Annotated in this window: 62 protein-coding genes, 4 tRNA genes and 2 pseudogenes; 35 read left to right on the top strand and 33 right to left on the bottom strand. The window is 62.2% G+C overall.

From position 1 onward, the window contains the following. Window positions 1-690: 690 nt before the first annotated feature. Window positions 691-1,251 carry a hypothetical protein gene (locus AC3WLT_RS08905; RefSeq protein WP_492591523.1) on the top strand — a complete coding sequence of 187 codons (561 nt, stop codon included), beginning with the start codon at window positions 691-693 and terminating at the stop codon, window positions 1,249-1,251. Here AC3WLT_RS08905 and AC3WLT_RS08910 read toward each other — a convergent pair. Then, on the bottom strand, window positions 1,240-1,542 hold the full coding sequence (locus AC3WLT_RS08910) for a DUF1488 family protein (protein ID WP_492591524.1): 303 nt from the start codon (window positions 1,540-1,542) through the stop codon (window positions 1,240-1,242). The genes AC3WLT_RS08905 and AC3WLT_RS08910 overlap by 12 nt on opposite strands. Before the next feature lie 35 nt (window positions 1,543-1,577). Here AC3WLT_RS08910 and AC3WLT_RS08915 point away from each other — a divergent pair, with 35 nt between their 5' ends. The 4 genes from AC3WLT_RS08915 to AC3WLT_RS08930 are packed head-to-tail and all read left to right on the top strand — an operon-like array spanning window position 1,578 to window position 3,413. Further along, entirely contained in the window at window positions 1,578-2,060 is a 483-nt protein-coding gene (locus AC3WLT_RS08915; RefSeq protein WP_492591525.1) for a DUF1643 domain-containing protein, read from the top strand. Continuing rightward, window positions 2,057-2,296, top strand: coding sequence for a DUF4224 domain-containing protein (locus AC3WLT_RS08920; protein WP_492591526.1), 240 nt, complete (start codon window positions 2,057-2,059; stop codon window positions 2,294-2,296). The genes AC3WLT_RS08915 and AC3WLT_RS08920 overlap by 4 nt, the downstream gene beginning before the upstream one ends. After that, the gene (locus AC3WLT_RS08925) at window positions 2,293-2,925 is read left to right on the top strand and encodes a hypothetical protein (RefSeq protein ID WP_492591527.1); all 633 of its coding nucleotides are present in this window, start codon (window positions 2,293-2,295) and stop codon (window positions 2,923-2,925) included. The genes AC3WLT_RS08920 and AC3WLT_RS08925 overlap by 4 nt, the downstream gene beginning before the upstream one ends. Before the next feature lie 53 nt (window positions 2,926-2,978). Continuing rightward, complete coding sequence (locus tag AC3WLT_RS08930; protein ID WP_492591528.1) at window positions 2,979-3,413, top strand: site-specific integrase; 435 nt, start codon at window positions 2,979-2,981, stop codon at window positions 3,411-3,413. Window positions 3,414-3,435: 22 nt separating this feature from the next. Here the strand turns inward: AC3WLT_RS08930 and AC3WLT_RS08935 are convergent, their stop codons facing one another. From AC3WLT_RS08935 to dusA, 3 genes are all read right to left on the bottom strand, one after another. Beyond that, entirely contained in the window at window positions 3,436-4,137 is a 702-nt protein-coding gene (locus AC3WLT_RS08935; protein WP_492591529.1) for a hypothetical protein, read from the bottom strand. Between the two features lie 182 nt (window positions 4,138-4,319). Further along, a tRNA-His gene (locus AC3WLT_RS08940) sits at window positions 4,320-4,395 on the bottom strand. An 88-nt stretch (window positions 4,396-4,483) separates the two neighbouring features. Next, on the bottom strand, window positions 4,484-5,485 hold the full coding sequence (gene dusA, locus AC3WLT_RS08945) for a tRNA dihydrouridine(20/20a) synthase DusA (RefSeq protein ID WP_492591530.1): 1,002 nt from the start codon (window positions 5,483-5,485) through the stop codon (window positions 4,484-4,486). A 348-nt stretch (window positions 5,486-5,833) separates the two neighbouring features. On the opposite strand from dusA, the gene AC3WLT_RS08950 reads away from it, so the two are divergent. Continuing rightward, window positions 5,834-6,100 carry a hypothetical protein gene (locus AC3WLT_RS08950; RefSeq protein ID WP_492591531.1) on the top strand — a complete coding sequence of 89 codons (267 nt, stop codon included), beginning with the start codon at window positions 5,834-5,836 and terminating at the stop codon, window positions 6,098-6,100. 219 nt (window positions 6,101-6,319) lie between these two features. Here AC3WLT_RS08950 and AC3WLT_RS08955 read toward each other — a convergent pair whose 3' ends face one another. Further along, window positions 6,320-6,562, bottom strand: a complete 243-nt coding sequence (locus AC3WLT_RS08955; protein ID WP_492591532.1) for a hypothetical protein — start codon at window positions 6,560-6,562, stop codon at window positions 6,320-6,322. A 101-nt stretch (window positions 6,563-6,663) separates the two neighbouring features. Then, entirely contained in the window at window positions 6,664-6,861 is a 198-nt protein-coding gene (locus AC3WLT_RS08960; protein ID WP_492591533.1) for a hypothetical protein, read from the bottom strand. Window positions 6,862-7,103: 242 nt separating this feature from the next. Between AC3WLT_RS08960 and AC3WLT_RS08965 the strand changes: the two genes are divergently transcribed. Next, on the top strand, window positions 7,104-7,370 hold the full coding sequence (locus AC3WLT_RS08965) for a hypothetical protein (RefSeq protein ID WP_492591534.1): 267 nt from the start codon (window positions 7,104-7,106) through the stop codon (window positions 7,368-7,370). A 48-nt stretch (window positions 7,371-7,418) separates the two neighbouring features. Here AC3WLT_RS08965 and AC3WLT_RS08970 read toward each other — a convergent pair whose 3' ends face one another. The 4 genes from AC3WLT_RS08970 to ssuD form a co-directional block, all read right to left on the bottom strand. After that, the gene (locus AC3WLT_RS08970; protein WP_007182147.1) at window positions 7,419-7,634 is read right to left on the bottom strand and encodes a TOBE domain-containing protein; all 216 of its coding nucleotides are present in this window, start codon (window positions 7,632-7,634) and stop codon (window positions 7,419-7,421) included. Window positions 7,635-7,681: 47 nt separating this feature from the next. Further along, window positions 7,682-8,680, bottom strand: coding sequence for an ATP-binding cassette domain-containing protein (locus tag AC3WLT_RS08975; protein ID WP_492591535.1), 999 nt, complete (start codon window positions 8,678-8,680; stop codon window positions 7,682-7,684). After that, on the bottom strand, window positions 8,677-9,507 hold the full coding sequence (ssuC, locus tag AC3WLT_RS08980; protein WP_492591536.1) for an aliphatic sulfonate ABC transporter permease SsuC: 831 nt from the start codon (window positions 9,505-9,507) through the stop codon (window positions 8,677-8,679). Before ssuC ends, AC3WLT_RS08975 begins: the two co-directional genes overlap by 4 nt. Before the next feature lie 67 nt (window positions 9,508-9,574). After that, entirely contained in the window at window positions 9,575-10,735 is a 1,161-nt protein-coding gene (gene ssuD / locus AC3WLT_RS08985; RefSeq protein ID WP_492591537.1) for an FMNH2-dependent alkanesulfonate monooxygenase, read from the bottom strand. 607 nt (window positions 10,736-11,342) lie between these two features. Between ssuD and AC3WLT_RS08990 the strand changes: the two genes are divergently transcribed. Next, window positions 11,343-11,768, top strand: coding sequence for a hypothetical protein (locus AC3WLT_RS08990; RefSeq protein ID WP_492591538.1), 426 nt, complete (start codon window positions 11,343-11,345; stop codon window positions 11,766-11,768). A gap of 101 nt (window positions 11,769-11,869) precedes the next feature. Here AC3WLT_RS08990 and AC3WLT_RS08995 read toward each other — a convergent pair whose 3' ends face one another. Then, entirely contained in the window at window positions 11,870-13,000 is a 1,131-nt protein-coding gene (locus AC3WLT_RS08995; RefSeq protein ID WP_492591539.1) for an enoyl-CoA hydratase/isomerase family protein, read from the bottom strand. Window positions 13,001-13,046: 46 nt separating this feature from the next. Next, complete coding sequence (locus AC3WLT_RS09000) at window positions 13,047-13,940, bottom strand: TetR/AcrR family transcriptional regulator (protein ID WP_492591540.1); 894 nt, start codon at window positions 13,938-13,940, stop codon at window positions 13,047-13,049. Window positions 13,941-14,071: 131 nt separating this feature from the next. Here AC3WLT_RS09000 and AC3WLT_RS09005 point away from each other — a divergent pair, with 131 nt between their 5' ends. Continuing rightward, window positions 14,072-15,070, top strand: a complete 999-nt coding sequence (locus tag AC3WLT_RS09005; protein WP_492591541.1) for an NAD-dependent epimerase/dehydratase family protein — start codon at window positions 14,072-14,074, stop codon at window positions 15,068-15,070. A gap of 61 nt (window positions 15,071-15,131) precedes the next feature. On the opposite strand, the gene AC3WLT_RS09010 is transcribed toward AC3WLT_RS09005, so the two are convergent. Both AC3WLT_RS09010 and AC3WLT_RS09015 read right to left on the bottom strand, forming a co-directional pair. Then, window positions 15,132-15,416: a DUF1488 family protein gene (locus AC3WLT_RS09010; protein ID WP_492591542.1), complete on the bottom strand. Its 285-nt coding sequence runs from the start codon at window positions 15,414-15,416 to the stop codon at window positions 15,132-15,134. A gap of 140 nt (window positions 15,417-15,556) precedes the next feature. Next, window positions 15,557-15,844: a hypothetical protein gene (locus tag AC3WLT_RS09015; RefSeq protein ID WP_492591543.1), complete on the bottom strand. Its 288-nt coding sequence runs from the start codon at window positions 15,842-15,844 to the stop codon at window positions 15,557-15,559. Between the two features lie 219 nt (window positions 15,845-16,063). Here AC3WLT_RS09015 and AC3WLT_RS09020 point away from each other — a divergent pair, with 219 nt between their 5' ends. Further along, the gene (locus tag AC3WLT_RS09020; RefSeq protein ID WP_492591544.1) at window positions 16,064-16,261 is read left to right on the top strand and encodes a hypothetical protein; all 198 of its coding nucleotides are present in this window, start codon (window positions 16,064-16,066) and stop codon (window positions 16,259-16,261) included. A 71-nt stretch (window positions 16,262-16,332) separates the two neighbouring features. Then, window positions 16,333-16,728, top strand: a complete 396-nt coding sequence (locus tag AC3WLT_RS09025) for a hypothetical protein (protein ID WP_492591545.1) — start codon at window positions 16,333-16,335, stop codon at window positions 16,726-16,728. Between the two features lie 58 nt (window positions 16,729-16,786). Here the strand turns inward: AC3WLT_RS09025 and AC3WLT_RS09030 are convergent, their stop codons facing one another. Together AC3WLT_RS09030 and AC3WLT_RS09035 are read right to left on the bottom strand one after the other, a co-directional pair. Continuing rightward, window positions 16,787-17,119 (bottom strand): DMT family transporter, encoded by a 333-nt coding sequence (locus tag AC3WLT_RS09030; RefSeq protein ID WP_492591670.1) that lies wholly within the window; start codon window positions 17,117-17,119, stop codon window positions 16,787-16,789. Between the two features lie 10 nt (window positions 17,120-17,129). Then, window positions 17,130-17,627: a heme-degrading domain-containing protein gene (locus tag AC3WLT_RS09035; RefSeq protein WP_492591546.1), complete on the bottom strand. Its 498-nt coding sequence runs from the start codon at window positions 17,625-17,627 to the stop codon at window positions 17,130-17,132. Between the two features lie 273 nt (window positions 17,628-17,900). Here AC3WLT_RS09035 and AC3WLT_RS09040 point away from each other — a divergent pair. The 7 genes from AC3WLT_RS09040 to AC3WLT_RS09070 all read left to right on the top strand — a co-directional run bounded on the left by AC3WLT_RS09040 (window position 17,901) and on the right by AC3WLT_RS09070 (window position 23,499). Further along, window positions 17,901-17,977 (top strand) — tRNA-Met (locus AC3WLT_RS09040). A 414-nt stretch (window positions 17,978-18,391) separates the two neighbouring features. Continuing rightward, complete coding sequence (locus AC3WLT_RS09045; RefSeq protein ID WP_035494591.1) at window positions 18,392-18,937, top strand: NUDIX hydrolase; 546 nt, start codon at window positions 18,392-18,394, stop codon at window positions 18,935-18,937. Window positions 18,938-18,946: 9 nt separating this feature from the next. Further along, complete coding sequence (gene aat / locus AC3WLT_RS09050; RefSeq protein WP_492591547.1) at window positions 18,947-19,684, top strand: leucyl/phenylalanyl-tRNA--protein transferase; 738 nt, start codon at window positions 18,947-18,949, stop codon at window positions 19,682-19,684. Window positions 19,685-19,810: 126 nt separating this feature from the next. Further along, window positions 19,811-20,632, top strand: coding sequence for an arginyltransferase (locus AC3WLT_RS09055; protein WP_492591548.1), 822 nt, complete (start codon window positions 19,811-19,813; stop codon window positions 20,630-20,632). Between the two features lie 111 nt (window positions 20,633-20,743). Then, window positions 20,744-21,766, top strand: coding sequence for a quinone-dependent dihydroorotate dehydrogenase (locus AC3WLT_RS09060; protein ID WP_492591549.1), 1,023 nt, complete (start codon window positions 20,744-20,746; stop codon window positions 21,764-21,766). 123 nt (window positions 21,767-21,889) lie between these two features. Then, window positions 21,890-22,687: a cystine ABC transporter substrate-binding protein gene (locus tag AC3WLT_RS09065; RefSeq protein ID WP_492591550.1), complete on the top strand. Its 798-nt coding sequence runs from the start codon at window positions 21,890-21,892 to the stop codon at window positions 22,685-22,687. A 152-nt stretch (window positions 22,688-22,839) separates the two neighbouring features. Continuing rightward, window positions 22,840-23,499: an amino acid ABC transporter permease gene (locus AC3WLT_RS09070; RefSeq protein WP_492591551.1), complete on the top strand. Its 660-nt coding sequence runs from the start codon at window positions 22,840-22,842 to the stop codon at window positions 23,497-23,499. 50 nt (window positions 23,500-23,549) lie between these two features. Here the strand turns inward: AC3WLT_RS09070 and lepB are convergent, their stop codons facing one another. From lepB to AC3WLT_RS09095, 5 genes and pseudogenes are all read right to left on the bottom strand, one after another. After that, a complete protein-coding gene (gene lepB, locus AC3WLT_RS09075; protein ID WP_492591552.1) occupies window positions 23,550-24,248 on the bottom strand; it encodes a signal peptidase I in 699 nt (232 codons plus the stop codon). 215 nt (window positions 24,249-24,463) lie between these two features. Beyond that, a complete protein-coding gene (locus AC3WLT_RS09080; protein WP_492591553.1) occupies window positions 24,464-25,453 on the bottom strand; it encodes a Gfo/Idh/MocA family protein in 990 nt (329 codons plus the stop codon). 175 nt (window positions 25,454-25,628) lie between these two features. After that, a complete protein-coding gene (locus tag AC3WLT_RS09085) occupies window positions 25,629-26,348 on the bottom strand; it encodes a FadR/GntR family transcriptional regulator (protein ID WP_492591554.1) in 720 nt (239 codons plus the stop codon). Between the two features lie 359 nt (window positions 26,349-26,707). Next, window positions 26,708-27,022: pseudogene (locus tag AC3WLT_RS09090) on the bottom strand (flavin reductase family protein); the annotation flags it as partial. Window positions 27,023-27,708: 686 nt separating this feature from the next. Continuing rightward, entirely contained in the window at window positions 27,709-27,939 is a 231-nt protein-coding gene (locus AC3WLT_RS09095; protein ID WP_492591555.1) for a hypothetical protein, read from the bottom strand. 226 nt (window positions 27,940-28,165) lie between these two features. Here AC3WLT_RS09095 and AC3WLT_RS09100 point away from each other — a divergent pair, with 226 nt between their 5' ends. From AC3WLT_RS09100 to AC3WLT_RS09115, 4 genes and pseudogenes are all read left to right on the top strand, one after another. Then, the gene (locus AC3WLT_RS09100; protein WP_006048767.1) at window positions 28,166-28,900 is read left to right on the top strand and encodes a Crp/Fnr family transcriptional regulator; all 735 of its coding nucleotides are present in this window, start codon (window positions 28,166-28,168) and stop codon (window positions 28,898-28,900) included. A gap of 34 nt (window positions 28,901-28,934) precedes the next feature. Continuing rightward, window positions 28,935-29,114 (top strand): hypothetical protein, encoded by a 180-nt coding sequence (locus AC3WLT_RS09105; protein WP_492591556.1) that lies wholly within the window; start codon window positions 28,935-28,937, stop codon window positions 29,112-29,114. A 96-nt stretch (window positions 29,115-29,210) separates the two neighbouring features. Further along, window positions 29,211-29,396, top strand: a pseudogene (locus AC3WLT_RS09110) (sugar transferase); the annotation flags it as partial. Continuing rightward, window positions 29,393-30,352, top strand: a complete 960-nt coding sequence (locus AC3WLT_RS09115) for a glycosyltransferase family 2 protein (RefSeq protein WP_492591557.1) — start codon at window positions 29,393-29,395, stop codon at window positions 30,350-30,352. The pseudogene AC3WLT_RS09110 and the gene AC3WLT_RS09115, both read left to right, overlap by 4 nt. 99 nt (window positions 30,353-30,451) lie before the next feature. Here AC3WLT_RS09115 and AC3WLT_RS09120 read toward each other — a convergent pair whose 3' ends face one another. Genes AC3WLT_RS09120 through AC3WLT_RS09130 form a run of 3 tightly spaced genes read right to left on the bottom strand, consistent with a single transcriptional unit; the run spans window position 30,452 to window position 32,266 of the window. After that, window positions 30,452-30,874: a helix-turn-helix domain-containing protein gene (locus tag AC3WLT_RS09120; RefSeq protein WP_492591671.1), complete on the bottom strand. Its 423-nt coding sequence runs from the start codon at window positions 30,872-30,874 to the stop codon at window positions 30,452-30,454. Beyond that, window positions 30,871-31,101, bottom strand: coding sequence for a type II toxin-antitoxin system HigB family toxin (locus tag AC3WLT_RS09125; RefSeq protein ID WP_492591558.1), 231 nt, complete (start codon window positions 31,099-31,101; stop codon window positions 30,871-30,873). The genes AC3WLT_RS09120 and AC3WLT_RS09125 overlap by 4 nt, the downstream gene beginning before the upstream one ends. Then, window positions 31,055-32,266, bottom strand: coding sequence for a glycosyltransferase family 4 protein (locus AC3WLT_RS09130; RefSeq protein WP_492591559.1), 1,212 nt, complete (start codon window positions 32,264-32,266; stop codon window positions 31,055-31,057). The genes AC3WLT_RS09125 and AC3WLT_RS09130 overlap by 47 nt, the downstream gene beginning before the upstream one ends. A gap of 355 nt (window positions 32,267-32,621) precedes the next feature. Between AC3WLT_RS09130 and AC3WLT_RS09135 the strand changes: the two genes are divergently transcribed. After that, window positions 32,622-32,747: a hypothetical protein gene (locus AC3WLT_RS09135; RefSeq protein WP_492591560.1), complete on the top strand. Its 126-nt coding sequence runs from the start codon at window positions 32,622-32,624 to the stop codon at window positions 32,745-32,747. 39 nt (window positions 32,748-32,786) lie between these two features. Here the strand turns inward: AC3WLT_RS09135 and rpiA are convergent, their stop codons facing one another. The 3 genes from rpiA to rnr form a co-directional block, all read right to left on the bottom strand. Further along, on the bottom strand, window positions 32,787-33,482 hold the full coding sequence (gene rpiA / locus AC3WLT_RS09140; protein ID WP_492591561.1) for a ribose-5-phosphate isomerase RpiA: 696 nt from the start codon (window positions 33,480-33,482) through the stop codon (window positions 32,787-32,789). A 175-nt stretch (window positions 33,483-33,657) separates the two neighbouring features. Further along, on the bottom strand, window positions 33,658-34,401 hold the full coding sequence (gene rlmB, locus AC3WLT_RS09145; RefSeq protein ID WP_492591562.1) for a 23S rRNA (guanosine(2251)-2'-O)-methyltransferase RlmB: 744 nt from the start codon (window positions 34,399-34,401) through the stop codon (window positions 33,658-33,660). Window positions 34,402-34,598: 197 nt separating this feature from the next. Next, window positions 34,599-37,112: a ribonuclease R gene (gene rnr / locus AC3WLT_RS09150; RefSeq protein ID WP_492591563.1), complete on the bottom strand. Its 2,514-nt coding sequence runs from the start codon at window positions 37,110-37,112 to the stop codon at window positions 34,599-34,601. Window positions 37,113-37,416: 304 nt separating this feature from the next. Between rnr and AC3WLT_RS09155 the strand changes: the two genes are divergently transcribed. From AC3WLT_RS09155 to AC3WLT_RS09185, 7 genes are all read left to right on the top strand, one after another. Further along, a tRNA-Leu gene (locus AC3WLT_RS09155) sits at window positions 37,417-37,503 on the top strand. Window positions 37,504-37,722: 219 nt separating this feature from the next. Beyond that, window positions 37,723-37,809 (top strand) — tRNA-Leu (locus tag AC3WLT_RS09160). 177 nt (window positions 37,810-37,986) lie between these two features. Then, window positions 37,987-38,145 carry an Arm DNA-binding domain-containing protein gene (locus tag AC3WLT_RS09165; protein WP_492591672.1) on the top strand — a complete coding sequence of 53 codons (159 nt, stop codon included), beginning with the start codon at window positions 37,987-37,989 and terminating at the stop codon, window positions 38,143-38,145. Window positions 38,146-38,261: 116 nt separating this feature from the next. Then, window positions 38,262-38,609, top strand: a complete 348-nt coding sequence (locus AC3WLT_RS09170) for a tautomerase family protein (RefSeq protein ID WP_492591564.1) — start codon at window positions 38,262-38,264, stop codon at window positions 38,607-38,609. Window positions 38,610-38,716: 107 nt separating this feature from the next. Beyond that, entirely contained in the window at window positions 38,717-39,112 is a 396-nt protein-coding gene (locus AC3WLT_RS09175; protein ID WP_492591565.1) for a VOC family protein, read from the top strand. Window positions 39,113-39,516: 404 nt separating this feature from the next. Next, window positions 39,517-40,275 (top strand): type IV toxin-antitoxin system AbiEi family antitoxin domain-containing protein, encoded by a 759-nt coding sequence (locus AC3WLT_RS09180; protein WP_492591566.1) that lies wholly within the window; start codon window positions 39,517-39,519, stop codon window positions 40,273-40,275. Then, window positions 40,268-41,188 carry a nucleotidyl transferase AbiEii/AbiGii toxin family protein gene (locus AC3WLT_RS09185; RefSeq protein WP_492591567.1) on the top strand — a complete coding sequence of 307 codons (921 nt, stop codon included), beginning with the start codon at window positions 40,268-40,270 and terminating at the stop codon, window positions 41,186-41,188. The genes AC3WLT_RS09180 and AC3WLT_RS09185 overlap by 8 nt, the downstream gene beginning before the upstream one ends. A 540-nt stretch (window positions 41,189-41,728) precedes the next feature. Here the strand turns inward: AC3WLT_RS09185 and AC3WLT_RS09190 are convergent. From AC3WLT_RS09190 to AC3WLT_RS09205, 4 genes are all read right to left on the bottom strand, one after another. After that, window positions 41,729-43,009, bottom strand: a complete 1,281-nt coding sequence (locus tag AC3WLT_RS09190; protein WP_492591673.1) for an MFS family transporter — start codon at window positions 43,007-43,009, stop codon at window positions 41,729-41,731. Between the two features lie 148 nt (window positions 43,010-43,157). After that, window positions 43,158-44,636, bottom strand: coding sequence for an aldehyde dehydrogenase (locus AC3WLT_RS09195; protein WP_492591568.1), 1,479 nt, complete (start codon window positions 44,634-44,636; stop codon window positions 43,158-43,160). 72 nt (window positions 44,637-44,708) lie between these two features. After that, window positions 44,709-45,305 (bottom strand): thiamine pyrophosphate-dependent enzyme, encoded by a 597-nt coding sequence (locus AC3WLT_RS09200; RefSeq protein ID WP_492591569.1) that lies wholly within the window; start codon window positions 45,303-45,305, stop codon window positions 44,709-44,711. Continuing rightward, complete coding sequence (locus tag AC3WLT_RS09205; RefSeq protein ID WP_492591674.1) at window positions 45,305-45,841, bottom strand: phosphonopyruvate decarboxylase; 537 nt, start codon at window positions 45,839-45,841, stop codon at window positions 45,305-45,307. Before AC3WLT_RS09205 ends, AC3WLT_RS09200 begins: the two co-directional genes overlap by 1 nt. A gap of 111 nt (window positions 45,842-45,952) precedes the next feature. Here AC3WLT_RS09205 and AC3WLT_RS09210 point away from each other — a divergent pair, with 111 nt between their 5' ends. The 5 genes from AC3WLT_RS09210 to AC3WLT_RS09230 all read left to right on the top strand — a co-directional run bounded on the left by AC3WLT_RS09210 (window position 45,953) and on the right by AC3WLT_RS09230 (window position 51,807). Next, the gene (locus tag AC3WLT_RS09210) at window positions 45,953-46,909 is read left to right on the top strand and encodes a LysR family transcriptional regulator (protein ID WP_492591570.1); all 957 of its coding nucleotides are present in this window, start codon (window positions 45,953-45,955) and stop codon (window positions 46,907-46,909) included. Between the two features lie 174 nt (window positions 46,910-47,083). Further along, window positions 47,084-47,926, top strand: coding sequence for an HTD2 family dehydratase (locus tag AC3WLT_RS09215; RefSeq protein ID WP_492591571.1), 843 nt, complete (start codon window positions 47,084-47,086; stop codon window positions 47,924-47,926). Window positions 47,927-47,965: 39 nt separating this feature from the next. Beyond that, on the top strand, window positions 47,966-49,129 hold the full coding sequence (locus AC3WLT_RS09220; RefSeq protein WP_492591572.1) for an acyl-CoA dehydrogenase family protein: 1,164 nt from the start codon (window positions 47,966-47,968) through the stop codon (window positions 49,127-49,129). A 15-nt stretch (window positions 49,130-49,144) separates the two neighbouring features. Beyond that, window positions 49,145-50,323 (top strand): CaiB/BaiF CoA transferase family protein, encoded by a 1,179-nt coding sequence (locus tag AC3WLT_RS09225; RefSeq protein ID WP_492591573.1) that lies wholly within the window; start codon window positions 49,145-49,147, stop codon window positions 50,321-50,323. Window positions 50,324-50,424: 101 nt separating this feature from the next. After that, window positions 50,425-51,807, top strand: a complete 1,383-nt coding sequence (locus AC3WLT_RS09230) for an MFS transporter (RefSeq protein ID WP_492591574.1) — start codon at window positions 50,425-50,427, stop codon at window positions 51,805-51,807. A 267-nt stretch (window positions 51,808-52,074) separates the two neighbouring features. On the opposite strand, the gene AC3WLT_RS09235 is transcribed toward AC3WLT_RS09230, so the two are convergent. Next, window positions 52,075-53,013: a LysR substrate-binding domain-containing protein gene (locus tag AC3WLT_RS09235; RefSeq protein WP_492591675.1), complete on the bottom strand. Its 939-nt coding sequence runs from the start codon at window positions 53,011-53,013 to the stop codon at window positions 52,075-52,077. Window positions 53,014-53,074: 61 nt separating this feature from the next. Beyond that, on the bottom strand, window positions 53,075-53,260 hold the full coding sequence (locus AC3WLT_RS09240) for a hypothetical protein (protein WP_492591575.1): 186 nt from the start codon (window positions 53,258-53,260) through the stop codon (window positions 53,075-53,077). Window positions 53,261-53,508: the final 248 nt, after the last annotated feature.

A 53,508-nucleotide genomic window follows, 5' to 3' on the forward strand; every position in this document is an offset into this window, starting at 1 on the left:
TGTTCGGCGAGCGGTTCACCGCCGCCATCAGCTGAGATTTTTAACCGACCTCAGCACACAAAATTCCTGACACCTCCGCGACGCTCGGATCACGCATCTTAAACAAACGTCTCTTTATCTCTCGGAGGATCTGTCTGATCTCAAACAATTGCGACAGTGCCTCATCCGACATTCCTTCGCTTTGAGTAAGAGCGGCAATTCGCACGAACAGGTCATCGGCAGTGACACCGAACTCAGCTTCGTCTACCTCTCTCTCGCGCGCGCGTTGATGTGACTGGATCTGTCAAAGTCAACCGAGAGGACGCCAACTGCCTCCGAACTCTCGAGTGCGATCACTCGCAACACGCTTGCTTGCGCGATAACACGCGCGCGGCTTTCGGCTCGCCTGATCTCGGCTTCTCGCTGAGCTTGACGCCACGGGAAGAGAAAAGCCGCACCAACACCCAAGCTACCACCAATAGCTTGCGCCCACGCTGCCCAGTCCGAACTCCCCCGCGGAGAATGCAAGATGAAAGCCGAGCCGAAAATGCCTACAAACAGGCCCCCCACAAACAGAGCCGCGCCAGTGAGATGTCTCATGCGTGAACTCCCAATTTTGTTTTCTGGCGCGATGGTACGCGCGCTGCTCGACGGCAGCAAGACGCAGCCGCGGCGCCTTATGACTCCGCAGCCGGTGCTGGCCGGGCCGCAATGGGCGTGGCGCGGGTATTCGTGGGCCGGCGAAAAAAACATCCCATCGATGTCTATACCGGTGGTGCTCTGCAACCCTGTCCCTATGGTGTTGTCGGCGACCGGCTATGGGTGCGCGAGAGCGGCATTATCATCAACATGCTCGCCGGTCCGCACCGTCTGTTCCGTCATGACGTTCCGACGACGCCGGAACACGGCGACTACTGGGTGGAAAGTACGCGCGCCCCGGGCGCAAGCTACAACGTCGCAGGTTGCTCGCGGGCCGCCGCTCTGCTTTCGTCCGGTGGCGCCAAGGTCTGCCCGTCAATCCACATGCCGCGCTGGGCCTGCCGCCTCGAGCTCGAAATCACCAACGTGAGAGTCGAGAGGCTGCAGGACATCAGCGACGCGGACTGCATCGCAGAAGGGATTGGACTGAATGCCAATGCTGAAGGCGTGCGGATGACGACACCGGTCGGCGAGACGATGCCGCGCGCAGCCTATCGAACGCTTTGGGATAGCCTCACGGCTATGGGTGGAATGCGAACCCTTGGGTGTGGGCGGTGGGTATCAAGAGGCTGACGTGATCTTAGCCATGCGACATTCCCCCTTCGGGAAGAATACTTCAGCCGGGATCAGGAGCGGATTGTCCTGGAGACCACCGCGTATTACCAGCGCAGCTTTCTTTGCAATCAGTGGCGAGTGCTCGTCGAATTCGCGAAGGAGATCGTCGCCGCTCGACGTCGATCGGCTGAGGTCGTTCAGCATCTCGCGGCTCACCATGCAGCGCCGCTCGATACCGTCGACTTCAATAACGAACAGCACGGCCTCATCGCCGTTGTGCAGCCTCTTGGCCTTAATCACGTTCGTCACGATCGCCTCCACGGTGAGTTTCGAGAAATCCTAGCATGAGCGCCGTTATCAGCCCGTGCGGCAACTACCGATACCTTCTAAAGCGATCAGCTGAGTCGATGGCGCCGATGAATTCGACGGCCTACTTCGTAATGCTGAACCCGAGCACCGCGGATGCGACGCTGGACGATCCAACCATCCGGCGCTGCCGTGGATTTGCGAAGCTTTGGGACTGCAACGGCGTGGCCGTCGCCAATCTTTACGCACTGCGCTCGACCGATCCGGGCGCGCTGTGGTCGCACCCTGACCCGGTTGGCCCCGACAACGACGCCTATCTGCGGGATTTCGCGAGCGAGTGCGGTGATGTGGTCTGCGCCTGGGGCGCAAACGCAAAACCCGAGCGTGCAGCGCAGGTTGCCCGAATCATGCTCAATGCCGGTGCGCGCCTGTGGTGTCTTGGCACAACGAAAGACGGTGCGCCAAGACACCCCCTGTACGTTCGCGGCGATCAGTCACTTATTGAATGGACGCCAATATGAGCCAATACCTCACCCGCGACGAACTATCCGAGCTGGTCGCGTGCCAGCCGCGCAGTCTCGCCTGCATGAAGCAATGGCTCCAACGTAACAAATGGCCGTTCGCCACTAACATCGCTGGCGTGCCGCTCGTCGCGAGAAACTATTTCGCCGCACGCATGAACGGGGCATCGTTCCGCATTGCCCCGATTGCGCCCGAAGAAGCACAGGAACCAAATTTCGCTGCATTAGAACTATGATCGGATGTCGCAAACGGCCGGACGGGTTGCCGTTCCGCCTCCACCCAAACTACGGCAAGCACAAGGTTAGCTTCGGCTATAAGCTGCTGAACGGAAAATGGGCTTTCCGCCTGTCCGCGCCGGCGCACAACAAGGAAGCGATCGCCGATATTCGCAAGCAGGCGATCGAGCGTGCCGAGGCACTGAATGGCGCCTCGATCGAGCCTGGCACGATCGAGGCGCTGATCGATCAGTATTTCGATTGGCAGGAAAACATGCAGCGCATCGACGAGCGGCGCAAAGCGCAGAGCACGATCGACGAGAACCGGGTTGAGGCGAAGCGCCTGAACAAGGTGTTTGGGAAGATGTCGCCCAAAGCGATCAAGCCGAAGCACGTCTATGGCTATCTCGACAAGCGCGCGCAGCTCGGTGCGCCGCTGAAGGCAAACAAGGAAATCGCGCTGCTGTCGGCCGTACTCGAGTACGGCCGACGCCGCGGTGAGATCGAGGTCAATCCGTGCCGCGGCATCGAGTACAACCCGATGCGGCCGCGTACACGTTACGTGCACCCGCACGAGATCGCGCTGGCCGTCGAGGTCGCCAGATCGCGCAAGCGCGTCGGCGGCAAGAACCCAGCTCGACGTATCTGATTCTGGCGCTGTGCGTCCAGACCGCTTATCTCACGGTCAGCCGCCCGACCGAGATGCGCGAGCTGCATCGTCAGTCGATCGGCGCCGATGGCATCACGGTGCCGATCGGCAAGCGCAAAGCCGGTGAACAGGCGCGCAACAAGCTGGTGCTGTGGTCGCCCGAGCTGCGCGCCGTGATCGACGAGGCGCTCGCGCTACAGCGTACGAGCAGCCTGTATGTGTTCGGCAATACGGCGGGGCAGGTGTACACGCGCAGCGGCTGGAATACCTGTTGGTCGCGGTTGATGGATTACTGCGAGAAAGAAGCGAAGGTACGGGGCGTTGCGTTCGAACGCTTCTCGCTGAGAGACATGCGGCCAGCTGCAGTGACCGACCGTAAGGAGGAAGGTGACGACCGGATCATAGATGCGACCGGCCACGCCGACGAACGCATGGTGAATCAGGTTTATGACCGCCGGCGCGCGCGGAAGGTGCGCGCGACCAGGTGAATTGACGGTTGCGCGACAAAGATCAACTCGCGCTGCCGGATGCGGCCTTGATCACGAGGCCAATAACATCAGGGCCGTACTCCTTGATCCACGACCAGATCCGGCTGCCCCTGACGGCTTGCTCCTTTTCCTCCTGAGATCCGTCCCCGACGCGCTTAACCGCGGCGATCGCGTCTTCGATTGCTTCAGGAGGTGTTCCCGCCGGCAGAGCGGCACGGAGTTCAACAACCGCCGCCGTGCGCTCTTCAATACCGTAGACATCACCCGTGATTTTCGCGTCGTCACGCTGTTCGATTTCCGATGTCGATCCTTGCGGAACAGAAACTCCGGCGATCTTGCCGTGGATACTCGAATTTCCCGATTGTGTGATTTTCATTTTTCCAAAGCCTGTCGTTGCGGCTGGCGAAGCCGCTTGTGGATCGCCTCGAAGAACGCCAACGCCAACGCCAACGCCTGCGGTTGCGGTTGGCGAAGCGGCTTCTGGATCGCCTTGAAGAACACCAAAGCTTTCTGCCTCGAGGATGACGTCGTGCAGCACCACCTCCACGTCAATGCCTTCACCGACGACGAAGGCATTGTCGAAACCAAGGAATTTGGTGCCTTCAAAGATCACCTGATTGGTCGGCCGGGCCTTCACCGCCTGAGCGGAGCCGCGATCCACCTGACCGATCGATTTTGACGGGTTGCCGAATCTGCGGTTCAGAAAATCGGCGGCCGTCTGCATGACGCCTCTGCGCCGCGCCTTTTTTGCTCGGACTCGTCCATCCAACATCCCCATAGCGCAAACGCAAAAAGGCCCGCTCGAGGCGGGCCTTCATTTCTAGTCATCGTCCAAAAATTGGAATTTCATCTTCCAAAACTTGTAACAAGCTAGTGACTACTATCGCGGAAACCCGCGTAATTCTTTGGGGTGGCTGATGGGACTCGAACCCACGACGACAGGAATCACAATCCTGGACTCTACCAACTGAGCTACAGCCACCACTGAAATCTGCTTGACTTGCCAGAGAAATCCAGCTCATCAATGAAGAACGAGATTATACGAACAAGAATCTCGTTTGCCTAGTCCTTTATTCAAAAATCTCAACGGGCTCGCGCAGATGCTGTCTTGCTTCGTCGAAGATGCTCAGATCGCGCGCCGCGAGACGCTTGCTATCGGACAACACACGACGCCATCCACGCGCGCCGGCCTCGCCCCGATACAGACCCAACGCATGGCGCGTGATCGCGCCGAGGTACGTGCCCCGCGCCATTTCCGCCGCGCAATATGCGATCAGCTTTGCTTCGACCTGCTCGCGCGTGAGCGGCGCATCCGTCGAACCATAGAAGCGCGCGTCCACCTCAGCCAGTACATAGGGGTTGTGGTATGCCTCGCGCCCGAGCATCACGCCATCGACGTGTTGAAGATGCGTCTCCACTTCATCGAGCGTCTTGATGCCGCCGTTGATGATGATCTCCAGATGCGGAAAGTCGCGCTTCAACTGATACGCGTACTCATACTTGAGCGGCGGAATCTCGCGGTTCTCTTTCGGGCTCAAGCCCTTGAGAATCGCATTGCGCGCGTGCACGACGAACACGTTGCAGCCGGCGTCCGCAATCGTGCCGACGAAATCGCGCACGAAGTCGTATTCCTCGACCGCATCGACACCGATCCGATGCTTGACCGTCACCGGTACCGACACTGCGTCGCGCATTGCCTTCACACAATCGGCGACGAGTTGCGGCTCGTTCATCAGACAAGCACCGAAAGCACCGCGTTGCACGCGTTCGGAAGGACAGCCGCAGTTCAGATTGATCTCGTCATAGCCCCACTGCTCGCCGAGTTTCGCCGAGCGCGCGAGGTCGTCGGGCTCGCTGCCGCCGAGCTGCAAGGCGACCGGCGCCTCTGCGGGCGTAAACGCCAGATGGCGCGGCACGTCGCCGTGCAATAGCGCGCCGGTGGTCACCATCTCCGTGTAGAGCCACGTATGGCGCGATATCACGCGATGCAACGAACGGCAATGGCGATCGGTCCAGTCCATCATGGGCGCCACCGAAACGCGACGCGGACTGGGAGTTTGAGCTGAAGACATGGGACGGCCGGACGGCGTAAATCAAAGCGCAATTTTACCGCAAGTGGACAAATGCCCCGCATGCGCGGGCGAAAGCATCGATCTTCATTCCAGGACCGCCCATAACCGCCCTGCCGAGCAGGTCTTTCGGACCAGAAAACGCCTGGTTGCCGGGGTCGGAACACGGCCCAGCCTTGTCTCATATACCTCTGACAGATTATTCCAGTATCGAGAATAGTAATTTCAGATTGTCGGTACAAATTTTCGATAGTAGGTGTATACACTGCCTTCCATCGACGTTGCAGACACACCTCATCGGCCCCTGCAACGCCTTCCAGAACCGAAGTCGAACGTTATTGGAGTCATACCATGAAGACCAAGCTTATCGCCGCCCTGCTGGTTGCTGCTTCCGCCTCGATCGCCGCACCCGCTTTTGCTAGCGGCTACGGCCCGGCACCGTCCTATCGTCCGTCGGTCGGCGCACCGGCTTCGCAACAAGGCCAGAACGCGCAAACCGTGGCCGCTGAACGCGCGCAAGCCGAATCGAACGCCTACGGCGGCGTGCAGAACGTGTCGTCGCAATCGGGCACGCGTGAACCGGTTTCGGGTCCGCAATCGGTTTTCTTCGGCCACTAAATCGTTGCCGTTGGACCTGCTGTTCGTCACGGACAGCAGACGAACTGGGCGCCGTGCATGAAGTATTCGATGCCGGCGCCCAGTCGCGTTTACGTTGCGTACGTTGCTTATGTGGCTTATGCAGCTTTTGCGCTCACCGCGCGCGCAGCCCAACGGCGCCTCCACTCAAGAGTCCATTGGCTCATTGACAGCCTACTCAGCAGCCCACCAAGCCGCCCGCTAAGCAACCAGCCCGCCGTCGATCGCTTCACGCGCCGCCCGAAACGCCGCCTCGGCCGCGGCATGCTCGGTAGGCCATAACGTATCGATATGCACGAGCCGCCAGTCGACCACCACGGCCTCGCCCCGCAACACGCGAAAATGTGCTTTGACGCCTGTGAGCACCTGTTCGACCGCGACCTCGATGTCGTAGTCCTGATAGCGCTCCTCGTAGTCGCCCATGTCGAGGCCTTTCGGCTTCATGTTCGCCTCCGTGGTGAAGTTCCAGCGCGCATGCGGCCATGCTCGATCAGCGGGCCGTCATACGGCTCGCGCATGCACCCCGCCCAGCACTCGCCGGACGATCAATCGCAATCGCCCGAAAGGTACTGCCGGCCGTTGCAGGTGATCTCGACATCACCGTCGCCGGCTTCGGCGACGAGGCCGCCTGCCAGCAACTCGGCCGCGACGGTCTGCGCAAGCTTCGGCACAGGCTGTCCGACGCCGACCTCGTTCAGACACCGCAATGCTTCGATCGCTTCAGGACTCAATGACTTCGACATGGCCGCCTCCGTCCGTAACGCTCAATTCATCCTAGCAAGTTTCCGGTGCTTGCGCAGGGCTGCGCCGAGGCAGCGCGGGCAAGCGCGAGGTATCGGAAATCGGAGCGCGCAGGCGAATTTTCCGCGCAACACCAGGTCTACCTTACGAGCGTCACAGCAACGAAGACGCGATAAAAATGCGACGAACACGCAAAGAGAAAAACGGTGAAACCGGCTAGGCGGACACCGCCAAGGAGGATCAAATGAGACGAAGCAGATTGGCCGCGCGATCAGCCAGCATCGCGCTCGCGGCATTCGGCGCGCTCGCCGCAGCCGCGCTCGCACAAACGACCAAACCGGCACCGCAGGATAGCGGCGCATCGATGGTGAAGCCGCCGAAGGCGGCGCCGGGCGCGGGCAGCTCGAGCAATCCGGACAATCCGGACAACATGCCGATCAAGCGCCCGCGCAAACCGACTAACGACAAAATGATGCACGAACCGCCCGCCAGCAGCGCCAACGCGAAATAGTGCCGGCATGCGCGGCGACGGTACCGGCAATACGGAACCTCGCGCGGCTTACAACCGCGCGATCGACACCTCCGTCGACTTGACCAGCGCGACCACTTCCGAGCCGACCTTCAGCTCGAGTTCGTCGACCGAGCGCGTGGTGATCACCGAGGTGACGATACCGAACGGCGTATCCACATCGACTTCGGATACCACCGGCCCGCGGATGATTTCCTTGACCTTGCCTTTGAACTGATTACGTACGTTGATAGCGGAAATGCTCATATTGAGTGACTCCAGAAAATCGATTAAAAACCGTCAGTCAACGGATGTCAGACGGCCCAGCGGACGTCTGTCGGCCGCGTGAGGCGGCCCTCGCCACGTGCGTCGTAAGCGCGATGAGACAGCGCGTCGTCGTTCGGCGCCGTCTTCAGTACGCGTTGCAACACATGCTCTTCCAGCGCGGCGAAACCGGCCGATGCGCGCGCCCGCGGCCGCGCGAGCGGCACCGGCTGATCGAGCGCGATACGTCCTTCTTCGATCAGCAGAATCCGGTCGCCCAAGGCCACCGCTTCATGCACGTCATGCGTCACCAGCAGCGCGGTGAATTGATGCTCGCGCCACAGCCGTTCGATCAGCGCGTGCATTTCGATGCGCGTCAACGCGTCGAGCGCGCCGAGCGGTTCGTCCAGCAGCAGCAATTGCGGCCGATGCACCAGCGCCCGCGCCAACGCGACGCGCTGCCGCTGACCGCCGGACAGCTGCGCGGGCCAGTCGTTGGCGCGCTCCAGCAAGCCGACCTCGGCGAGCACGGCGCGCGCATCGTCACGCGCGTTGCGGCCAAGGCCGAGCATCACGTTTTGCAGCACGCTCTTCCAGGGTAAGAGGCGCGCGTCCTGAAACATGATGCGGGTGTCGGGCGGCCGGCCGTCTTCGGCGCGCTTTTCGAGCACACCCGAGGTGGTTTTTTCCAGACCGGCGACGAGCCGCAGCAAGGTCGATTTCCCGCAGCCGCTGCGCCCGACGATCGCCACGAAACTGCCGCGCTCAATCGACAGATTGAAATCGGACAACACCGTGCGCCCGCCATACTGCTTGCCGACGCCGCGCAGCTCGACCGCATGATCGGCGGAACGGCGTGCATCGTTGCGCGCCGACGCGCCCGCCAACGGCAACACGCCCGGCCGGTCGACGTCGTGCACCAGACCCGCGCGATCGAGTCCGGACGCTTCGTCCGCGTCGCGATCCGTAATGCGCGGTTGCGCCAGTTCGGCTTCGAGATCACGTCCCGCGATGCCGCCGAACGACGCCGACAATGTCGTTGCGCTCATGCTTTCGCTCCTCTTTGATAGGCCGGATGCCAGCGCAGCGACACGCGCTCGAGGCTCTTCGCCAGCAAGTCGGCGAGCTTGCCGAGCGCCGCGTACAGCAGGATGCCGACCACCACCACATCGGTTTGCAGGAATTCGCGCGCGTTCATCGTCATGTAGCCGATGCCCGACTGCGCGGAAATGGTTTCGGCGACGATCAGCGTGACCCACATCAGCCCGAACGCGAAACGCACGCCGACCAGAATCGACGGCAACGCGCCCGGCAGGATCACATGCCGGTAGAGCGCGAAACCCTTCACGCCATAACTGCGCGCCATTTCGATCAGATTTGCGTCGACCGAGCGAATGCCGTGAAAAGTGTTCACATACACCGGGAAAAACACGCCCAGCGCGACGAGAAACACCTTCGCTTCTTCCTCGATACCGAACCACAGGATCACGAGCGGAATCATCGCCAGCGCGGGAATGTTGCGGATCATCTGCACGGTCGAATCGAGCACGACTTCAGCCGGCCTGAACAGGCCCGTAGCGAGACCGAGCACGAGGCCGATGCCGCCGCCGATCGCAAAGCCCGACACCGCGCGCCACGTGCTGACCTTCACGTCCGCCCACATTTCGCCGGACTGGATCAGCGACCACGCGGCCTTCACGACGGCAAGCGGTTCGGGTAAAACGCGCGTCGACAGAACGCCGCTGCGCGCGGCGACTTCCCACGCCAGCAGAATCGCGAGCGGTGCGAGCCACGGCGCGAGATGCGCGCCGACGCGGCGCAACACGTCAAGCGCCCCGCCTGCGCGTCGTTCCGCATTCACAGTGGATTGAGCCATGCTTGTTTTCCTCATTGCTTATCGATTGGCATCGCTGCCGCATCGCCGCCAGAGCCGGCGAACGCGCTCAGCTCGAACTCGCCGCCTTCGGCAGATAGTTGTTGCCGACGATCTCGCCGAACGGACCCGATAGCGGACCGCCGGCGACTTTGCTCCGACGGCCCGGCAGCAGCGGAAACACCAGCTCGGCAAAGCGATAGGACTCTTCGAGATGCGGATAGCCGGACAGAATGAACGTATCGATGCCAAGGTCGGCGTACTCCTTCATGCGCGCCGCAATCTGCTCCGGATTGCCCACCAGCGCCGTGCCCGCGCCGCCGCGCACGAGGCCCACGCCCGCCCACAGATTCGGGTACACCTCCAACTCCGCACGGCCGCCGCGCTTGCCGCCGTGCAGCGCGGCCATGCGGCGCTGTCCTTCGGAATCCATCTTCGAGAACGAAGCCTGCGCACGGGAAATGGTCTCGTCGTCGAGCTTGCTGATCAGCTTGTCGGCGGCGGCCCATGCTTCTTCTTCGGTTTCGCGCACGATCACGTGCAGGCGGATGCCGAACTTGATGGTGCGGCCATGCGCTTCGGCGCGGGCGCGAATGTCGGCGATCTTCTTCGCAACGGCTGCGGGCGGCTCGCCCCACGTCAGATACGTGTCGATGTGCTCGCCCGCCATGTCGTGCGCAGCCGGCGACGAACCGCCGAACCACAGCGGCGGATGCGGGTTCTGCACCGGCGGATATAGCGCCTTGCCGCCCTTCGAGGTCAGATGCTTGCCGGTGAAGTCGATCGAGTCGTTGGTGTGCGATGCATGGAGCAACTTGCGCCAGATGTGCAGGAACTCGTCGGTGATTTCATAGCGTGTGTCGTGGTCGACGAACACGCCGTCGCCTTCCAGTTCGGCCGCGTCGCCGCCGGTCACCACGTTGATCAGGAGACGCCCGTTCGACAGACGGTCGAAGGTGGCCGCCATGCGCGCCGCGAGACCCGGCGACGAAATGCCCGGGCGGATCGCCACCAGAAACTTCAGGCGTTGGGTCGCGGCGATCAGGCTCGACGCGACCACCCACGCGTCCTCGCACGAACGTCCGGTCGGCAGCAGCACGCCCTCGTAGCCGAGCGTATCGGCGGCGACGGCGATCTGCTGGAAGTAGTCGTAATCGGCTGCGCGTGCGCCTTGGGACGTACCGAGATAGCGGCTGTCGCCGTGAGTCGGAATGAACCAGAACACATTCATTTGCTGCTCCTGCTTGTTCGAAACTGGATGGAATGGAGAGGGCGTGTAACGACGGCGTGTAACGACGGCGCGTCGAGTGCCGGCGCACACGCTGGCCGCGCGCATTCAACCGGCGCGCGGCCGGACGATGCATCGCAAAAGGGGCGAAAAAACTCGGTTTAGTGCGCTTTAACGCTGTCTCGCAGTCTGGTTCCAGCAGCGCAACGGCCGGCGCGCGTGCGCCGCGGGGCGGGTGAAGATCGGCATCAGGCAGGACATCGCGACGGCTTCCCTCGACCAAACGTGCGCGTCATGCGCTCGATTAAATGGGCGACGGCGGCAAAGCCGTCTGCATGGAGAAGCAGTCTATGGATCGGGCCGCGGCTTTTGAACGATTTTTTTTAGCTTAAGTTTTCCACTTTCGTCATTAGCCCGACGTTAAAGCATACGGCTGGCGTACGTCGCGCACGCTGTTGCACTCGCCGTTGCACACGCTGTTGCACTCGCCGTTGCACACGCTGTTGCACTCGCGTGAAAAAGGGGTGGCCCTATATATAATGGCGCACGTTTCCAATAATCCGGTGCAGGCCGCGTGAACCGCGCCGCCTGAGCTCTCGCGGTGCAATGCATGCAAAAACTCATCCTTCCGTTCGTCGCCGGTTTTCTGGCTTCGCTGTACTTTCACGAATCCACCCTTGCGCTGCTGCACGCGGCCGGCCTGATCGACCCGACCGGTTTTTCGACCGCGCCGTTTTTGCCGCTCGGGCTGCCTGAATTCATTGCGAACGCGATCTGGAGCGCGTTCTGGGCGATCCTGATGGCGTGGCTGTTGCGTGTTGCGCCCGAACGGAGCGCGCCGTGGGTGCCCGCCTTCGTGTTCGGCGGCGTCGTATTGACGGCGGCGAGCGTGTTCGTGGTCGATCCGTTGCGCGGCATCTGGCCGAGCGGCAACATGCTGCCGCGGCTCGCGGTGGGTTTCGCGGCGAACGCAATGTGGGGCTGGGGCGCGCTGGTATTCATGCGCGCGTTCATGGCGAGCGAGGAAGAGAACTGAGAGAGAGAGAGCTGGGCGAGGGCTGGACGTCCTGAAGCCCGCCGGGAAGACTATGCCGGTGCAGGCACCGGCATAGTTTTTACTGCCGCATCGGCTTCCGCTTAGCCGTGCAGATCGCGCAGTGGATGTTCGCTTGCCGGCCACGGGCTTTCGAACATCCGCGCCACGTCGGCGGCGCTCACGTCTTCGATGCGCGCGAAACGCCAGCGCGGCGCATTGTCCTTATCGATGATGCGCGCGCGAATCCCTTCGATCACGTCGCCCTTCTCAAAGCACGTGCGCGTCAGGTCGAGATCGGTGCGCAACACGTCCGCCATCGAACCTTCGGCGCGCGTCACCACTTCCAGCGACACCGCCATCGACAACGGCGAACGCTCACGCAACACGCCGATGATCTGCTCGGCCCATTCGGCGGCATCGCCATCGTTCTCCTGCTCGAGCGACGCGAGTATCCGCGCGACATCGGGCAACGCGAAATGCCGGTCGATCAGCGTACGTGCAGCCGCAAGCGGCGACGCCTCGGGATCCGGCACGACCTGATGCGCGCCGGTCTCGCGCTCGATGCACGCCACCACGTCGGCACCGCGTTCGAACAATTCGCTGCGCAGCGTATCGACTAGCGCGGGCAGCGCCGCGTCGTCGATATAGACGTCGGCGAGACCTGCGTAGAGCGCGTCGGCCGCGCCGATCGTCTCGCCGGTGACCGTCAGATAGCGGCCGAGCGCGCCCGGCGTGCGCGACAGAAACCAGCTCGCGCCGACGTCGGGAAAGAGTCCAATGCGCGTCTCCGGCATCGCCATCTTCGCCGAGTTCGTGACCACACGCAGACCGCCGGTACGATGCGCGCCCTGCGAAATCCCCATGCCGCCGCCCATCACTACGCCGTTCATCAACGCGATATACGGCTTCGGATACGTAAAGATCGCGTGATTGAGCCGGTATTCCTCGATGAAAAACGTATCGCGCACGCCACGTTCGCCGCGCTGCGCCGATTCGTACAGAAAGCGGATATCGCCGCCCGCGCAGAAGGCGCGTGGATGCTGGCTGCGCACCACCACCGCGAGCACGTCGGGGTCTTCGCGCCATTGATCTAGCGCCGCATGCATCGCGCGAATCATGCCGGTCGACAGCGCGTTGAGCGCCTTCGGGCGCTCCAGTTCGATGAAACCGATGCGATTGGCTACGTAAGTCGCGACTTCGTCGCTGAGGGCGGGCGAGGCGGAAATGGACATAGGGAGCGAAGCGCGCTGGCGCGAAGTGAACCGGAACTGAACGTTATCACGCGCTCGCTGCTTTGGGCTTGGCCGGCGCCTGTTTGGGCGATTTGGTGCCGGGTTCGGCGCCTGCTTCAGTGTCAGGTTCGGTGCCGGGTCCGGCGCGTAATTCATCGGTTCGCGGCTCGGCGGTTTTTTTGCGGGCACGTGAGGTTTTGGCGGTGGTTCGCCGCTGCGCTGCCGCCTGCGCTTCTGCTTGCGCTTCTGCCTGCGACTCCTCCGAGGGCCGCGCGCCGAGCCACACGTCGAGCGCGACGCTCACCACCGTTTCAAGTGGCGCGCCCGGAAAAACCGGGCATGTGAGATTGAGCGCGACGATGCCGTGCATGGTCGCCCAGAAAGCCTCGGCCCATACCGCCACGTCTACCGTTGCCGGCAGGCGCCCCGTCGCTTTCAACTCATCGAGTGCGCCGATCATGATGCGCAACGCGGCGCCGCCGGGGTCCTCTTCTGCTTTGAGTGGCGCACCGCTCTCTTCCGCCAGCGGCATGTCGGCCGCCGCACGCGATGTAGCCGGCGCGGCACCGCCGCCGAGCGCGGCGCCGGTGTAGCTCGGATCCTCCATGAAGATCAGCCGGTAGGTTTCCGGATGCGCGACGCCGAACGCCACATAAGCGCGTCCGAGCGCCTTGAGCCGCTCAGCCGGATCGGCGATCTGCGCAAGCGGCACGAAGGTCTCGAGCAATTGCGCATAGCCTTCCGCGCACAACGCCTGAGCGATCTCGTCGCGGCTCGCGAAATGAAGATACAGAGTGGCAGGCGAATATTCGATCGCGTCGGCGATCTTGCGCATCGACAACGCGGCGAAGCCTTCACGCACGACAATGCGCCGCGCCGCATCGAGGATGCGCTCGCGCAGCGCCTGTTTCTGACGGTTTTTTCGTTCGGCGATTCCCATGACGATCATTTTCGTGTTGACAAACTGAAAAGTCAAATTAAACTGAACATCGTTCACTGAACGATGTTCATAAAATATCTCCACATCAGTCTGGTCTACCTGGCGCGCTGGCGCCGTCGCAAGGAGTCGTCATGCAAGCCACAGGAAAAGTAGGATTATTCGGCGCCGCGGGCGCGGCCGGTCAATGCATCGCAACGGCGCTGAGCGCGGCGGGCCGGGACTATCGGGTGGTCGGCCGCTCGCGCAAGCCGCTCGAGGCCGCGTTCGGCCAGGATCCGCACGCGGAAATCGTCATCTGGAATCCGGACGATGCGGCCTCGATCGCCGCAGCCGCGGCCGGTTTGCAGACGGTCATCTATCTGGTCGGTGTGCCCTACGATCAATTCGCCGCGCACCCGCCGCTGATGGAAAAGACCCTCGCCGGCGTGACGGCGGCAGGAGTCGAACGCTTCATTCTGATCGGCACGGTGTATCCGTACGGCCGCGCGCGCGGCAACCCGATCACCGAAAATCATCCGCGCGAGCCGCATACCTTCAAGGGCAAGATGCGGCTCGCACAGGAAAATCTGGTGCTGGCGGCGCACGGCCGCGACGGTCTGTCGACATTGGTATTGCGCCTGCCCGACTTCTACGGTCCGGGCATCGACCGCAGTCTGCTGAACGGCGTGTTCGAAGGCGCCGCGCACGGCAAGCGCGCGCAGATGGTTGGCCCGGTGGACGTGCCGCACGAATTCATTTACCTGCCGGATATCGGGCCGGTGGTCGAGAAACTCACCCGCATGCCCGAAGCCTATGGCCGCTGGTGGCACCTGGCCGGCGCCGGCACGATCACGCAGCGCGAAGTGGCCAGACAGGCGTATGCGCTGGCGGGGCGCGAGCCCAAGTTGACGGTGGCCGGCAAGACGATGTTGCGCGTGCTCGGCCTGTTCAATCCGCTGATGCGGGAACTGGTGGAGATGAATTACCTGATGACGGAGCCCGTGGTGCTTGACGATACGGCCTTGAGTACGCTGATCGGGCCGATCGGCAAAACCTCGTACGAAGACGGTATCCGGCAATCGTTCGCCGCAGCGCGCGAAGCGGCCTCGGCCAGCGCGGCGACAGCCCGAACATCTGCGGGACCCGCTTAAGCCGCATATGCCACTTAAGCTGCGGCCGGGTTTTGCGCGCGCAGCGGTATGTGTCAGTGCGTCAGCCCGCGACGTTGCCAGGCGGAAAGTGGCCGCTCTTGAGCAGCACAGGCGTGCCATTGCTGATCTGCAAATGTTCGCGCGCGACGGCCTCGATGTGCGGACGCCCGGCATCGAACGCGCGCATCCAGCCTTCCAGATTCTCGCTGAATGCGCCGAAGTGATCTTCGAGCGCTTCGACCGAGATCGCGCACGGCACCGGTTCGCCATCCACCAGCGCGGGAAACACAACAGTCAGATTGGAGTCGCGGTAAGCGGGCGCATCCGCGGGAAACCGAATTTCCATGGTCGCCTCATCAGAAGTATCCGGCAGAAGACGGACGCCGGCGCATACAGTCCAGCCTCGGACAACGTCGATATGGTACTCGCGCGGCTGGACCGCGGTCCAGTTTCCCGAGTTGCCCTTCTTCGTGTCGCACGCCGCCATCAGCGGCCTCCGAGCAGGCGGTCGACATACTCACGCGCGGCCTGTTCGACGAAGGCGAGCGCCTCGTCTTCGCTGGCGAAGCGGTGTTCGTCGCCGAGTTCGAGCAAGGTTTCGATCCGGTGCGGATCGTCCGGACCCTGTTGCGCCAGACTCACCGAGCCGACGTAAGTGCCGCTCGCCGCGCTCGCCATATTGGCGCCCGGCGCCGGCGCGTCAGCCACCGGCACGAGGCGCGCGGCAGCGCTGATGTAATAGCCGCGATATGGGCCGCTGACTCGTTCAGCCATCTTCGTTCTCCTCGTTATCAGTTCGTGAGCACGCGCCGCGCGGACGGTTCGCACGCGTGCGCTCGCAATAGATTGGTAAGGCGCGCCGCGCGTCGATAAGTTCTGCGCGCGGATCGATGCCGATCGCAACGCCGAGCTGCACTTGTGGCGCTCGCTTCGGTCGAACAGGATCGTCGACACGGTGTGTACTGACGCAAATTCGAGTCCAGCGAGCGCGATATGGGAAAATATTTTCTGCAAAGCCACGAAGTGCCTGAACCGGATGCGGCAAACAAATGGTTTGCTTACGCCGAAAACCACGGCATCGACATTCCGAAAGCCATCAGCATCTGGGAAGACGCAGCCACCGAAAGCGGCGCGGAAAGCCGCCGGATAATCGGCGCGGCGGGCATCACGATCGAGACGGACGGGCTGTAAGGACACGGCCCTCGCCGTACGTGGCGAGTCATCACGGGCTCCAGACACCCATTTGAAAGGAAACCATCACGATGCATTTCATGACGCACCTGGGCCGCTCCGGCCGCTTCCGACCCCGCCGCGCAGCCCTTGTTCTGGCACGTCTCGCGTCGCGCCTGGCGTCCCTGTCCGCCGCCCTGCCCGCCGCGGTGCTGCTGAGCGCCGGGCTTGGCGGCTGCGCATCGTCGAACACGACTTCGCTGATCAATCTGCCGAACGGCCAGACCGGCTTCGCGGTGAACTGCAGCGGCGCGGACGCCGCCTCCAGCTGGGCCTCGTGCTACGTGCAAGCCGGCAAAGCATGCGGCGCGACCGGCTACGACATCGTTTCGAAAGACAGCGATGAAGGCGGCACGGCGGGCGGCAGCATCACAAACGTCGTATCGGCCAACGTAAAAAACCGTTCGATGATCGTGCGCTGCAAATGACGCGTAAATAACAAGTCAAGTGCAGGCACGTGCAAACGGCCGTGCGCCTGAGCGGAACTCAGTGCGCCTGCATCTTCGAATACATATTCAACACGGCGACGCCCGCGACGATCAGCCCGAGTCCGATGACGGCCGGCACGTCAGGCACCTGCCGGTACATCACGACCGCGACCAGCGTAATCAGCACGATGCCGGCGCCGGACCAGATCGCGTACACAATGCCGACCGGAATGCTCTTGAGCGTGAGCGACAGGCAATAGAACGCGATGCCATAGCCGAGCACCACCACGGCCGCGGGCAGCAGCCGCGAAAATCCTTCCGATGCCCGCATCGCGGAGGTCGCAATCACTTCGGCAACAATGGCAATGGCGAGCAACGCATAAGGAGGCACTCGCATCGCCTCAGGCCTTTGCAAGCGCGAGCTTGCTGTAGTCGTGGCCGAGTTGTGCGCATAGGGCTTCCACCACCAGTTCGTGATCGGCGCGCTGCGGCAAGCCTGAGACGGTGATCGAGCCGATCACGCCGGCGCCCGCCACCGTCAATGGAAACGCGCCGCCATGCGATGCGTATTCCGTGGCCGGCAGGCCGTGTTTGTCCGCGAGCGTGCTGCCTGCCTGCTGCATCTTCAAGCCGATCGCGTACGAACTGCGCCGGAAGTGCGCGACCGTGTTGCTCTTGCGGCGAACCCAATCGACATTGTCGGGCGTCGCGCCGTCGAGGGCGCTGAAGAAGAGCGGCTGGCCGAAGGTGCGCACGTCGATCGCCACCGCGATACCGCGTGCCCTGGCGATCTCATGCAGATACGCACCGAGCTGCCACGCGCGGTCGGCATCGAATTGGGGGAACACCAGTGCTTTTTCCTGAGCGGCAATCGACTGCAGATCGTGAGCGATATTCATGGGGTTCAGAGCAAGGTAAGAGGTGGAGCGCACGCCGTACTACATAACCGCACCGCAAACGAACGGCGCCGCGAAGAGAACCTGAATTCTAGCGCAGCGCCTCATGATGGCCTTCCCGCACACGACGCCGGCCATGCGCGCTGCGACTTCGGGGCCGCGCACGAGGCATTGCGTCGACTGGTTAGAGTCGATCACTTTGCATCGATTGAAGTCCGTTCTTAAATAGCTATTGCGTCGGCATCCGCTTTGTTCTATAATCTTTTCTTCGACGGACGCGGGGTGGAGCAGTCTGGCAGCTCGTCGGGCTCATAACCCGAAGGTCGTAGGTTCAAATCCTACCCCCGCAACCAAGCAGCTGAAGTTATCAGCAAACGTCGATACCAACATCAAAGGCTTGCCCAACCGGCAGGCCTTTTTTGTTTTCCGTCGTGCCTTCGTTCTACCCTTGCGCTGTCAGCCGGATCGCAAACTCCTGGCAAACTCTTCGACACGGGCCTGGCAAACTCTTCGACACGGCGAGTCGCACGGAGCGGCGGTGCTCTGCATGATCGACGATCGATCCTATCGACGCACTTCCTTCGGTTTATCTGTAGTCCAAACAAGATATGCATTTCGCTCGCGGCTATCGTGGCGCGCGGGGACGCGCGCCACGATAGCCGGGCACGCCGCCCGCTGCTCGCCGCCACCAGCGCACCGCCGCTGCCGGACCTCAGAAAATCCCGCCCCAGTGATAAACTCCTATCACCCTTTCTCGTCCCCTTCCTATGAAATTCTGTTCTGTCTGCGGCCACGGCGTCAGCCTGAGCATTCCGCCGGGCGACAACCGCGAGCGCTTCGTATGCGGCAGTTGCGGCACGGTGCACTATCAGAATCCGCGCAACGTGGTCGGCACTGTCCCCGTCTGGGACGACAAAGTGCTGCTGTGCCGTCGCGCGATCGAACCGCGCTACGGCTACTGGACGCTGCCTGCAGGCTTCATGGAAATGGGTGAAACGACGGCTGAAGCGGCCTCGCGCGAGACACTGGAAGAAGCCGGCGCCCGCGTCGAGGTGCAAAACCTGTTCTCGCTGCTGAACGTGCCGCACGTGCATCAGGTGCATCTGTTCTACATGGCGCGCCTGCTCGATCTCGACGTCGCCGCCGGCGAGGAGAGTCTCGAGGTCAAGCTCTTCGAGGAACACGAAATTCCGTGGGACGAGATCGCCTTTCCGACGGTCGGCCAAACCCTGCGCTTTTTCTTCGCCGACCGCGCCGCCGGCAGCTTCGGCCTGCACACGGGCGACATCTTCCGCTCGCTGCGCGAAGGTTGAGCGGCGCGCATGGTTCCCTGGCTTGGGCCTGACGATCCGTTTCCGTCCGTCGAGCGCGCGCTCGGCGCGACGAGCGGCGCGCCTGGTCTGCTCGCCGCAAGCGGCGATCTGCTGCCGTCGCGCCTGATCGACGCCTATCGGCACGGCATCTTCCCGTGGTATTCAGACGGCCAGCCGGTGTTGTGGTGGAGTCCCGACCCGCGCATGATCCTGCGCCCCGCCGAGTTCAAAGTGTCGCCGTCGCTGCGCAAAACGCTCAAGCGCGTGCTGCGTGACGACGCGTGGGAAATCCGCGTCGACCACGATTTCGCCGCCGTGATGCGCGCCTGCGCGCAGGCGCCGCGGCACGGTCAGCGCGGCACCTGGATCACCGCGGACGTGGTCGAGGCGTATTCGTCGCTGCATCGGATGGGCGACGCGCACAGCATCGAAACCTGGTTCGAGGGCAAGCGCGTGGGCGGCTTGTATGGCGTGTCGTTCGGCCGGATGTTTTTCGGAGAATCGATGTTCGCCGACGTCACCGACGCGTCAAAAATGGCGCTCGCCGCGCTGGTCGGGCACTTGCGCCGCCACGAAATAGAAATGATAGACTGCCAGCAGAACACGTCGCATCTGGCGTCGCTGGGCGGTCGCGAGATAGCGCGCAAAGCGTTCATCGCGCATGTTCGCGCGTCTATCGACGCAGCGCCGATTCCCTGGCGCTTCGACAAGACGGTGTTGCTCGATGTAGTCGCGCCGGCGGCGTAACTGACGAACCAGCACGCATCAGGAAGAATCAGGCCGAATCCGGATCCGCTGCCTACCGAACCGCGGGTCACGAGCCGCAAGGCACACCGGGTTTGCATTACCAGAGACGCTTCGAGAGCTGCCAACGTGACTCATCCCAACGAGCTGCCTCTTTCCCCGCTTTCCGCGCTGCAATTTTATGCAACGGCGCCCTATCCCTGCAGTTATCTGGAAGGACGCATCGCGCGCTCGCAAGTCGCCACCCCCAGTCATCTGATCAACTCCGACGTCTACACCGACCTCGTCAAGGCGGGCTTCCGGCGTTCGGGCGTGTTCACCTATCGTCCGTATTGCGACGGTTGCCGCGCGTGCGTGCCGGTGCGTGTGCCGGTCGATCAGTTCGAGCCGAACCGCACGCAGCGGCGCGTCTGGAAAAAGCACGGCGAGCTGGTCGCCACGGTCGCGCCGCTCCATTACGACGAAGAGCACTATGCGCTTTACATGCGCTACCAGTCGGCGCGGCATGCGGGCGGCGGCATGGACCGCGACAGCCGCGATCAATACGAACAGTTCCTGCTGCAAAGCCGGATCAACTCGCGGCTCGTCGAGTTTCGCGAACCGCTGCCGGATCATCCCGAAGCGCCGGGCATCCTGCGCATGATCAGCATGATCGACATCCTCGGCGACGGGCTCTCGTCGGTGTACACGTTCTTCGAGCCGGATCTGCCGCACAGCAGCTTCGGCACCTACAACATCTACTGGCAGATCGAGCAGGCACGCAGCCTCAAGCTGCCCTACGTGTACCTCGGCTACTGGATTCGCGAGAGTCCGAAGATGGCGTACAAGGCGAATTTCCGCCCGCTCGAAGGCTTGCTTGACGGCGCCTGGAAGGTGCTCGATCCGGCGAGCGTCGATCTGCCGCCGGTCGACCTGGCGATCCACGGCAAGCGCGGATCGTTTCGGCCGTAATGGCAGCCGGCGGTGGAGACAGATCCCCGTCCACCCGCCCGTGAGTCTCATTAATGTCTCAAAGCCGGTAAAATAGCAGGTTCCCATTTTCCGGCCGCCCGGCTTCGTCTCGTGTTCAGTTCCCTCTACCCGCTCGTACGCGCCCAACTCTTTCGCATGGACGCGGAAGACGCTCACCACCTCACCTTGCGCCTCCTCGGCGCCGCCGGGCGCGCCGGCCTCGCGGGCATGCTCGCGCCGCGCGTGCCGGATGCGCCGCGCACCGTGATGGGGCTGACGTTCCGCAACCCGGTCGGCCTCGCCGCGGGCCTCGATAAGGACGGCGCCTGCATCGACGGCCTCGCCGCGCTCGGCTTCGGTTTCATCGAAGTGGGCACGGTCACGCCGCGCGCGCAGCCGGGCAATCCGAAGCCACGCATGTTCCGTCTGCCGCAGGCGGGCGCCGTGATCAACCGGATGGGCTTCAACAACGCGGGCGTCGACCAGTTCGTCAAGAACGTGCAGGCCGCGCGCTATCGCGGCATCCTCGGGCTGAATATCGGCAAGAACGCCGATACGCCGATCGAGCGCGCCGCCGAAGACTACCTGTACTGCCTCGAACGCGTGTACCCGTTCGCCAGCTACGTGACGGTCAACATCTCGTCGCCGAATACGAAGAATCTGCGCCAGCTGCAAGGCGCGGGCGAACTCGACGCGCTGCTCGCCGCGCTGAAAGACAAGCAGCAGCGCCTCGCCGACCTGCACGGCAAGCTGGTGCCGCTCGCGCTGAAGATCGCGCCGGATCTCGACGACGAGCAGATCAAATCGATCGCCGATACGCTCCTGCGCCACCAGTTCGAAGGCGTGATCGCCACCAACACCACGCTGTCGCGCAGCGCCGTCGCCGGCATGCAGTACGGCGACGAAGCCGGCGGCCTGTCGGGCAAGCCGGTGTTCGACGCGTCCAACGAGGTGATCCGCAAGCTGCGCGCGGAAGTCGGCGAAACGGTGCCGATCATCGGCGTGGGCGGGATTTTCTCGGGCGACGATGCGCGCGCCAAGCTGGCCGCCGGCGCCTCGCTGGTGCAGCTCTACACCGGTTTCATCTATCGCGGACCGGCGCTGGTGGCCGAATGCGCACAAGCGCTGCGCTAACGTCCACGTCCACGTCCACGTCCACGTCCGTAATATAGACATAAACAAACGGTATTTAGGTTTCGATAGTCTGCTTTGTTATGCTTTTGTCTGTTAAAACGCCAATCGAATAAAAGGAACACGATGAAATCTGGCTTGCTGAAGAAGATCGTCATGGCCGGCCTGATCGGCGCGTCGTTCACCGCGGTGAGCGCCGCCCACGCGGACGACCTGCTCGACCAGGTCAAGCAACGCGGCACGCTGCGCGTCGGTCTCGAAGGCACCTTCCCGCCGTTCAACTCGAAAGCGCCATCGGGCGAACTGGTCGGCTATGACGTCGACGTGGCGAGAGCCGTCGCCGCGAAACTCGGCGTGAAGCCGGAATTCGTCACGACCGAATGGAGCGGCATCATTGCCGGTCTGCAGGCGGGCAAGTTCGACGTGATCGTCAACCAGGTCGGCATCACGGACGCCCGCAAGCAGGCGCTCGACTTCTCGCCGGCTTATACGTACTCGGCCGCGCAGCTGATCCAGCGTAAGGACGACACGCGCCAGTTCAAATCGCTCGACGATCTGAAGGGCAAGAAGCTCGGCGTCGGTCTCGGCACGAACTACATGGACATGGCGAAGTCGGTGCCGGGCATCGACGTGAAAACGTATCCGGGCGCGCCCGAGTATCTGCGCGATCTGGCCACCGGCCGTCTGGACGCGGCGCTCAACGACCGCCTGATGCTCGCGTATCTGATGAAGAATTCGCAGTTGCCGCTGCGCACGGGCGCCACGGTCGGCGCGGGCAACCCGTCGGGCATTCCGTTCAAAAAGGGCAATCCGAAGTTCGCCAAGGCGATCGACGACGCGATGACCCAGCTCGAAGCGGACGGCACGTTCACGAAGATCTCAGACAAATGGTTCGGCATCGACGTCAGCAAGCCGATCCGGTAAAGCGCGTTTGATGAAACGAAGGGCGGCATCGTCAATGATGCCGCCCTTCGCTTTTTGATCGTTCGCGTCAGGTTCAGCCGGGGGCATTCGCCTCTTCCGCCAAAGTTTATGATGTGCGCTTTGCCGCGCCAACCAGACCTTCGCCACCGCTCATGTCCACCACTTCCCTGCTCGTCCAATCGCTTCCTGTGCTCGCACAGGGCGCCGTCCTGACGGTCAAGTTCGCGGTTCTGTCGATGATCTTCGGCCTCGTCGCCGCCGCCGTGCTCGCGGTGATGGGCATCAGCCACAGCCGCGTGCTGAACTGGAGCGCGCGCGTCTACGTGAGTGTGTTCCGCGGCACGCCGCTGCTGGTGCAGATCTTCGTGATCTATTACGGTTTGCCGAGCCTCGGCATCTCGCTCGATCCGACGCCGGCCGGCGTGATCGCATTGTCGGCGAACGTGGCGGCGTATCTGTCGGAAAGCATGCGCGGCGCGATTCTCGGCATTCACAAGGGCCAGTGGCTGGCCGCTTACAGCCTCGGCCTGTCGCGGCGGCAGACGCTGCGCTACGTGATCGCGCCGCAGGCGTTGCGCATCGCCGTGCCGAGCCTGTCGAACAGCTTGATCAGCCTGATCAAGGATACCTCGCTGGTGTCGGTGATCACCGTGACCGAACTGCTGCGCAGCGCGCAGGAGGTCATTGCGTCGACCTATCAGCCGCTGCCGCTGTATCTCGCGGCAGCCGCGGTCTACTGGGTGCTGTGCCAGGTGCTGGAATGGGTGCAGCGCCGGTATGAACGGCGCCTTGCGCTGCCGTCGCGGCACTGAGCACCCATTCCTCGCCGCTTGTTGGCTGGATTGCTGGATCGTTGGCGGGCTTAACGGCTGGCGACGGACGACGCAGCATCCAGCGACGCGCCGAAGCGTTCGAAACGCGGCAGGTAGAAGTGATCCGGGTCGAGCGAAAACGCGACGTGACGCGTGCGGCCCATCAATTCCTTGCGCGGAAAGAAGCCGAAGTAACGCGAGTCGGCGCTGTCGTCTCGATTGTCGCCGAGCATCAGATACTCGCCTTGCGGCACCACCACCGGCCCGAACGAGTTGCGCGGACTCGGCGCTTCGGGCGAGAGCCGCACCGCATGCGCGACGCCGTCGAAGCGTTCGGTCAGATAGTCGCCGGGGGACGCGACATCGCCCGGCAGCGGCTTGAGTTGCAGCGGCCGATAATCGGCCCGCACGCCGTTCACGTACAGCACGTTGTCGCGCATCGCGACGCGGTCGCCGGGCAAACCGATCAGGCGCTTGACGATCAGCTCATGCGCCGACGACGAATCGATCGTGACGATATCGCCGCGCTGTGGATCGTGCAGATGCGCGATCGCGATGTGGGTCAACGGTACGCGCAGATCGTAGGCCATCTTGTCGACGAAGATCCGGTCGCCTTCGCGGATCGTCGGCAGCATCGAGCCGCTCGGCACGACGTTCCAGTCGGCCACGGCACTGCGGAACAGCACCATCAAGAACAGAAACGCGACGAGGCTTTTGTTGTCGCGCCACAATTTTCCAAACATGCGCATTGAAGGCGGCTCCGGTGGAAGGTGTTCGAAAGCTGCGGCCGTGCAGGCACTCAAGCAACCACGTTGTGTTCGAGTCCGCATGGCCGCTGCGAATCGTACCACTGCCACTGGCAGCAACGCCGCCGACCCGGCGACCCCTCATGCGCGATTCGTGCGCTACTCGTGCGCTACTCGTGCACTACTCGTGCGCGATTCATGCGCCCCTCATGCGCGCATCATTCGCCGGCGAATCTGAGCCCCAACGCCGCGCGCGCCGCGTCGGCCATCGCGATCATCTGCAACGACGTGGCGTACGGCATCAGCGGGCTTTCCAGGCGGCCGGCGCGAATCAGTTCGCAGAAGTGCGCGGTCTCATAGTTCAGACCGCCGCCTTCGAACGGCTCGTCGAGTTCGACCACGCGGCCGTCGGCGTAACGGATCGTCGCGCGCGACGGGTTCCACCACGGTTCGTGGATCGTCACGTGGCCGCCCTTCGCCATCAGCAGCGCGTCGCCCTTGCCGTGCAGATCGAGGCCGCAAAACAGCTGCGCGATGCCGCGCTCGTGCTGGCTATTCAGGCTTGCAAAGGTATCGACGCCGGTGGTCCCGAGCCGTCCGAGCGTCTGCACGTCGCGCGGTGCGCCGAGCCAGTCGACCGCCAGAAACATCTCGTAGATGCCGATGTCGAGCAACGCGCCACCCGCATGCTCGAACGACAGCGACGGATGATCGTCCGGCACGCCCGGCACTGAACAGCCGGCGCGCACGAGACCCACCTCGCCGATCGGCTCGGCATCAAGATGCGCGCGCAACTTTCTGTAGAGCGGATAAAACGGCGGCTTCATCGCCTCCATGAAGAGCCGTTGCGCGGCCCGCGCGGCGCTCAGCACGCGCTCGAGCTGCGCTGCGTTGATGGTGGCGGGCTTTTCGCACAGCACGTGCAGACCGGCTTGCAGCGCGGCGATCGCGTACTCCGCGTGGCTGTCCTGGACGGTGGCGATATAGAGCGCGTCGATGCCGCTTGCGAGCAGCGCGTCGAAACTCGCGCAGACCTCGCCACCGAATTCCCCAGCGAAGGCGGTGGCCGGTCCGGCGCGGCGCGACCACAACGCGGTCAGTTGCGCTTGCGGTACATGGGCGAGGCCTTGAGCGAACCGACGGGCGATGCGGCCCGTCCCGACGATCCCCCAGCGAATCACGGCGTTCCCCGCGGGGGTTTGTTCCATGGCGATTGTCATCGTTCCTTCGAGTCCGTGCAGTTCAGAACAGGCGCTATTGTCGCGCATGCCGCACGCTTATGCGTAGACATGCCGCCGCGCCGCTCGATCTGACACACAGTCCCGCCGGTCCCGCAGGCAATCGAATCAGACAGTGGCCGATGCGCCGCCGCAGCAGCCACCCTCAGCCGCGTACCGGAGGTATCGATGCAAAGGTACTGCCGATCTCGTCCGTGGAGAAGTCGATCATCGCCAGCGAAGCGAGTTCCGCTTCCTTCGGATCGCGCCGTTCGATCGCCTCGACCACGCGTTGATGCGTGTCGATGGCCTTCTCCCAGAAACCTTCCTTCTGGTTGACTATGGAGTTGACGGTGGAAAGCGCGCCGCGAATGATCGCCGCCATCTGCTTGAAGAACTGATTGCCACTGGCGACGACGATGCGCGTATGAAACAGCTCGTCGGCATCCTGATAGCCGGACTCCGCCGGGCGGATTGCACGGAACGCTTCGAAGGCCTCGCGAATCGCCGCGATGTCGGCTGCACTGCCGCGCGCGGCCGCCTGCGCCGACGCGCGCGGTTCGATCAGGATGCGAAACTCGATCACGTCGCGCAGAAACAGCGGATCGGGCTTCGCGCGAAAGCGCCAGTTCACGACGTCCTCGTCGATCATGCGCCAATCGCTCATCGGCCGGATGCGCGTGCCGATCTTCGGCCGCACGTCCAGCATGTCGCGCGCGAGCAGCATCGAGAGCGCCTCGCGCATCACGGTCCGACTGACGTCGAACTCCTTCGACAGCACATCCTGCGGTGGCAGGATCGCGCCGTATTTTTCTTCGACGATGCCCGTGACGAGCCCGTCCATGACCTTGCTCACCAGCGATCGATCCTTGTTTGCCTGTTCCATGACACTCTCCCCGAAGCGGTGTTTGCCCCCGCGTAGCCTGTTGATCAAGCAGCCCTCGTGTGTCGTTTTTATATGCGTATTGATTCTTCTACGATACGTTGCTAGCTTCAAACCAGTTGCGCCAGTTGGGACACTTCCTGACAGGGTTATCCCTCTGAAGAATTGTTTCGTCCGTGTAACGCAGCATGGTTTGACGGGCCATAAGCTTGCGTCACAAGCGTGCCTGCGTTGCCAAATTTGCATCGTGCGAAGACGCACGTAGTGAGACGAATAGGCGAATCCGCAACATCCGACGGGTGCGGACAAGGCAGATGCGCGAGGCACGAACGGATTTAAGCAAATCTGCAACGACGATCCGCTCAGCAGGCGCTCGTTGCGACCGACGCGTAACGCCCGCCAAAAAAGATCAGCGGCTCGTGTTCATCCAGTGAGAACATCCGCACTTCGCCGACGAGCAGCGTGTGATCGCCGCATGGATGGCGGTCCACCATCCGCGCCGCAAAGCGGGCCGCCGCGTGTTCGAGCAACACCACGTCCGGTAAGCCGTCGACCGGCGCGAAGCGGGGCGCGAGCCAGATCTGTGGCTCGCCGGCGAAGTGCCGGCGGTGCGGCTCCTGCGCGTCGGAGAGCACGCTGACGCCGAACAGCGCGCTCTCCATCAGCCGCTCGTGCATCACCGGACTTTGCTGGTTGAACGAACCATCGGCGAAGTCCGTGAGACGGCGCACTTCTCCAGCATTGATTCGATGGCCGCCGCGGTCGCCGAACTGCATCAGGCGAAGGCGGCAGCATGAACGCCCCGCTGCTGGACGCTGCCTCGGCGATGCCCGAGGAAGCCGCCACCACCGCACCGGCCGTGCGCGGTGCACGGCGCCTCGTTGAATTGCGGCGGGTTTGTTTCGTCTGCGCAATGGCGCGATGCCTGCACACTGACCGGCAGCGTGCGCGTGCCGCATGCCGAACGCAGGTGGCCGCATACGCATGGTGAACCGCGTGCCGTGCGGTCGAACTGGCGCCGAACCGTCCGGTTGCCGTGCCGCTCATCCCCTCGGCCCAACTCGTTGCGCACGCATCGAACCCGGTGTCGCTCCTGGCGTCGAACCCGGCGTTTAAACCTGACGCAACATGCGCGATACCCGCCGGCAAGGTGCGCGCGATCAATGCGATTTCCGCCACGTTCTACGGTTGACTGTCGTCCACGATCTAGACTCCCCTTCGCAATGCGCGTAAAGCCTTGTACCGCACGCATTCGTCTGTTTGTTTTCGCGCGCCACTGTTGGTTTTTCAGCGACTTTCCCGCCGCCAAAAAGGCGATCCGCACGACACCGTACGCCATGTATGGAACACATCTGAATCAATTTCAGCACATTTCGGACGCCTCGCTGAAACACGCCTGCAAAGGCTGTTTCGCCACTGCGGCGCCTTCCGGAGAACCGCTCGCCGCGGCTGCTAATCCAATCCGATCAAGGACTTGTGCCGAATAAAGAGATTGAGCGGTGGCATTGTCCGGGTCCGGCGCGCTGTACAGATTTGAAACAAAAAGCCACATTTCGCGTCGCGCACCGTTAAGGTCAGCTTCGCCGCGCCGCATCGGTTCTCGTTTCCCCCAGGGCTGGCACGCTCCTCGCTAAAGAGCTAGCGCGACACGGCGCCGCCGCGCACGAGATCTACAAGAACGGCGGCGGCGCGCAAGGCCATACGGGGCCGTTCCTGCGCATCCTTCGCTGCCCGCCAGGCAGCCGGTTGTCTCAATGGATGCAGGCATCGGATCAAAAAACAAGGAGTCGCGAGTGCGTGGCTTCAAGCGAGGACCGATCATGTTGACACTTCAATCAGACCTGCATGGCAACCATTTGCTCGGCGCCTTGCCGTCCCACGAATGGCAAGCGCTTGCTCCTCACCTCGAACTGGTCCATCTGCGCACCGAGCAGTTGCTGTGCGACTCCGGCCAGCGCATCCATCACGTCTACTTCCCGACCACCGCCATCATCTCGATGCTCTCGACGATGGAAGACGGCAGCTCGGTCGAAATCGCCGCGGTCGGCCGCGAAGGCATGACCGGCGTGCCGGTGCTCACGGGCGGCGAAACCATGCCGAACCGGGTGCAGGTGCAATGCGCCGGCTTCGCCTACCGGATGAGCGCACAGGCGCTCAAGCAGCAATTCGCCCGCTCCGACTTCCTGCGCCGCCTGATGCTGCTGTACATGCACGCCCTGCTCACGCAGGTCGCGCAAACGGCGGCCTGCAATCGCCACCACGCGCTGAACAAGCAGCTGTGCCGGTGGCTGCTGATCGAAGTGGACAGAGTCGCGTCGAATGATCTGACGGTCACCCAGCAACTGATCGCCGACATGCTCGGCGTGCGCCGCGAAGGCATCACCGAAGCGGCCGGCAAGCTGCACGACGAGGGTTTGATTCATCACAGCCGCGGCCATATCAAGGTGCTCGACCGCAAGGGTCTCGAAGCGCGCGCCTGCGAATGCTACGGCCTCGTCAAGCGCGAGTTCGACCGCCTTCTGCCGCGTCTGCGTCAGGCTGAAACCGTCGAGTAAGCGCCGTACCTGTCAGATTACCGGGCTAACCAATATGTTCAGGAATACTGCTCGATGTCTCGACACACTCTTTGTGATTGCGGGCGGCCTGCTCGCTCACTGGATGCGCTTTTCGACGCCGATTGCGTTGACGGACACCGAGCGTCTCCTGATCGCCTTCAACTGCGTGCTCGTGCTGCTGCTGTTTCCCGGCTTCGGCGTGTATGAAACGTGACGCGGCAAAGCGCTGGCGGCCATGCTCGCGCATCTCGAACACGCACCGCAAGCCGGTTTCAAACCAGTCTGCATGTTCGACACGGGCGCCGAAGGGATCAAGCCGGGCATCACCGGCTGGGCTCAGGTGAACGGCTATCGCGGCGCCACCACCAAGGTCGAAAAGATGGAGACGCGCGTCAAGTTCGATCTTTTCTATATCCACAACTAGTCGTTCTGGTTCGACATGAAGATCGTGTTCATCACGGTCTTCAAAGGCTTTGTCAACCGGAACGCATTTTGAACACGCCACCTCGGGAAGCGCTCGTGAAAGTCTCCGTGATCGTGCCGACCTACCGACGCTCCGCCGATCTGGCGCGCTGCCTCGCGGCACTCGATGCGCAGCGGCGCCGCGCCGACGAGGTGCTCGTGATCGCGCGTCACGACGACCACGCGACGCTCGACTGGCTGCGCACCCGCGCAGCGAGACGGCCCGACGCGCGCTTGTGGATCGTACTGGTGCGCACGCCCGGCGTGGTGGCCGCCTACAACCTGGGGCTGGAAAGCGCCAGCGGCGACGTGCTCTGCTTCACCGACGACGACGCCGCGCCGCATCCCGACTGGATCGAGCGGATCGCCGCCGCGTTCGAAAACGACGCCTCGCTCGGGGGCTTGGGCGGACGCGACATCGTGGATGAACGCAACGGCATTCTGCAGGGGCAGAAGCCGCGCGTGGGACTGGTGCGCTGGTATGGCCGCGCGATCGGCAATCACCATATCGGCCATGGCGCGGCCCGCGAGGTGCAGGTGCTCAAGGGCGTGAACATGGCGTTTCGCCGCGAAGCGATCGGCTCGCTTCGCTTCGACCGGCGTTTGCGCGGCACCGGCGCGCAGGTGCACTGCGAAATGGCCTTCAGCCTCGACGTGCAACGGCGCGGCTGGGCCCTGATCTACGACCCGTCGCTGCTGGTGGAGCATTTCCCGGCCCGGCGCAGCGACGAAGACCAGTGCTACGCCTTCAACGACGCGGCTTTCTATAACGCGTCATTCAATCTCCGACTCATCATGTGCGAATACCTGAGCCCACCTGGCCGATGGGCGTTTGTCGCTTACTCGACGCTGATCGGCGATCGCGCGGACCCGGGGTTCCTGCGCGCATTGTCGCTGGCATTCGGGAGCGGCGGCGCGGCACTCGCGTTTCGCAAATGGCGGGTTGGTTTACGCGCAATGCGCGGGGCATGGCAGGAGGCGGCACGCTGACCGATCAGCGCATCGCTTCACGCGAGGGACCACCAAATGAATAGGCACGCGTTTCAGTTCGGACGAAACGCAAGCGAGGTGGTGCTCGCTACGCCGTCCTTAAAGAAACGCGCTGACGTCGGTATGAAAACGCACCGCCAGCGCCTTCGCGACCTTCTTGCTGATGGCGCGGCGGCCCGCGAGAATATCGCTGACCACAGTGGGCGATGCGATCCCCATCAGATCCTTTTGCTTGAGTCCATGCGTTTCGAGCAGATGCCGCAGCACCTCGCGCGGCTCCGCTTTCGGGATCGTCACATTGCTGGTTTCCCAGTTCCCGATCAGGTCGGTGACGATCGCAAACAGATCGGCAAGCGGATCTTCTTCGTTGCCGTTCAGATGGTCGGAGAGAGAGTTGGCCAGCCGGACCATCTTCTGATAATCCTGCTCGCTGCGAATGGGTGTGAGAGACAACTGGCTTTGCAGCGCAGCCCAGGTCTGAGCGATGTCGGGAAAAGATCCCGGGAGGCGATCGGCATTCATGACTTTAAATTCTTCCTCGTCCAAAGGTCGTATTCCGCATACGTCAATACGTGACGAACGAATAACGACTGCCTGTTGTAGTGAATCGCCGCGACGATCCGGTAACGGTTGCCGCCCACATCGAACACTGTGTATTGCGGCGGCACGTAGTCCACGCCGACGAACGTCTGCTTCAGGTCGTTATAGCCATACGCGAGGCAAGCCTGCGCCAGCGAGTACCACGTCAACAGCGCACTGCGCGCGCCCGGATGCCTTTTTATAAAGTCCAGCAGGACGCTCGCCCGCCGCCGCGATTGTGCGCGTCACTTCGCACATGAAGGCGCGCCGGAACACCGCAGCCGAAAAGCGCTCGGCATTCGCACGGCACGCCGCCGGTGTGATCTGTTCACGCTGGCGTTCAAAGCGGTCGATCGCGTCGAGTACCGACACGACCGTTTGGCGTGCGAAATGCACTCCGGTAGGATGCGCCTCGCCGATCGGCACCACCGTTTCGAGCGCCCCGCCCTTGCCGAACGCGATCACCGGCGTGCCGCATGCCTGCGCTTCGAGCATGACGATGCCGGAGTCTTCTTCGGCGGCGAACACGAAAGCTCTCGCGCGCTGCATATGATCGCGGAGAACCGTGAATGGCTGATTGCCGAGGATCCTCACATTCGGACCGGCCCTGGCGCGAATCGCCGCCATCTCCGGACCGTCGCCGATCACGACCAGCTTGCGGTGCGGCGTCGCGGTAAAGGCTTCCACGATCAAGTCGATACGCTTGTACGGCACCATCCGCGAGGCGGTCAGATAGAAGTCTTCTTTGTGCGCGCGCATTTCGAACTTGTGCACGTCGACGGGCGGCGGAATCACTGCCGCATCGCGCCGATAGGCTTTCATCATGCGGCGCGCGACGAACTGCGAATTGGCGATCAACCGGTCGACGCCGTTCGCCGAATGCGAATCCCAGCCGCGCAGATAATTCAGCAGCATACGCGCGGCCCACGAGCGCGGCCCGCGCGTCAATTTCGCTTCGCGCAGATACTGGTGCTGCAGATCCCACGCGTAACGCATCGGCGAATGCACATAGCTCACGTGCGTCTGATCGGGGCCGACCAGCACGCCTTTGGCTACCGCATATGAACTGGTGATAACGAGGTCGTAGATCGACAGATCGAACTGTTCGATCGCGAGCGGCATCAGCGGCAGATACGCGCGATAGCGGCGCTGCGCAAATGGCAGGCGCTGGATGAACGAGGTCGTGACGGGTTTGCCGCCGAGCGGCCTGCGGTCTTCGAGAAAGTCGACGAGGCTGAAAAGATCCGCATCGGGAAAGCACGCGATGATCTGTTCGAGCACTTTTTCCGCGCCGTCGCGTGCGACGAGCCAGTCGTGCACGATCGCCACTTTCATAGTCTCGTTACCTATAGAAACAGCCCATGTCCATAGGATCGAGTGTAGGTGGCGCGTCGTTGGCCGTGCGTGCGCATGACCACATTCGACGCGCGACAGTCCGCGAATAATTAAGACTCGCCATTCGCCTCCTGCGAAGCAGGCACGCTCAATTAATTCGCCTTCCTATTCGACCGACGATCGACGTCTCTCCGCTCACCCATTCATTGCCGCTCGTTCAGCCAGCCTTGCCCGATACGCCCGCGACACCGTCAACACCCGTGGCATCCACAGCGCTCGCGATGCCGAGCGTGCTATTCGTCGATCAGAGCGGCCAGCTCGGCGGCACTGAATTCGCGCTGTTGCAACCGGCGCGTTGCGCGCCGAGCCGGCACTGGCGCAGCGCCTCGCGAAGCAGGCGCTCGCCGATGCGCAACACGAGTTTTCGGTCGAGCAGTATCTGCAACGGATGACGCAGGCCATCGCACAGGCCGCGCGCTAAAACCAGTTCAGGCGCGCGGCTGCATAAGGGTGGTCTTGCTTAACCCTTGCGGTACTCGATCGTCTCGACGCCGGTATCGGTGCCGAGCAGGCACAGATCCGCGCCGCGGCCGGCGAAGAGACCCACCGTCACCACGCCCGGCCATGCGTTGATGTGCATTTCCAGCGTGCGCGGATCGCTGATCCGCAGACCTTTGACGTCGAGAATCTCGTTGCCGTTGTCGGTGATGAACGGCACGCCTTCTTTCGTGACGCGCACCACCGGCACGCCGCCGAGCGCCGTGACGCGGCGGCCGATCGCGGTGCGCGCCATCGGCACGACTTCGATCGGCAGCGGGAAGTTGCCGAGCGTGTCGACCAGCTTGCTGGCATCGGCGATGCAGACGAACACGTCCGACACCGACGCGACGACTTTCTCGCGCGTCAGCGCGCCGCCGCCGCCCTTGATCATCGCGCCGCTGCGGTCGATTTCGTCGGCGCCGTCCACGTATACCGGCAGCGAATCGATTTCGTTCAGGTCGAGCACCTTGAAGCCATGCGATTGCAGGCGCGCGGCGGTGGCGAGCGAGCTCGACACCGCGCCGCGATAACGGGTCTTGTCGACGGCCAGCGCGTCGATGAAACAGTTCGCGGTGGAGCCGGTGCCGACGCCGATCACCGCGCCTTCGGGCACGTTGGCGTTCACGTAGTCGGCGGCGGCCTGGCCGACCAGTTGCTTGAGTTCGTCTTGAGTCATGGGAAAGGCAGGCGAGCAGTAAAAACGCCAAGTTTACCGGAGTGGCATGCGGGCGCCGGATTTATCGGGCAGATGCGCGGCGAAGCGGCGAGGCAGCCTGGTACTGGCGGTTGATGGGAGATGGGGGCGTCGAACCCGCGGCTTTGCGCCGAAGCCGGCTCGACGCCTCTTCAGTCTACTTCTTGACGGACCGCTGACGCACCGCTTCGAACAGGCACACGCCGCTCGCCACGGAGACGTTCAGGCTCTCGACCGTACCGGCCATCGGAATCTGCATGACCACGTCGCAGGTATCGCGCGTGAGGCGCCGCATGCCCTCGCCTTCGGCACCCATCACGAGAGCGACCGGACCGTCCAGTTCCGTCTCGTAGAGGCTCTGGGTCGCCTCGCCGGCCGTGCCGACCACCCACACGCCCGCTTCCTTCAATTCGCGCAGAGAGCGCGCCAGATTCGTGACGGTGATGTAAGGCACCGTATCGGCCGCGCCGCTCGCCACCTTGGCGGCCGTCGCGTTCAAACCCACCGCGCGATCGCGCGGCGCGATCACCGCGTGCGCGCCGGCGGCATCGGCGACGCGCAAGCAGGCGCCCAGATTATGCGGATCGGTCACGCCGTCCAGCACGAGAATCAACGGCGAACCGTTGATGCCGTCGAGCAGTTCGGCCAGGTTCTGCGCGAGCGGCATGTCGCTCGCGCGTGCGACCACGCCCTGGTGGCGCTCGGTATGCGCGAGGCCCCACAGACGCGTTTCATCGGCGGCGATCAGACGCACGCCGGCTTCCTTCGCCGCGTGCAGGAATTCGGTCATGCGACGGTCTTTGCGCGTCTGGTCGTAATAAACCTCTTCGACCGTCGACGCGTCGTGCCGCATACGCGCGGTCACTGCGTGGAAACCGTATAGAACCTTGAGACGTGCCATGACTGAAACAACCTTTGATTGAGCGCGCCTTTCATGCGCGCTGCTGTGATGAATACGACTTTGAGTGCAACCCGAATGCCAGCTGAATGCGGCCCGAGTACGAACCCGGTACGACGCGGGGCAAGACGAAATGCAGACCGCGCGCAACCGGTACATGCCGACGTACCCGATGCGCGCGGTTCAACCACCCTGCGGCTTCAGCGCTTCTTGCGCGACTGCGGTTTCGACGCCGATTTGGCCGTTGCGCCGCCATGCTTTTTCGCTGCGCCGCGCGCGGCGCGCGCTTCCTTGACAGCCGCGGTCTGCGCCGGTGCGGCCTTCTTGCGCCGCCCGCTCGCGCCGGCCGCGCCACCCGCCATGCCGTCAACCGGCGGCAACGGACGCACGCGCGCGCCGCCGTTCTCGCCGGAAACTTTGTCGGCCGGCGCCGGACGACCTGTCGGCGACTTGATCGGCGTATCGCGCACGAGGCGGAAGTCGATCTTGCGTGCATCGAGATCGACGCGGCTCACCTGCACCCGCACACGATCCGACAGACGATAACGAATGCCGGTGCGCTCGCCGCGCAGCTCGTTCTTGATCTCGTCGTACTGGAAGTAGTCCGAGCCCAGTTCGGTAACGTGCACGAGGCCTTCGATGAACAGCGCGTCGAGCTGCACGAAAATGCCGAACGACGTCACGCCGCTCACCATCCCGCCATACTCTTCGCCGAGCTTGTCGCGCATGAAATAGCACTTGAGCCACGCTTCGACGTCGCGCGATGCTTCGTCGGCGCGCCGCTCGTTGGCCGAGCAATGCAGACCGAGTTCTTCCCAGATCGCAACGTTGTTCGCACGGGCACGGCCGCGCTTTTCTTCGTCGGCCTGCTGCATCGCGCGGGCTCGCGGCGAGAGCGCCGTATTCAACTCGACGCCGTGCGGCGCTTCCGGCTGATACTTGCGGCCTTGCAGGATCGCGTAGATCGCGCGGTGCGTCAGCAGGTCAGGATAGCGGCGAATCGGGCTCGTGAAGTGCGCATACGCCTCATACGCGAGACCGAAGTGGCCGATGTTGTCCGGGCTATAGACGGCTTGCTGCATCGAGCGCAGCAGCATGGTCTGCATCATCTGCGCGTCGGGCCGTTCGCGGATCTGCGCCATCAGCGCGGCGTAATCGCTCGCGTGCGGCGCGTCGCCGCCGCCGAGCGACAGGCCCATGCCGCGCAGGAAAGTGCGCAGGTTTTCGAGCTTTTCGGCGGTCGGCCCGGCATGCACGCGGTACAGACCCGGATGCTTATGACGCTTGAGGAAGTCGGCCGCGCAGACGTTCGCCGCCAGCATGCACTCCTCGATCAGCTTGTGCGCGTCGTTGCGGGTGCGCGGCACGATCTGCTCGATCTTGCCCTGCGCATTGCAGACGATGTAGGTTTCCGTGGTATCGAAGTCGATCGCACCGCGCTTCTGGCGCGCGGCGAACAGCGACTTGTACACGCCGTACAGATTCTGCAACTGCGGCAGCAAGGCGGCGCGGCGCGCGGCTTCGGGGCCCTTGGTGTTCTTCAGCACCGCGGCCACTTCCGTATAGGTCAGCCGCGCCACCGAGTGCATCACGCCCGGATAGAACTGATACCCCTTCACTTCGCCGCGCGCGGTGACGATCATGTCGCACACCAGCACGCAACGGTCGACATTCGGGTTCAGCGAGCACAACCCGTTCGACAGCTTCTCCGGCAGCATCGGAATCACGCGGCGCGGGAAATAGACCGAGGTGCTGCGTTCGATCGCGTCGGCATCGAGCGCGCTTTTCGGGTGCACGTAGTGCGAGACATCCGCGATCGCGACGATCAGGCGGAAGCCTTCGCCGCGGCCCACCTGAATCGGCTCGCAGTACACGGCGTCGTCGAAGTCGCGGGCGTCTTCGCCGTCGATCGTGACGAGCGGCACGTCGCGCAGGTCGATGCGATGACGCGCGTCGACCGGACGGACTTCGTCGGGCAGCCTGGCGGCTTCATCGAGCGCGGCCTGGCCGAATTCGTGCGGCACGCCGTACTTGCGCACCGCGATTTCGATTTCCATGCCGGGGTCGTCGATATCGCCGAGCACTTCCACCACGCGGCCGAGCGGCTGCGAATGGCGGCTCGGGAAATCAGTCAGCTCGACCACCACCACCTGGCCGACCTTGGCTTTCTTGGTGTTCTGCGTGATCAGAATGTCGTGGCCGATGCGCTTGTCTTCCGGCGCGACGATCAGCGCGCCGTTCTCGTTGAGCAGCCGCCCGATCACACGCTTGTTGGCGCGATCCGTGACCTCGACGATGTGCCCTTCCGGACGCCCGCGCCGGTCATAGCCGACAATGCGCGCGAGCACGCGGTCGTTGTGCATGACCTTCTGCATCTCGCCGGTGGGCAGAAACAGATCGTCCTGGCCGTCGTCGCGCACGAGAAAACCGTAGCCGTCGCGATGGCCTTGCACACGGCCGGCGACGAAGTTCGACGGATGGGTCAACTGATAGAGATTGCGCTGATCGAGCCGGATCTGGCCGTCGCGCTCCATGGCGCCGAGGCGCTTGAAAAATCCTTCGCGCTCCTGGCGCTTGATCGACAAGGCTTCGGCGATGTCGTTCGCGGCAAGCGGCGCTTCACTCGTGCGCAAAACGCCCAGGATTTCTTCGCGGCTTGGAATCGGATACGGAAATTTGCTCAAGGGCTTGTCGATGATTTTTTCTCGTTGCATGGACGTCGGTCGGCGATGTGACTCGGCTTAAGAAGCGCTTGGGTTGCGCTCAAGTTGCACTTGCGATTGCACTGGAATGACTGCTCGGGTCTGGCTCGTTCAAGTCTGAGTCCGACGGGCGTGTGCACCGTGCCAACGAACTACTGCGAGGCATTCTAACACCCGTCTAGCGCGCCACGCGGCGCGTCAATAGTTGCCGCGAGCCGCGTGCAGTCTGGCTGCCGCGCTGTTTAAGCGGGTTTTGAGAAACGCTTGACAGCCCTGAATCTGTCGCTATAATGGCGTTCTTTGCTGTTCATCACCTGCCCAGGTGGCGAAATTGGTAGACGCACTAGGTTCAGGTCCTAGCGGTGGCAACACTGTGGAGGTTCGAGTCCTCTCTTGGGCACCAGATTCAAAAGTAAAGCCGCCTTCGGGCGGCTTTACTTTTTGTGTGAAGGCTCGTGATCGGATTGATTGATATTCGGATCATGAGTTTGCAGGACGGTCGTGGATGATTGGCGAGCTTGCTTCGCTGTCCGACAGCCGAACGGTTCGATGAAGCGATGTTGCAAGTAGGGATTGACACACTGCATCATCCCGTTAAAATAGCGGTCTAGCTTGAAAACGTGCCCAGGTGGCGGAATTGGTAGACGCACTAGGTTCAGGTCCTAGCGGTGGCAACATCGTGGAGGTTCGAGTCCTCTCCTGGGCACCATTAGTAGGTTCAGCAAGTTCCAAGATGTTCCAGAAACACCCCTGAAAAGCCCGCCTCTGCGGGCTTTTTTGTTTTCTGACGTCCAGCACCTTCCCCTCCAAGCCACCACCCATGCAGTACAGTAACCAGTACATTGAAAGTTCGAGCTAACCCAATGTACTAGGATCGCCATGCGCGCTGACAGCCAAACAGGTCGAAGCCGCCAAGCCATCGGCCAAGGAATACACCCTCAAGGACCGCGACGCCTTGTTTCTCTTCGTTGCAGTCAGTGGCGTGAAAAGCTGGCATTTTCGCTACAGCTTTGAGAGGGGTAGCTGCTTTACCTCATACAATTGATAGACAAGGCGGTTTAGTCAGTTTTTGAGTACGGCGCTCGCACGCACTCGGGCAAAAAGGGTTCGTTCATCGGTCGCTTTCCGCAGGCTCCCGGATGGTGATTCGATGCGCGATGCATGTTTCTTGAGGTCGAACAGCTGGACGGCAATGCGTTCATGGTGCCGAACGTGATCGGCACACTGAACGTGTTGCCGCGCGAGCGGGTCTTTGCGGGCGGCAAGGCGGGCGCGGCGGCGTTCGTCGAACTCAAGCTTCCCAGCATGGCGCTCGCGACGCCGGAGGCGAAGCGGCGCTTCATCGCGCGCGCGACGGAGGTAGTTGAGCAGGCGGCAGGCGGACGGCTGACGCGGGACCGCATCTGGGTCAACGTGGTGTACGCGGCCGATGGTGCCTGGGGGATCGCGGGACGCAGCTACGGCAACGCAGAGTTGATCGACATGATTGGCGCGGCCGCCGCGCGCTGAACGGCGCACCAGTGGCCCGATTGCGCTGGCGGCACGGACCTTGTCGCCCGGATGCGCGCGATGGGCGGACATCCGGGCATTCCAATGGAGCGGAAGGAGCAGCAACGATGATGTTGTCCAACTACCTTTTCTTCACGACGACCTGCGAGCAGGCGCTGGCTTTCTACGCGCGATGCGGGCTTGGGCACGTGACCGAGATGCGGCGCTACGACGTTGACGGCGTGCCAGCGCCCACCGACGCACTGCACGGCAAGATCATGCATGCGCGCTTCGAGGGGCCGGGCGTGCTCTTCCATGCGTCCGACAATCACGACGCCGAGCCGATGCGCGGATCAGCGCATCTGCTCGTGATGGACAGGCGCGACGAGACCGGCCGGCTGTTCCACGCGCTGGCGGACGGCGGCACCGTGACGACGACGCTCGGCATCCAGCCCTGGGGCGAGTACTTCGGCAAGCTGACCGATCGCTTCGGCGTGCAGTGGATGCTCGACTGCCCGGGCTGAGCAGCGTCGCCCCGCCGCGCATCGTTCACGCTGTCGGAGTGAATCGACGTGAACGCGCCATCCAGCACCCCATGTCTGGACCAACGGTTCATTCTCGTGGATATCGTATGCCGCAGCGCGACGATCCTGCCGCGCCAGCCAGCGCCATGCATGCCCGCCCCCCTCGCCAAACCGGTGAGCCCAGGATGGTCTCGATGTGGCCGTCATGGTGGTGTCCCTCCAGGTACTGGGGTCGTTCCGCCTTACTCGGGGCCAGCCGTTTCATCTTAGGTCATGAACGGGAACGGCAACGGCTACCGCTCGGCGATTAGATTTAGCGTTAAAAATATACTTTCATTTGATTTATCCGTCAATTTCCAATCAAACGACGCCCGCGCGATTAGAATGTGTCGTAGAATTCGCTCATGGAGCGATTTCCCCGACATCAGCTAATCAAGCGCCTGCAGACAGACCTGCCCCGCGGTGCGCCCTTCGATCTCGCCACGCTGAACCAGCTTGGCGTGTCGACCCAGCTTGCCGCCCGCTACGTGAGCAGCGGCTGGCTGGTGCGACTGGCATCCGGCGTGTATGCCTTTCCCAACGACGATTTCCATCTCCACGCCACGCTCCGGTTCCTGCAGCAGCGTGTGCCCGGCCTGCACGTCGGCAGCAAGACCGCCCTCTCCTGGCATGGGGTGCGACACCAGCTCGGCCGGCGCGAGCCCCTGGTGCTGTGGGGCGATGAGCGTTTCGTGCTGCCCTCCTGGTTCACCAGCCGCTTTCCCGCGCGCTATGTGCACGCCCGTCTATTCGACTGGCCCGATCCATCCCTTGCCGCCCGAACACTTACTACGCCACCGGATGTACCGGACGGCGTCCAGGTCGCCGTCCCCGAACGCGCCGTACTCGAGTTGCTGTACGACGTGGGTGTCCGCGAAGGACTCGACGACGCTCACGCGGTGTTCGAAGGTCTGCGCAGTCCGCGCAAGGAACTCTTCGGCCAGTTGCTCGCCTGCTGCACCAGCGTGAAAACCGTTCGTCTGTGTCTGACCTGGGCGCGCGAGACCAACCTGCTCGATGTCGATGCTTTGCTTGCGCAGTTCCAGCTCCCCACCGGCAGCCATCGGCGCTGGATGAGCCGTCTTCCCGATGGCACGTTGCTCGTACTGAAACCACATGGATAAATTCTTCGCCGATACCGTCCGGCTGCTGCTGCGCATTGCACCGGAGGTCTTTGCCAACGACCTCTTCGCGATGAAGGGCGGCACGGCCCTCAACCTGTTCGTACAGAACATGCCGCGCCTGTCCGTCGATATCGATGTCGTCTACATACCCCGGCAGACACCGCGCGACGAAGCGCTCGCGGCTATCCAGCAGGAACTGGCCGCCATCGGACAACGACTGGCTCCCCTGGGGCTGCGCACCCGCCTTGTCGGCAGCAAGGACCTCAGCGATACCAAGCTCCTCATCGAGAACGAAACCAGCCAGCTCAAGATCGAGGTCAACACAGTCTTTCGCGGCACCGTCTTGCCTATCGAACGTCGTGCGTTGTGCGCCCGAACGACGGAGCAATTCGCAGCAGAACTGGCGTTGCCCATGCTCGCGCCCGATGAACTCTATGGCGGCAAACTCGTCGCGGCCCTCGATCGACAGCACCCGCGCGATCTCTTCGACGTCTGGCAGCTTTATCAATCGGGCGGGCTGACGGAAGGTATGATCGAGTGCTTCGTCGTGTATCTGTCGGGCCATAACCGCCCCATCCATGAAGTGCTGTTCGACCGCGACAAGAACATCACGCGGGACTACGACAGCGGCTTTGTGGGCATGACCGAAATGCCTTGCAGCCTGGACACGTTGCTGGAAACCCGCCAGCGATTGCGCCAGGAACTGCCGGCGCGCGTCACACCTGCGCAACGGCAATTCCTGCTTGGTCTGGCACGTGGTGAGCCGGACTGGTCCCTCCTCGCCGTTCCCCATGTCGCCGAACTGCCCGCGCTGCGCTGGAAGCTCACGAACCTCGATACTTTTCGACAACGCCGCCCCGCTGTCTTCGCGCAACACATCGAGGAACTCGAAGCCGCCTTTGCCCAACATTGAGATTGAGCGAAAGCGGTATCGGTTCGCAAAAAATGTGTAGCGAACGTGAAGCATGACGCTCGGCATCGCGCTTCGCCGTCGTTGGCAATGAGCATACCGCGACGAGTGATATCAGCCTCAACATGCCCCCTGGTACAGTCTGCGCTCCCGGTAGGCAACTACCATTTCACCAAGAAGGAGAAGCGCATGTCCTGCACTCACGGAAGCCTTTCACGCAAGCTCGCACTGGCTGGATGCATGGCGATCGGCATGACGTCCGCCGCGTTCGCACAAACCGTTACACCAGCCACAGGTCTCGGGCAATCCTGGCCCAATGCCACGGATCAAAGCCGCAGTCCTCAGTGGCACGTTTACGTGTTTTTCACTTGAATGGAATCAAGTACGCGACACCAGTGACAACCCCATGTGGTTCATCGAGGAAGACCTCGATATTCCCGGCGGGGCCCGGGAATAGCAGTCGTTGAGTTGATGTGGTTGAATTGAATGTCATATAGCAGCCATGTCGTCTGGAAGGCTAAAAACGACGTAGGTTCTTACCCACTACCTTCCATCTCGCAGATATCCGGCCGTTGCTGGGTCTCTCATGCGCCATGAAACAACTCCCGCAATCAGGCAAAGCGCGGTCACATACCAGTAGAAAGCGGGCTCGCTGCCCACAGACTTGAGCCAAAGGGCAACATACTCCGCGGATCCTCCGAAAATAGCGTTGGCAATGGCATACGACAGACCGACGCCGAGTGCGCGCACCTCCGGTGGAAACATCTCAGCCTTGATGAGGCCGCTGATTGAAGTGTAGAGACTGACGATCGCAAGAGCGATGATCACCAAAGCGAACGCCGCGTACGGGTTCGTCACCTCTTTCAGCGCATACAGCAACGGCACGGTGCCAATCGTCGCCAACACGCCGAACAGGATCATCGACATCCGTCGACCGATACGATCAGAGAGCGCGCCGAAGGCCGGCTGCATCAGCATGTAGACGATCAAGGCGGTGGTCATCACTGCACTGGCGGTCTTGGGATGCATGCCCGCAGTATTGACCAGGTATTTCTGCATGTAGGTCGTAAAGGTATAAAACGCAAGCGAGCCACCCGCCGTAAAGCCCACAACGGTAGCGATCGCACGTTTGTGAGTGAGCAAACCACGCAGCGTCCCGGCGTCGGAGCGTGACCGTGTCGCACTCGTCGAGGTTTCTTCGAGTGACCGGCGCAGATACAGCGATACCAGCGCTGCGACTGCACCGATGGCGAACGGCACACGCCATCCCCAGGCGCGTAGTTCTTCAGTAGACAGTATCTGTTGGAGAATCACGACGACGATCAGCGCCAACACCTGTCCGCCGATCACGGTCACGTACTGGAACGAGGCGAAGAATCCCCTTCTTCCAGCCACCGCCACTTCGCTCATGTAGGTTGCACTCGTCCCATATTCGCCACCGACTGACAGGCCCTGGAAGCAACGTGCCACGAGTAGAAGCGCCGGCGCCCCGGCGCCAATGGTGGCATAGGTGGGAAGCGCTGCGATCACCAACGAGCCGGCACACATCATAAGAACGGAAATGATCATCGACGAACGACGGCCATATTTGTCCGCAATGCGGCCAAATATCCATCCGCCAACAGGGCGCATCAGGAAGCCTGTGGCAAACACGCCCGCGGTATTCAGAAGCTGTGTGCTCGTATTTCCGCTTGGGAAAAATGCGTGCGCAAAGTAGATGGAGCAAAACGAATAGACGAAGAAGTCGAACCACTCGACCAGATTTCCCGATGACGCGCCCACGATGGCCATGATGCAGCGCCGGGTTTCGCTATTGCTCGACATGGCACCACTGCCAAGTGCTTCGACTTTCATGATGTCTCCATTAGTATGCCTAGCCATTTGCGGTCTGATGCCGCATTTTTCTTGTAGCTCTGGCGTGAGATCCAGCACGTCGGTCGCGACTTTGATCGTGACCGACAAGTGCACAGGATTACCGGATCACAAACGGATTTCCGGTTGAAGCACCCGTATTAATCCAGACGCTCTTTGTCTGAAGGTAGTCTCTGATGGCATCGACACCATTTTCACGACCGAGACCGGAATCCTTGTACCCACCGAACGGCGACATGTAGCTGACCGCGCGATAGGTGTTGACCCAGACCGTGCCGGACTGGATTCGCTCAGCCATGCGAAACGCCCGCCCGATGTCGCGGGTCCAAACGCCGGCGCCCAGCCCGAAGCGCACGTCGTTGGCAATCTCGACTGCGTGCTCTTCATCCCGGAAGTGGATCACCGAAAGAACCGGCCCAAACACCTCTTCCTGAGCGATTCGCATCTTGTTGTCGACATTCGTGAAAATAGTCGGCTCGATGAACCAACCTTTTCCGCACTCCGGTCGGCCTGCAGGATGACCGCCAAGCGCGAGCGTCGCACCTTCAGCGTGTGCAATATCGATGTAGTTCAGGACCTTGTCGTACTGCGGGCGCGTCGTGATCGGTCCAACCTGCGTACTGGCCTCCATCGGATCGCCCATTCGTGCGGTTTTTGCGAGTTCCACCACACGGCTGACCACTGTGTCATAGATGCCGTCCTGCACGAGCAGCCGGGAACCCGCGATACAGGTTTGACCCGTCGCTGCGAAGATGCCGGCGACCGCACCATTCACGGCGTCATCGATATTGGCGTCGTCGAACACGATATTCGGTGACTTGCCGCCCAGTTCGAGACTGACGTGTTTGAAGTCTCGCGCGGCCTGTTCGTTGATCCGCCGCCCCGTCGCGTCAGCGCCTGTGAACGTGATCTTCCTGACCAGCGGGTGACCGACCAGCTCGCTACCGACCTCGTTGCCAAAGCCCGTCACGACGTTGACCACGCCAGGCGGGAAACCGACCTCGTCGAGCAGTTGCACGAGTTCCAGCGTCGAAGCCGAAGTGAACTCGGAGGGCTTGATGACGACCGTGCAACCCGCGGCGAGAGCCGGCGCGAGCTTCCACGCGAGCAGCATCAATGGCGAGTTCCACGGCGTAATGATCGCGACGACACCCAGCGGCTCCTGCCGTGTGTAGTTGAAGTAGCCCTTTTTGTCGAGCGGGATGACATCGCCCTGGATCTTGTCGGCCAACCCACCGTAGTATCGGAACCATTGCGGCAGATAACTCAACTGGGCATGCATCTCGGCATAAAGCTTCCCGTTGTCACGAACCTCTATCGCGGCAAGGCGTGATGCGTCCGCTGCGATCCGGTCGGCGAACCGATGCAGAAGCAGTCCGCGCGCGCTCGCACTGAGGTCCGGCCATGGACCGGACACGAAGGCGCGGTGAGCGGCGCTGACGGCGCGCTCCACGTCGGCCGCGTTGCCGCGTGCGACTTCGGCCCACGCCTCACCGGTGAACGGACTCTCGCTCGGAAACCACTGGCCCCCCTCGGGGTCGCAGTTCTTGCCGTCGATATACAGACGATAGCGTTCCATCAATATCTCTTTACAGTGATCCGGTGAATCGAGCCGGGGACGCAGTGCCGGATAGCGCTACGCAGGCTGACCTCAGAACGGCGCGAATCCAAGCGCTTCTCGGAAGCGGTTCTTGACGTACACGCCATCTCGTGGCGGCAGCGCGCGCGGTGGTTCATTCGCGGCGATATGCACATTGACCAGCACAGGTCCGCTGCGCGACAACGCGCGTTCGGCCACCTGCGCCACACCGCCTTGCGTCTCGACTGAAAACGCATCCTCGATGCCAAAGCCCTTCGCAACGGCCACGAGGTCGGTGCCCAGGCTCGTGTGGCTACGCTGCATTCCGGTCTCGCCGAAATGACCGTTGTCGAGCACGACGATCGAGAGGTTGCGTGGCTGTCGCGCGCCGATGGTCCCGAGACTGCCGACACCCATCAGTTGTTCTCCGTCGCCCGTGATCACGAGGACGGGTTTCTCGGGCTGCGCCAGCGCGAGACCCAGCCCGAGCGAGGCAGCGCCGCCCATGGCGCCCCAAAGGTAGAAATTCTCGGGGCGGTCGCCGGCGGCAAACACGTCATATGAAGCGGAACCGAGGCCCGTGACGACCAGCGCGTCGGGCACCGCCTTGAGCAAGGCCGCGACGAACTCGCGACGGTCGATGCCAGCGTGGCTAGTAACCTTGACCATTACTTTCTCTCCCATTTCTTACGACCAATCAGGCTTTGCGACAGCAGAACGGCGACCTGTTCGCCGGCTTCGAAAGCCGCATCGAAACCTGCGCTCACGATTTCGCCCACCGACTCGGGGTCGTCCGCGCGAAACACGGTAATACCCATGAGCTCGAGCGCGGCTTGCGTCTTCTTCCCCATCGGCCCCTGCCACGGATTGAACTCCGCGTACTCTCCGCGCATTGTGACCAGCGTAAAAAAGGGAAAACGGCAGCTTTGCAACAACGAAAACATGTTCACGCAGTTACCGACACCGCTGCTCTGCATGAGCAGGACAGCGCGCTGCCCGCCCAGCCAGGCGCCGCTCGTGACCGCGACGCCCTCTTCCTCCGTGGTCAGAACCACGTCATGGATGTCGGGGTCGGCGATCACTTTTCTGATCACATGCGAATGGCCGGCGTCGGGAACGTAGGCGACCTGCCTGACGTTGCCGGCTTTAAGGACGTCGAAGATTTCCTGTTGCCACGCCGGCGCCTGGGGCGCATCTGTACTCATTTGTTCGTCTCCGAAGACAGGGGAATTCAGGAATCTTAGATCGTGATGTGATAGCCTGATAAATAGAATTTTGTGATTCCTGTATGTGATTTCGGCATTGACGGGGGAAACGTGGACATCAAGCAATTGCGCGCACTGGTGACGATCGCGGAGACCGGAAGCGTCACGAAGGCAGCAGCCCTGCTGCACATCGTGCAGCCTGCCGTTTCCAGGCAGCTTCGTCTGCTCGAGGAGGATGTGGGCACCGCGTTGTTCTCGCGCGGCCGATATGGCATGGAGCTCACGGAATCCGGCGAAATCTTCGTCGAATATGCGCGCCGGGCGTTGGCCGAGCTGGACCGGGCGCGCTCCGAAGTGCAACCTGCCGCGGGCGTAGCCGGTATCGTGACGATCGGACTGCTTCCCAGCACGTGCGATTTGCTGGCAAGCGACCTGGTGGCCAGGGTCGCCAGGGCCTATCCGGCCATCAGGCTGCGAATCTCGATGGGTTACACCGGTCATTTGCAGAACTGGCTTGAACTCGGCGAGGTCGACGCAGCATTGCTGTACGACCCGAAACCCTCCCCTACCCTGCAGGTGCAGCCGCTTCTCGAGGAACGTCTGTGGGTGGTCGGGCGACCGGAGGCAGGCTTTAACGCGGCATCTCCCGTCGAGTTGCGGGAGGTAGCTGGCGAGCCGCTGATTCTGCCTAACGCGCCGCACGGCATACGCAGCCTCGTCGAACAGACCTGCGCTTCAGCAGGCATCGAACTGTCGATCGCGGCCGAAACCAACGCCATGAGCGTGCAGAAGGGGCTGGTGTTGGGCGGGTTGGGCGTCACGATCTTGCCGAGCATTGCGATCGTGGACGATGTCGCACGTGGACTGTTGAGCGCCGCGCCTCTGTCGGACGCCAACCTGCTGCGCAAGATCGTGCTTGCACTGCCGAACACGCGCAGGGTACCCGCCGCGGTGCGGTGCGTCGTCGACCTGCTCGTTGACCAGATGAGCGATGCTGTTCAGCGTGGCAAGTGGACTGCCGCGCGATGGCTTGGCAGTGGCATCGACGTTGATCGACCGACTCGATAGCCATCCATCTTCCCCGGGGATTTCATCTTATCCGCGCGTCGCCCGGCAAGCGGCCGGGAATAGGTTCCCCCTATGCCCCGCACATGAAACTCGTATTTCCGCCACGAAACGCCTTCAAATAAAGTCCACACACCGGACAAATATTTGCTGGCGCAGCCAGTGACGGAGACGAGCATGACCGATAACATCGACCCGCCGACAACCCGCACGGAAAGCGCGATTGACTTCGTCGCGCAAACATCGGTCGCTGCGCTCGGCGCAACACTTGACTACGATGCAGCGCCGCGCGCCGGAGATTCTCTCCCGCATCTGTGGCACTGGATTTTTTTCCGGCCCACGGTGCAGCAATCACAGATTGCGACAGACGGACATCCAGTCAAAGGCGGCTTTCTGCCCGACCTTGGGCTGCCGCGACGCATGTGGGCCGGCGGACGGTTGCGCTTCCATGCGCCCCTGGCGGTCGGCAGTTCCATCACACGCGACTCGACCATCGTCAACGTGAGTGAAAAGGCAGGCCGCAGCGGCAAGCTTGCATTCGTCACCGTGAGGCACGAGGTACGTGCCGGCGGTGCTCTGGCAATCCACGAAGAGCAGGACATTGTCTACCGCGAGCCCGCGACGCCTGGCGCGACCACTCCGCCACCTGCGGCTGCACCGTCCGATGAACTTTGGCACCGGCAGGTGATGCCGACAGAAGTGCTGCTGTTCCGCTACTCGGCGCTGGCTTTCATCGGACACCGCATTCACTACGACAAACCCTATGCGACCGAGGTCGAGGGCTACCCAAACCTCGTCGTTCATGGCCCGCTCATCGCAACGCTGCTTATGGACCTGCTTCGCAGGAATGAGCCACGGGCCACCGTACTCGAGTTTTCCTTCAAGGCAGTACGGCCAAGTTTCCTGGGCAATGCGTTGAACCTCTGCGCACACCCCTCTCCAGACGGAAAGACCGTCGAGCTCTGGTCGAAAGATCACGAAGGGTGGCTCACGATGTCCGCCCGCGCCACGCTCGCCTGATACACCATACATCCATATAGCCAGGAAGAAACCCATACCATGATCAACATCTCAACGGATCCGTATCAGGACATTCGGGAAGCGGTGCGTGATCTGTGCCAACAGTTTCCTGCAGAATACTTCCGCAAGATCGACGAAGAACGCACCTACCCCGAAGCGTTCGTCGACGCATTGACGAAAGCCGGTTGGCTTGCCGCGTTGATTCCTCAGGAATATGGCGGCTCGGGTCTGGGCCTGACCGAAGCATCGGTAATCATGGAAGAAATCAACCGGTCGGGTGGCAACTCCGGCGCGTGTCACGGACAGATGTACAACATGGGAACGCTGCTTCGCCACGGATCAGCCGAGCAGAAGCAGCACTACCTGCCCAGGATTGCGTCGGGCGAGTTGCGTCTGCAGTCCATGGGCGTCACCGAGCCGACCACCGGCACCGATACGACGAAAATCAAAACGACGGCTGAGCACAGGGGCGATCGCTACGTCGTCAACGGACAGAAAGTCTGGATCTCACGCATCCAGCACTCCGATCTGATGATTCTGCTGGCCCGCACGACGCCGCTCGCCGATGTGAAAAAGAAGAGCGAGGGCATGTCGATCTTCATCGTCGATCTGCGCGAAGCAATCGGCAATGGCATGTCCGTCCGTCCGATTCCCAACATGGTGAATCATGAGACCAACGAGCTGTTTTTCGACAACCTGGAAATCCCCGCCGAAAATCTGATCGGCGAGGAAGGCAAAGGCTTCAAGTACATTCTGGACGGCCTGAACGCCGAGCGAACACTGATCGCCGCCGAGTGTATCGGCGATGGCTACTGGTTCATCGACAAGGTGTCGCAGTACGTGAAGGATCGCGTGGTGTTCGGGCGTCCGATCGGCCAGAACCAGGGTGTGCAGTTCCCGATTGCGCGCGCCCTCGTCAACGTCGAAGCAGCAAGCCTGATGCGCTACAAGGCCTGCGAACTGTTCGACGCGCATCAGCACTGCGGTGCCCAGGCGAACATGGCCAAGCTGCTTGCGGCCGACGCCTCTTGGGAAGCCGCGAATGCCTGCCTGCAATTCCATGGTGGCTTCGGGTTCGCCTCCGAGTACGACGTCGAGCGCAAATTCCGCGAAACGCGTCTCTACCAGGTAGCCCCCATCTCGACCAATCTGATTCTGTCGTACGTGGCCGAGCATATTCTCGGCCTGCCCCGCTCGTTCTAACCGGGGAGATCCATCATGCACCCGCTCGAAGGAATCAAGGTCGTCACGTTTGAACACGCTATCGCCGCGCCGTTTTGCACCCGGCAACTCGCGGACCTCGGTGCGCGCGTCATCAAGATCGAGCGCCCCGGTACGGGCGACTTCGCTCGCAACTACGATGAACGGGTGTCCGGTCTCGCCTCGCACTTCGTCTGGACGAATCGATCCAAGGAAAGTATCACGCTCGACGTCAAACAGACCCAGGCGATCGATGTCGTGCACAAGCTTCTCGCTGACGCCGATGTGTTCGTTCAGAACCTGGCACCAGGCGCAACACAGCGCCTCGGTCTGGACTACGACGCGCTGAGCAAACAGTATCCGCTACTGATCGTCTGCGACATCTCGGGTTATGGCCTGAACGGGCCGTTCCGTGACAAGAAGGCCTACGATCTGCTGATTCAAAGCGAATCCGGTTTTCTGAGCATCACCGGCTCCGAAAATCAGCCCGCCAAAGCCGGCTGTTCGATCGCTGACATCGCGGCGGGCATGTATGGCTATACCAACATTCTCGCCGCCCTCCTCGAGCGTGGCCGGACCGGACGCGGCAAGCACATCGATATCTCGATGCTCGAGAGCATGGTCGAATGGATGAGCTATCCGCTTTACTACGCCATCGACGGTCAGAGCGCACCCAAACAGGCGGGCGCCTCGCACGCAACGATATTTCCGTACGGTCCGTTCAAGGCCGGCGACGGGAAGACAGTCATGCTGGGCCTGCAAAACGAGCGCGAGTGGAAGAGCTTCTGTGAGACGGTGATCCAGCAACCGCAACTGCAAACCGACGAGCGCTTCGGCACCAACAGTCGCCGTGCGAAGAACCGCGACGAACTCACGGAAGTCATTCTGGCGGCCTTCGCATCGCTGAGCACGGCACAAGTCATCGAGCGACTCGACGCGGCAGGTATCGCCAACGCGCGCATGAACGACATGCAGGCGGTCTGGGACCACGAGCAACTGGCAGCCCGCGGGAGATGGACAAAAGTTCAGACGCCGGCAGGAGAGATTCCGGCACTCTACCCACCCGGTGTGGCCCCTTCCGAAGAACCGCTCATGGGCGATGTGCCCGCACTCGGCCAACACTCCGAGTCCATCTTGCATGAGCTGGGTTTCGACGATTCGCAGATTCATGCGATGCGCGAACTCGGCGCAATCTGAGCCGAAGACCGGCTTTCTCGCCTGACAAGCAGACTTCGCACTCAAAGCGAAGCACTTCCTCGTGACAGCCGTCACGAGTCACTAAATAGCAGGAGACAAACATGTCACACACGGTCAATGCCGCTGGCCGCCTGGACCGCTTACCCATTTCCCGCTTCCACTGGAAAATTCTCGGACTGATAGCGGGTGGCGCATTTCTCGACGCATTCGATATTTATCTCGCCAACGGCTCCGTTGCGGCGATGGTGAAAGAGGGATTCACGGACCTGCGGCATGGGGCGATGTTCGTCTCCGCAACGTTCGTCGGCATGATGATCGGCGCGTTTGCTGCGGGTTATATCGGAGACAAACTGGGCCGACGCTATTCATACCAGCTCAATCTCGGGATCTTCGGGCTCGCGTCGATCGCAGCGTGCTTTGCACCGAATATCGAATGGCTGATCGTCTTGCGATTCATTATGGGCATCGGTTTGGGTGCTGAACTGGTCGTCGCGGCGGGCACACTCGCCGAATTCGTCCCACCAGCCACGCGCGGAAAATGGGTTTCGTTGCTTGCCATCATCATCAATAGCGGGTTATTCGCCGCGCTGGCGGCAGGGTACTGGATCATTCCGAATCTCGGCTGGCGCTACATGTTCGCGATCGCGGGCGTCGGAGCGCTCGTCGTCTGGTTTCTGCGCCACAGGATGCCCGAATCGCCGCGCTGGTTGGAATCGGTCGGCAAACTCGACGAAGCCGAAGCAACGCTATCCAGCATCGAGCGGGAAGTCGAAGCACAGGTCGGCAAGCTGCCGCCCGTTCAGCGCGTGGTCGATCTGCATGTGGGCGTCACGCCGTTTAGCGCGCTGTTTGTGCCGGGCATGCGTGGCAGAACGTGCGTGGCGGCATTGACCGCGATTGCCGTGAATATCGGCCTGTACGGCTTCATCGCATGGCTCCCTACGTTCTTCGTGGCCGAGGGCCTGTCGATCGTCAAGTCGCTCGGCTTCGTTCTGCTCATGTCCATCGGCTCGCCGGTCGGCGGCCTGGTTGGCTACCTCACCGCGGACCGCATCGGCCGTGCAAAAGGCATCGTCGCCGCCGCGCTGATCAGCATCGTGCTCGGCTGGATCTACGTCAATCTTCGCGATACGACTGCGATCATCTTTGTCGGCTTTTGCCTCGTCACGACGATTTATACGATTACCACACTGGGGTTGTTCGGCTTCATCCCGGAGCTCTTTCCGACCGAAGTTCGGCTTCGCGGAACCGGCGTGGCGGGAACCTGCGGACGCGTGGCATCGATCGCCACGCCGTATCTGGCGCTGTTGCTCTACGAGCATTTTGGCGTCTCGGGCGTGATTGCGATGGTGAGCATCGTATTCGCCGTCCTGTGTCTGGCGATCACCCTGTTGCGGATCGAAACGAGCCGTCACTCGCTCGAGGACATTGCGCCTGGCGCCAGTGATGCAACGCCGTCGCACACGGAGCCATTGACGCACTAGGCGTATGCCGGGTCCTTGCGTGTGACGGGTCGTATGAAACGCCGTCACTTCCGCGCAAGGGCCGCGCAAATCATAGGATGGACAACCCTACAGCCGATGACTACGGCAACCTTAACGGCGTCGGTGGTCCCAACGCATGTGGCACTTTGGGCTACGTTCTTGCGCGGACGGCGATTCACGCGTCGTTGCATTACAGCAGTATCGCGACGGAACCATCATTGATGTACTGCGCGAGGTCCGGTGACGATCTAGGTCCGTCCGATGCATTCAACGGATATCGCGCAGGGTCACTCCCCTCCACATTTCCTGCGCGACCTGCTCTGAAATGATTTCGATCATTGTCTGACGCACCGCCAGCGTCGCGGAATGAAGAGGCAAGCCGTTCGGCCAGCAGATGCTCGCCGGACGCTCGATGCCCGGCTCGACGATGCGCCGCATCCTGGGCAGGCGGGCTGAATCCCATTGCGCGACGGCCGAGGCAGGCAGAATCGTGCAGGCCTTTCCCGAATGGGCAATCGCTATCAGCGTCGGCAACGAATCGATGTCGGCGATGATATTCAGATCGACGTTTTCGCGCGAAAAGGTACGCTCAAGCAGCAGACGCAGTCCATTGGTTACCCCCGGCGCCACAAGCGGCACGCCCGAAAGCCTGGCGAGCGCACACGTGGTTGACCGGGCCGATACTTCACCGCCGGGTTCACCCAGCAGATACAGTGCCTCATCGAGCACGGGCATAGCTGTAATCCCCGGCGTGTCGGACTCGCGAAACAGAATGGCGAGATCCAGGCGGCCGTTGGCTAGCAGCTCGTTGAGGTAGCCGCTCATGCTCTCGAAGAACTGCAGCCTGATCCCCGGAAAGATTGCCTGAATCCGCTCGAATAGCGGCACCGCCAACACTGACGCCATGGTCGTGGGAAGACCCACCGCCACCGTGCCGGACTCGGCACCGGCGCCTTTGGTTACCTCCTGTTTGAGCTGCTCCATCTGGCGCAAGACGAGCCGCGCGTGACGATACATGGCGTCTCCGGCAGACGTCGGCGTGACGCCATGGTTGCTGCGCAACAAAAGCGGCACGCCCAGTTCCTCCTCGAGGCGCGCCATTTGCTGGCTGAGCGAGGGCTGAGCGACGAAAAGCTTCTCAGCCGCTTTTCCGAGGCTGCCGTAATCAACAATACTGACGAAATAGCGAAGCTGCCGGACGTCCATAGCAATGCGACTCATTGTGGGTCGCCATAGGATACACCTATGGAATCCCGTTTATTGCCACTCAGTCCGCAATTATTCGCGCTCGAACAAACTGGCGACGCGGCGTCAAGGTGAGCCTGACCGGCTTGAGCAACAGCATCCCGAACACGATGCCGAACAAACGATCGAGCCCGGTGCCGATATTGAGACTGCCGTACGAATCCGGCACCAGAACTACGAGGACCGCAAGGGCGAATTGCGTCCCCATGTATCCGGCGCCTGACTTGCCATTCCTGATATGTCGGCCGATTGCGACGCCGGCACAAACGCCAGGTGTCGTGAGTAGCGCACTGTCGCAGCTTTTTAGCAGGACCGGTGTTGCGAATATGCAGCCGACACAGCAGCCCCTGAAGCGGTGAATCAGCTTCGCGGAAGTTGGATGACGCGGAGCGATCAGACTCGCGAGGGGGACCATCGTCACGGCCATGATCGTGATGCTGGACTGGCTCAACGACT

The organism is Paraburkholderia sp. FW306-2-2C-D06C (genome assembly GCF_058781505.1).

What these genes read in the sequence shown, in the direction of transcription:
- AC3WLT_RS09180 (WP_492591566.1), top strand. Translation starts at nt 39,517, where the DNA reads ATGGAGCGATTTCCCCGACATCAGCTAATCAAGCGCCTGCAGACAGAC.
- AC3WLT_RS09185 (WP_492591567.1), top strand. Translation starts at nt 40,268, where the DNA reads ATGGATAAATTCTTCGCCGATACCGTCCGGCTGCTGCTGCGCATTGCA.
- AC3WLT_RS09175 (WP_492591565.1), top strand. Translation starts at nt 38,717, where the DNA reads ATGATGTTGTCCAACTACCTTTTCTTCACGACGACCTGCGAGCAGGCG.
- AC3WLT_RS09120 (WP_492591671.1), bottom strand. Translation starts at nt 30,874, where the DNA reads ATGAATGCCGATCGCCTCCCGGGATCTTTTCCCGACATCGCTCAGACC.
- AC3WLT_RS09230 (WP_492591574.1), top strand. Translation starts at nt 50,425, where the DNA reads ATGTCACACACGGTCAATGCCGCTGGCCGCCTGGACCGCTTACCCATT.
- AC3WLT_RS08955 (WP_492591532.1), bottom strand. Translation starts at nt 6,562, where the DNA reads ATGAAGCCGAAAGGCCTCGACATGGGCGACTACGAGGAGCGCTATCAG.
- AC3WLT_RS08920 (WP_492591526.1), top strand. Translation starts at nt 2,057, where the DNA reads ATGAGCCAATACCTCACCCGCGACGAACTATCCGAGCTGGTCGCGTGC.
- AC3WLT_RS08915 (WP_492591525.1), top strand. Translation starts at nt 1,578, where the DNA reads ATGAGCGCCGTTATCAGCCCGTGCGGCAACTACCGATACCTTCTAAAG.
- AC3WLT_RS08930 (WP_492591528.1), top strand. Translation starts at nt 2,979, where the DNA reads ATGCGCGAGCTGCATCGTCAGTCGATCGGCGCCGATGGCATCACGGTG.
- AC3WLT_RS09130 (WP_492591559.1), bottom strand. Translation starts at nt 32,266, where the DNA reads ATGAAAGTGGCGATCGTGCACGACTGGCTCGTCGCACGCGACGGCGCG.
- AC3WLT_RS09035 (WP_492591546.1), bottom strand. Translation starts at nt 17,627, where the DNA reads ATGAATATCGCTCACGATCTGCAGTCGATTGCCGCTCAGGAAAAAGCA.
- AC3WLT_RS08990 (WP_492591538.1), top strand. Translation starts at nt 11,343, where the DNA reads ATGCAAAAACTCATCCTTCCGTTCGTCGCCGGTTTTCTGGCTTCGCTG.
- ssuC (WP_492591536.1), bottom strand. Translation starts at nt 9,507, where the DNA reads ATGGCTCAATCCACTGTGAATGCGGAACGACGCGCAGGCGGGGCGCTT.
- AC3WLT_RS08970 (WP_007182147.1), bottom strand. Translation starts at nt 7,634, where the DNA reads ATGAGCATTTCCGCTATCAACGTACGTAATCAGTTCAAAGGCAAGGTC.
- rlmB (WP_492591562.1), bottom strand. Translation starts at nt 34,401, where the DNA reads ATGGCACGTCTCAAGGTTCTATACGGTTTCCACGCAGTGACCGCGCGT.
- AC3WLT_RS09020 (WP_492591544.1), top strand. Translation starts at nt 16,064, where the DNA reads ATGGGAAAATATTTTCTGCAAAGCCACGAAGTGCCTGAACCGGATGCG.
- AC3WLT_RS08960 (WP_492591533.1), bottom strand. Translation starts at nt 6,861, where the DNA reads ATGTCGAAGTCATTGAGTCCTGAAGCGATCGAAGCATTGCGGTGTCTG.
- AC3WLT_RS09225 (WP_492591573.1), top strand. Translation starts at nt 49,145, where the DNA reads ATGCACCCGCTCGAAGGAATCAAGGTCGTCACGTTTGAACACGCTATC.
- AC3WLT_RS09195 (WP_492591568.1), bottom strand. Translation starts at nt 44,636, where the DNA reads ATGGAACGCTATCGTCTGTATATCGACGGCAAGAACTGCGACCCCGAG.
- AC3WLT_RS09105 (WP_492591556.1), top strand. Translation starts at nt 28,935, where the DNA reads ATGTTCAGGAATACTGCTCGATGTCTCGACACACTCTTTGTGATTGCG.
- AC3WLT_RS08905 (WP_492591523.1), top strand. Translation starts at nt 691, where the DNA reads ATGGGCGTGGCGCGGGTATTCGTGGGCCGGCGAAAAAAACATCCCATC.
- AC3WLT_RS09215 (WP_492591571.1), top strand. Translation starts at nt 47,084, where the DNA reads ATGACCGATAACATCGACCCGCCGACAACCCGCACGGAAAGCGCGATT.
- AC3WLT_RS08935 (WP_492591529.1), bottom strand. Translation starts at nt 4,137, where the DNA reads ATGCAGACGGCCGCCGATTTTCTGAACCGCAGATTCGGCAACCCGTCA.
- aat (WP_492591547.1), top strand. Translation starts at nt 18,947, where the DNA reads ATGGTTCCCTGGCTTGGGCCTGACGATCCGTTTCCGTCCGTCGAGCGC.
- AC3WLT_RS09045 (WP_035494591.1), top strand. Translation starts at nt 18,392, where the DNA reads ATGAAATTCTGTTCTGTCTGCGGCCACGGCGTCAGCCTGAGCATTCCG.
- AC3WLT_RS09005 (WP_492591541.1), top strand. Translation starts at nt 14,072, where the DNA reads ATGCAAGCCACAGGAAAAGTAGGATTATTCGGCGCCGCGGGCGCGGCC.
- AC3WLT_RS09220 (WP_492591572.1), top strand. Translation starts at nt 47,966, where the DNA reads ATGATCAACATCTCAACGGATCCGTATCAGGACATTCGGGAAGCGGTG.
- AC3WLT_RS09100 (WP_006048767.1), top strand. Translation starts at nt 28,166, where the DNA reads ATGTTGACACTTCAATCAGACCTGCATGGCAACCATTTGCTCGGCGCC.
- AC3WLT_RS08965 (WP_492591534.1), top strand. Translation starts at nt 7,104, where the DNA reads ATGAGACGAAGCAGATTGGCCGCGCGATCAGCCAGCATCGCGCTCGCG.
- AC3WLT_RS09010 (WP_492591542.1), bottom strand. Translation starts at nt 15,416, where the DNA reads ATGGAAATTCGGTTTCCCGCGGATGCGCCCGCTTACCGCGACTCCAAT.
- AC3WLT_RS08975 (WP_492591535.1), bottom strand. Translation starts at nt 8,680, where the DNA reads ATGAGCGCAACGACATTGTCGGCGTCGTTCGGCGGCATCGCGGGACGT.
- AC3WLT_RS09015 (WP_492591543.1), bottom strand. Translation starts at nt 15,844, where the DNA reads ATGGCTGAACGAGTCAGCGGCCCATATCGCGGCTATTACATCAGCGCT.
- AC3WLT_RS08950 (WP_492591531.1), top strand. Translation starts at nt 5,834, where the DNA reads ATGAAGACCAAGCTTATCGCCGCCCTGCTGGTTGCTGCTTCCGCCTCG.
- AC3WLT_RS09170 (WP_492591564.1), top strand. Translation starts at nt 38,262, where the DNA reads ATGTTTCTTGAGGTCGAACAGCTGGACGGCAATGCGTTCATGGTGCCG.
- rnr (WP_492591563.1), bottom strand. Translation starts at nt 37,112, where the DNA reads ATGCAACGAGAAAAAATCATCGACAAGCCCTTGAGCAAATTTCCGTAT.
- AC3WLT_RS08995 (WP_492591539.1), bottom strand. Translation starts at nt 13,000, where the DNA reads ATGTCCATTTCCGCCTCGCCCGCCCTCAGCGACGAAGTCGCGACTTAC.
- AC3WLT_RS09025 (WP_492591545.1), top strand. Translation starts at nt 16,333, where the DNA reads ATGCATTTCATGACGCACCTGGGCCGCTCCGGCCGCTTCCGACCCCGC.
- AC3WLT_RS09095 (WP_492591555.1), bottom strand. Translation starts at nt 27,939, where the DNA reads ATGCGGCGCGGCGAAGCTGACCTTAACGGTGCGCGACGCGAAATGTGG.
- AC3WLT_RS09190 (WP_492591673.1), bottom strand. Translation starts at nt 43,009, where the DNA reads ATGTCGAGCAATAGCGAAACCCGGCGCTGCATCATGGCCATCGTGGGC.
- lepB (WP_492591552.1), bottom strand. Translation starts at nt 24,248, where the DNA reads ATGCGCATGTTTGGAAAATTGTGGCGCGACAACAAAAGCCTCGTCGCG.
- AC3WLT_RS09235 (WP_492591675.1), bottom strand. Translation starts at nt 53,013, where the DNA reads ATGGACGTCCGGCAGCTTCGCTATTTCGTCAGTATTGTTGATTACGGC.
- dusA (WP_492591530.1), bottom strand. Translation starts at nt 5,485, where the DNA reads ATGTCTTCAGCTCAAACTCCCAGTCCGCGTCGCGTTTCGGTGGCGCCC.
- AC3WLT_RS09240 (WP_492591575.1), bottom strand. Translation starts at nt 53,260, where the DNA reads ATGGGGACGCAATTCGCCCTTGCGGTCCTCGTAGTTCTGGTGCCGGAT.
- AC3WLT_RS09200 (WP_492591569.1), bottom strand. Translation starts at nt 45,305, where the DNA reads ATGGTCAAGGTTACTAGCCACGCTGGCATCGACCGTCGCGAGTTCGTC.
- AC3WLT_RS08925 (WP_492591527.1), top strand. Translation starts at nt 2,293, where the DNA reads ATGATCGGATGTCGCAAACGGCCGGACGGGTTGCCGTTCCGCCTCCAC.
- AC3WLT_RS09085 (WP_492591554.1), bottom strand. Translation starts at nt 26,348, where the DNA reads ATGGAACAGGCAAACAAGGATCGATCGCTGGTGAGCAAGGTCATGGAC.
- AC3WLT_RS09065 (WP_492591550.1), top strand. Translation starts at nt 21,890, where the DNA reads ATGAAATCTGGCTTGCTGAAGAAGATCGTCATGGCCGGCCTGATCGGC.
- AC3WLT_RS09205 (WP_492591674.1), bottom strand. Translation starts at nt 45,841, where the DNA reads ATGAGTACAGATGCGCCCCAGGCGCCGGCGTGGCAACAGGAAATCTTC.
- AC3WLT_RS09080 (WP_492591553.1), bottom strand. Translation starts at nt 25,453, where the DNA reads ATGGAACAAACCCCCGCGGGGAACGCCGTGATTCGCTGGGGGATCGTC.
- rpiA (WP_492591561.1), bottom strand. Translation starts at nt 33,482, where the DNA reads ATGACTCAAGACGAACTCAAGCAACTGGTCGGCCAGGCCGCCGCCGAC.
- ssuD (WP_492591537.1), bottom strand. Translation starts at nt 10,735, where the DNA reads ATGAATGTGTTCTGGTTCATTCCGACTCACGGCGACAGCCGCTATCTC.
- AC3WLT_RS09070 (WP_492591551.1), top strand. Translation starts at nt 22,840, where the DNA reads ATGTCCACCACTTCCCTGCTCGTCCAATCGCTTCCTGTGCTCGCACAG.
- AC3WLT_RS09000 (WP_492591540.1), bottom strand. Translation starts at nt 13,940, where the DNA reads ATGGGAATCGCCGAACGAAAAAACCGTCAGAAACAGGCGCTGCGCGAG.